This window comes from Leptolyngbya sp. AN10, from assembly GCF_050565645.1.
In the GTDB taxonomy this organism is placed as follows: domain Bacteria; phylum Cyanobacteriota; class Cyanobacteriia; order Leptolyngbyales; family Leptolyngbyaceae; genus Leptolyngbya.
In genome coordinates this window covers 111,271-164,514 of the sequence record NZ_JBNXVP010000016.1, presented here as the reverse complement: position 1 = coordinate 164,514, position 53,244 = coordinate 111,271, and the positions used below count along the sequence as shown (strand labels likewise).

Genomic DNA, 53,244 nt, shown 5'->3' with positions numbered 1-53,244 from the left:
TCAGAGGTTTCTAAACCCTGTAGAAGAATCACTGCTTGATAAACTGCATCGGAAACAGTTGGATGATAACGAAGCAGTGCGACCTCTGGCTCAACCTTGCTATCGCTTTTCAGCCACCAACTTAAAATGATGGTTAGCGATAGCTTGTCGTCAATAGTTAGTGACTCTAACCGATTACCCCATAGTTCTGCTAGCGAGTATAGCCGGGGGGTGTACGCATAGTGGGTTAAGGGTTGCGTCATTTTTTATCTATTCCTAAACAGAAGACAGACTCTGTTCTGTGAGAGCGAGAGCATCAAATTCTTCGTCGCTCATCTGAGCAACCAAAATCAACGGGATCAGATCTTCACCTGTTTCGCCGCATTGCGCTAGCTGATCTGCGCCTGTTTTAGCAGCGATCGCCTGTAGTTGTCGATCGTTCATCTGGTCTAAGTCAGATTTAGTGTAAATCATCAGTTTGTGTGGATTTACCATGATGAAATGGTTTGCAGCTAACGAAAGTTATAAGATCCCGCTGATTGAGAGGAACAAGCAGATGACGCAAACTCGAATTCAGGTGGTAAAGCCCGAAATGGATTTCGGGACTTTAAATATGCGTTAAACATTTCCTCCAGATTAGCTTTTACCAAACCAATCGCTGAAGGTGTTTTTCCAAGCTTGATTCCAGGCATTACAAAATTGCCGTAGATATAGTGTTCCTGCGTTCTGTTTGAGCCACTGCTGCATTTCATCCAGCAGTTGTTCTGTCATTTTCGGATCGAGTCGCCATAAGTCAATGAATTCGTAGCGAATTTGTACCACTTCTTCGAGCGATTTATGATAGATCCGATACGAGTTTCCGCTTTTCATCAGACTGAAGGTAGGTAGCGAAATTGTGCGATAGATAAAGTCAGAATCTTCACCCGGATGAATTAACAAGCTAAAACTTGTGTTAATCAATTGCTTTAACTGATTAACCTGTTTGTGTTCTGGGGACGGAACAACGGTGATCGTCGTTTCCTGAGGAAGTTCTCTGAGTTGGCAATAGAGAGAAATTAATTCTTCTTCGTCTAGAAATGACTGAGCGTGAACCTCATCATACGCACGCTCAAGAATAGAAATGCTATGGTGATTGTCCGAGGAAATCTTCGTTACAGCGACCACGGTTCCGTCGTCTGCAGATTCCAGCTCGAAGGAGTCGCGAGCGATTTGAACGACCTGATTAAAGCGCTCGCTGTCATCTTTCTGTTGAACAAAAAGCTGAAATACGCGATCGATGATCTGTTGTTCTCCAAGGGTGATCTGGGTGTTCATAGAAATATTCTGGTTCCCTGTTTTTTCAAAAATGCAATTATTACGGCTTTTAGCGCAGAGCATAAAACCGCGTGATATGCGCTGGACAGCGCTTTTAACTGAGAAAGTCAAGTTACTTTCGTGATTAAAGTTAGGTTTAAAATCAGCGTGCGCTCAAACTTTTTTTGATACTATCTATTCTTCTAGGGGAGCTTTAAAAAAAAGAGCGATGATTCCTTAGAAGTCATCGCTCTTCTCTCAATCGCACCATCCGTGCATCTTTTGTTGAAATTCGTTCCAAGAAATTCCTTCATAGCAGGTGAAGAGTGGGTCTCCTCCTGAACGACATACCACCCAATGAGGAGTGTCTGTCGGTTCAAGCCTGTATTGTTTTCCAAGCATTGTCTTAATGTTTTCCAGCGTTAAGGGAACTGTTTGTTTTTCAAGCCCGCTGATTACACCTTGCAAATCGGCAATTAAGGCGTTTCTGACTTCGCTGGATTGCGTAGTTGGTACTTCTAATAAACCAGCCATCGCAGCCGCGTGTTGTAGAATGATCTGCATTGCCGTTACGTTACCGCCTTGTGCAAGTTGCATTTGTTCTGCCAGGTCGATTAATTTCATGGTGTTATTGGTTGTCCGTTTGCATTTTCGATACCGCAGACGCGGTTATTCAGCCTATCAATTGTGCATCTTTTGCCACAAGATTAACGTTAGGAAAAATGTCAAAGATATTCAAACGCCACTGCTAATCTTTTAATTTCTTGAACTAGTTTCGATTGAATTGGATTGGGAGTTTTTAGCTGCTCTATACGATGAATCCATTTGCTCAGGGTTTCTTGGTCTTCCTGGCTTAGTTGATTGGTTTGTTGAATCCAGGTCTTTATCTGACTGAGTAGAACGGTGGAAAGGATGGTGGATTCTTGGAAAGAAGTGACTTGACTTGGATTTGTAAGTGCTGCATTAAGATCACAAAAATAGTCCCGTAATGCAGGTGCCGCCGGAAGTTCATTATCTAAACTTGCGAACAACTCGTCCAGGATGTCTTCTGTGACCTCGTTTTTGTACAGCAGTCTTGCGACTTCCGGCGAAGCTTGCCCAGTTTCGATCAGATATTCCAGGTCATGTTTTAACTCATTCGGAAATTTAGGGTAGTTTGTCATTTTTTCATTCATATTTCAGTCTCCAAGCCTTTCCGAGTTAACCGAAGATAGATATCAATACGAGGTGCCCTTGTGTAAGGGCATCTCGTATTATTTCAAGAAGGTCAAGCTATTTGCCTTGATCGGTCTAAGTTGCCCTAGTGCTTCCGCCTTGCTGGGAGTGAGAACTTCTACAAGTTGGGCACGAACCCCGACAATTTTGTTTAAGTTGCTGCACGAGTCTAATCCCGATTGCTTTAAGGCAACTTGAATTTCTAGCTCTGACAAAGCAAATAGTTCGCCATTTCGACAAAAGAGTTGCCATTGACCGTGAATGTATTCGATCGTTCCTTGAATTGTGCGTTCTAAGACCTGTGAAGAAACCTGTTTTTCTAGCAGAAGAGTTGTCATCATGATGAATAGGTTGCTTGTGTTCGACTGAATGCTCTTGCGAGCACGTGGCTGCACTGGTCAGTGCAAAATCGAGCGGGTTCCTAGGGCTAAAAAAACAGCAGCGCGGAAGATATCCGCGCTGCTGTAGATCAATTCATCGAAGTCTTTCAAATTTGATGCTAGTAGCCAGTCCGAGTCGCTGGGCTGTTTTTATCTTTGCAACTACATCTGAAAGTGTATCGGAAAAATCTTGAAGCCTTTTCAGATGTGCCTGGTTAATTTCTTGATCGAACTCTGTTCTTTGAGGGTCGACCTCAATGCCTGCGATCGTTAACAGTTGGGTGATTTCTTCACGAGATACGGGTGTGGGGATCTGCGTAAATTTTGAGGCTGCCTGCATTAAGTAGGCTTGCTCTTGAGAAAGAGTCATTGGCAATAGTCGCTGAAAACGTCGTTGAAACGCAACAGTCGTTGCCGGTGTTCTGATCCTGGAGTTAACCGATTGCCCGTTCTCTACCGGCAATCGGTTAACGATTGCCCAGCATAAAGATTGCAATCGGTTTTAGCTTACTGGAATTATTTGTTATGAACAGTGTAACCCTCGGATTGAAAAGCTTTTCCGATCTGCTCCAGAATGAACTTCGCATCTTTCCAGTCATACAGCGATAAAAGGATCTTTCCGCCAGGAATATGGGAAGCATCACAATCGCAGTCAAAGTGAATATAGAGTTGATGATCTTCGCCTCTAAGGGTGAAGAAGGCTCGAAGCGATTTAGAGGAGGGTGACAGTTCAAACGACTTGAGCATATTGTCCTGATCAACCAGTCCTGTTTTGGAAACGTTGATCAGTTTAACTAGAGACTTTTGCACGATCGAGCTAATCTTCCAAACATCTTTTTCGTTATCTTGGACGATGAGTGTATGAGAGTCCATAAGATAGTTTCTCTTTTGCTGTAGAAAGGTGCTTCGATGCTGCAGTCGCAGCTTGTAGATTTAGTGATTGACTTGTTCGTTAATTTTGAGTTTTAGCTTGATCGCTTCATACTTTTTCTGAGCGGCATTCAACCTAAGCTTTTATGCACTCCTTGTTCAGCAATACCAAGCTTGGCATTTTTTATGCTTTAGTCTGGTAAGTATTGATTTCAAAGGTTTCGGATTAAGCTCATTCCAAAGGTGTGTGTGTTGGTTTGGTAAACCTGTCAGAATCAGACGTGGATTGCGGCATTCTTCTTGCCAGTGTTCTTCTCGCCTAGATTTCTTCATTATGCTTGTCTTACGGTATGCAAAAAAAATTGCAAGAGTCAATGCCTTTGTTGCTTGCTCTTGCCTGAGTTTTTCGCTTTCTAATATTGTTGCTGGAGCTACGATCGAGCTTTTAGGACAGGATCTGACTTATCAAGCAAGGTCTTCCACCCGGAATCTTGCTCAAAATGCTAGACTGACGGCGCTCTTGTCGATTCCGTGGGTGTTAACAGCAAATCGCTTGAATAAGAAGATTTCAGCCCAAGTTGAACGTGCAGAACTGAAGGGCGTTAGCATTCCTCAGTCTTTCATGCCAATTTCAACAAATTCTTGTTCTACTTCGTCGCATTCCTCTTCTTATTTGCCGATTTCGCTCAATGTCCAATATCATCCGCGTGATCTAAATTAGATTCTAAGAGCGGAGTCAGTCGAAGTGGTTTCAGCCCTCGTTTCTGCAAGAGCTGAAAAAGCTGTACATCCCGAAGATTACCACTCCTTTGATTTCTGGAGAATTGGAGCGTGTCAAAAATTAAGGACCTGATACGACGACCCGTTGGATGCGCCCATCGAGATTTTGCAGTTTTACCTCGATCGCTTTGGCTTGTTCTAGACTAAAACTGCCAGTTTTTCTGCTGACTGCAATTCCTGGTTTTCCACCTGGGTGAAGAGCACAGAATTGGGTTAGTGTGTTTTCTTCTACTAACAAGACTGCAATGTTGCTAGAACTTGCTTCAGGTTTCTTTGAATTCGTATTAATCGGAGTCACAAAGACATGGTTTCCCTCGTTTAATCGGCACACAGATTGTATCGGCTTCGCTCTCTGACTGTTCCAGACCGTTAATGCGATCAGAATTCCTGCTAAACCACTGATTCCGATTAAATGGCGTTTTGTAATCATTGTGCTTATGGGGATTTAATGAACAACATAGTTGTCATCGCAGTCGCGATTGGGATACTCAATGAGTTCAATTGTGTTTTGCGGCAAGTTTCTTACTCGGTTTTTAGCAGCGTCTGAATTTGTTCGGGAGTAATACTCTGATTTTGTTGTAGGAAGCGAGGATTCTCCTGATAAAATTGCGCTGCAATTTCTAGAATGTCTGAGTCAATTTCCTCAGTTGTTGTGAGCGAGCATTGATCAAATTTACCATTGAAAAACGTTCCCTTAACAAAGCGATCTGATGCGAATGTTTTACTGACAAATAGGTCAAAGACTACTGTGCCTTGAAACGATCTTTGGTTGAGGGTTGCTGCGATATCAGGCAGGTAGTCGAGCGCGTTTTTTTGGCTTAACTGAAGAACGAGCGCTGTGTCTTTGACCAGCGCAATAGCGAGAGTTTCCATGTAGTTTGAGTTTTGATGAAGAATGTAAGTCTGGGTTGTTCAATCAAGCCGAATCATGATTTGGATGAATTGCGGCGATTCATTGAATAACCAGAGAGTTGAACACAAGTCGCACCCAATTCGGTTTGGTCAAACGCTTTCTTCTGATGGCTAGCGAAGGCTCAACGACAAGGAAAGATTATTGAACAAGCTTAGGTGACTCATCTTTCCAACGAGACATTGTCCGATCGCTTCGCAATTATTTCGCTAATAACAAAAGATCTGCGTTCAGCAGTCGAATCGGGCATCATTTTAATCGCGCTGGTAGGCGCACCATTTTCTGACATCCTATTTCACCGAAAGGATGGGTTCGAAGCTTGGTTTGAGAACAACTTGACTTCGTAGGTCTGCCCGTAGTGTTTCGCTTATTTTATTTATAATCGTACTATCGACGAGTCAAGGTATTTGATGAACTGACCGAGAGATCATAACGTAGCAAAATCTCGATCAAGTAAATGAATGCAGTATTGTAGGTGACAGACCTGAACGAGAGACAATGACAAAACTCAATCAAATCTTTGCGTTAGATCCTGAACCACCACAACAGGTTCATGTCTCGTTCAATGACGAGATAGATTTTTGTGTTTGGACACTTGAACAAGACGGACTACACGCACCATTTTTCGATCTTCATCCCCCAGGAACCGGCAGTTTGCAATTGCGCGGGTTGACGATGGCGCAGTGGCAGCAGTGGTTTTATACTGTGATTCGACAGCAAGATCCAGCTTTGTTCTGGAATGCTCAAGGATTTGACGCACTGACCTGGACTGAAACACAACTTTCTACTTATCAACAGATGGCTGAGCAGATCCAAACGTTTCCAGAATTTGAACAAGATTCGATTTCTTCGATCTGCTTTGATCGGTTGAGATCGACGTTGCTGCATCACTACCACGTATATCAGCAACGTCAGGATGAAGCTAAACATCGCTGTGGGGAAGCAGGGTTCGGTCGACGGCTTCCGGTATTGCAGAATCCAACCGACGCATTTATCGGGATGCCAGAAGTCAGACAGCATTTGCAAACGTTGTGGCAACAGTACCAAGAACTGTACGGTGAATATTCGCGAATTCAATGTCCGAGCCGCGTGATTCATACGATGGCAACGAATTTGGAACTTCTTGATTTACCTGGACTGAACATTTTTGTGGTTGGGTATCCGGCGGTAACAGAATTTCTCTTACCGCCGAATGGGATAGTGGTGTCCCATCTGCAAATTCAGTCTGATGCGTCTCTGCAGGAACTGATTCACTGGGCTGCTCATGAACTAAATCATTCGAATCTCAGTTCAACGTGGTAACGATTGTCTCCCTTGGCAGCGTGCTCCGACGCTAAAGCCGTATCCGCCGGAACTACTGACGATCGAGCCTTCCATCACTAATCGTTTGTCCGTAAAACTTCTGATGGTGTTGCCATATACTGTGCCTGTTTCGCCAGGATATATCCTGGCAACATCCTCAGAGAGACCACTTGATTCTCCAAGAACGACCGCACTGATTCCAAAAAGCCGGACTCCAAGATCAGGAGTATAACTCCAGTAGCCGATTCCCTTAAAGCAACTGAACTGAAGATCTCCATCTCCTACTCGGGTTGCTGAGGCGGGAAGCGCAGTGATCGCAATGATGAACGCTGCTACACTCAAGAGGATTGATTTACGTGGCATAAAATAAGCTCCTTGATCAATTCACCCTGTTTGCTGCGGAAGCAGTCTTGATTTAAAGACGAGTGGGTCAGCGTTAAAAACAGCGCTATGAAATGATTCGGAGGATGAACGGAGCAATGCCAAAAATTGATATATAGTAGGAGCTGCTGGTTTGGTTAACTGGATGGGGGTGCCGTAAAAATTGGATCGTTTTTGGAAAGCCAAGCGATAAAATGTCCGCGTTCGCATTCAAGAGCAGCATAATGCGGCGGTTTGCCCGATTTGATCTCTAAAGTTGAAGCATTGCACCGTGAGCAGTGGCGAGCAGGCTTGCCTGTGCCAGAGGCATCGCAATCGTGTGACTGTAAGCAATAAGCAAAGTTAAGTTCTACCGGATGTCGAAGAAGTTTTTCTAATTCAATCTGTAAAATTGAGTGTGATTCACCCACTTTTTTGAACCAGAATTTTCCGAATGTTAAAGGTTTAGCTAACCGAAGATGCACCTGAAGTGGCTTATCGTGATCGGTTAAGACGATCGAAAGTGAACAATCCTTCTGAAGAAAGCGAAGAAAACCACTGACTAATGTGGGGAGACTATTGGCTCTAAATAGCACTTCAAGTATACTCTGCTCGCCTTCAAATCCAAACTCTTGCGCGGTCAACGAACTCCCAAAAGGTTCTTCTTCGAGTCGAGCTAATTTTTCAGCTTGGGTTAACGTCAATTTGGGGGGTAACTGGGGAGTGATCTCGGATACGCTGAGTTGGGAGTTAGCTGTGTCTGCTGTGTGGGATTCAATTGCCTTCTGGACCTCTTTGAGTCGATGTTGTGCCCAGAGGGGGCTGTATCCTAGTTGAAGTGCCACATATTCGAGTGCTTTTAGGTCGAGGTCTCTGTTTTTTTTCAGGGTTTCAAGCACTCGATATCCCACCCATCCAGGTTTGTGATCATAATATTCCTGAATTGCAATGAGTTGATCAATCCAGGGGTACGCAGAACTATCGGTAGTATCTCCTGCTTCAGGGATCGGGTCCGCAAAAAGACGCTGTAGCTGCTGTGCTGCTGTAGCAATCTCACCAGATTGAATCATTTGGCGAGAAATTTCTGTTAACTGGGCTGTGCTGTCATGGCTGACGTTGCGTTCTGTGACAACAATGACTTCTCTAGTTGTTGCGTCTATTTCAGTGTTTCGACGATGATGCCGAATGGTTCCATCGAGTGACCATTGACGATCGTCGTCGGGCAGTCCGTGTTCCCACCAGTTCTTCGTGTGATCCAATATAACTGCACACAGTTTATCTGCACTTTTTCTTAGAGCACGTCCCACCATCTGTAGATACAGCGTCAGGGATTGAGTGGGTCTGAGAATTTGCACACACTCAATTCCTGGAACATCCAGCCCTTCGCTAATGATGCCACAATTGACTAAAACCGTAATTGCTCCGCTTTCGAACGCCTTGAGAGTTTGTCGTCGTTCGGTTTTGGGCGTGTCTCCATCTAAGTGCTCTGCTCGAACTCCAGCCATGCGATACAGTTCACAGACTGCCATTGAGTGTTCGATGTCACAGCAGAAAACCGCAGTTTTCAATCCGTTAGCGTGTTTCTGCCAGGTCGGAACAACCTCCCCCATCACATCTGCAGACATTGCAGCCGTTTTCAGCTTTTTGACGTTGAAGTCCCCAGCTACGGTCCGAATTCCTTTTGTCTCGATCGTTTTGGTTGGTGCAAACAGCCGGTACGGACTTAGATATTGATGTTCGATCAGCCAGGACGGACTGGCACCGCACACGAGGTGATCGAACAGTTCATCGAGTCCTCTGCCGTCGAGCCGCTTCGGGGTTGCAGTTAATCCAAGATGATAGCAGTCTGGATAAAGATTGTAGATTGTTTGGTAGGTGTTCGAGATCGCATGGTGGCACTCATCGGTGATGATCAAGTCAAAGTTCAGCGTCTTTTTTCGACGGCTTAACGTTTGTACACTTGCAACTTGGATTGCTAAGGAATCGTCGATTTTGCTGCCGCTTTGAATCAGTCCGACAGGCGTGACGCAAACATGCTGAAGCTTTTCATAAGCTTGAACGAGTAGTTCTTCTCGGTGTGCAAGCCACAGCACTTGTCCTTGCTGCTTGACAAAGCGATCTGCAACGGCTGCACCGATTACCGTTTTTCCGGCAGCAGTTGCAATTTGTGCGACGGTGCTGCGATCTGTTTTGAATGAGTTGAAAATATCGCCAACAAGTTCAGCTTGATAATTCCATAAAGAAAAAAAGGTGAAGTTTTTGGCTGGCTGGTTCGCCATGATGATTTGCCAAATTTTGAGAGACTGATGATTGATCCTCGTCATCCTGCCTTTGACAAGAACCAATTTGTTTTTTCCATACTAAGCAATTTTAGCGTCATCTGCATTTGTTCTAAAAACAACAGCTTCTTAAAACAAGTTTTTAACGTACACAACAACAAAACTAGGCGATTAAAGCTTCGTTGTAGAATGGAAAACTAGAGTGATTTCTTAACGTTCACAACGTTGATAACGTACTGTGGGTAAGAAGCACAATTTGCAGGAACTGTTCTGCTTGTCAACCACAGCAGATGACAATTCAGATTTGCCCTCAGGCTCTTCTGCTTTTCTAGTTGGGACATTTCTAGTTTTAGTTCCAATAGAAAGATCAGCCGTGGAAAATTCTGTCAATATTTGATTGCTCCAATAAAAGGAATTAACTGTTCAGGTAGACCCGGATCGATCTGTTTCAACGCTTCATGGGCTTGCGTCAAGATGTCACAAATCATGTCGCTTTAAGGGATAACATCTGCCAGACTAATCCAAAACATTTTCATTTCCTCTTGTTACCCATACTCAAAATGAGTATGATAGCTCAAGTTGAGTATAAGATTTGGAGGTTATTATGATGGCACTTTCCCGCCCGCGCTTACAGGTTGTTCAGAATGACGAGATTGCCTTGGCAATTGCGACAATTCGCAAACATCGCCCTGGACTCATCAATGATTCGATGGTCGTGACCTCCGCTTTGGTGGAATATGCATTGGCTTTAGAGTCAGACAAACCACGTCAAACTAACTATCAAACTCCCTATGGCATGACGATCGTGAAAATAAGTCATGTAACGTGCGAAACCGGAATCTTCCAGTTTCTGACTCGGAACTTCAACCGCATCGCCGCTATCTTCGCGCATATTGACACTGAGAATGATGAGTTCATGGAGTACATTTCACGAGGAGAAAAGCCTGTCTACACCTTCGTTTTAAAGGGAAAAGGCTTTACTGATTTTGAATTTATTCATGTAGCAACTGCGGGGTCGTTTTTTGAAGAATGCTTGACGCTGCTTGTGTTGGATTTCAAACACTATCGCGATGATATTCGCTTTAATGTGATTCGCGCTAAGTTTGAGGAGAAATGGGGGCAAAAAGCCATTAGTGATTACGTCCCTTCTCTTGATGAAATGGCTGAAAAGTTTTTTCAGAATGAAAGCTACTTATTTGGTGGCGGCGGTGGAGAAACTTCAGGGACTTGGGATCTAGAGTGGAAAGCTGATACCACCTATGAAGGGTTTAAGGTAAGAGATACACGATGTGTTGACTATTCTCATGCATTGACTGGGTTGAAATCGTCCTCTCTTGAATCCGCAAGAGAACACTATGGCGTAGAAGTGTTAGTCCGTTCTGGTGTGCTAGCGATCGATCGAAATTTGCTGCATCATCGGTATCGCTGCCTTTGTGATGGGTGGGCAGAGGAACGACAAGATCTAGATTTTTACGAATTGGGATGCATCTTTGGGCAGCACTTTGGCTATGAAGCTAATTTCTCACCTGCAAGATTCCTTTACGAGATTGGTTCTGTCACGATCGAAACCACGCCCAACGCAACCGTGTATGTTGAAAAGGGTAAGCGGATTGAGGTATTGCCTATGGAATGGAAATCTTCATGGTTTACCTGTCATGTTGATGGAAAAGCCAGCAATTCGGGTTGGAGCCTCTTACATAATGACCCGAACCCTTTTAGACTCTACGATATGAATGATTTCTTCCCTGATCATTTAGAGCAATACAAGCAAAAGAAAAAGAATCCCAAGCAATAACCGGAGGGACGCTCTACAAGATGTAGCGTAACCTACCGCTTCAGCAGTTTGTGAACAACAAGATATGATTCTTGTCTTTAGACGCGAGCAGTGAATTTAACGGTGCCCGTAAACTGAACGGCACGTAAACAAGTGGCACAACAAAGCTGCTTGCGTCTAGAAGAAACTGCCGCTGATTTCCCTTTCCTTCCGGCTTTGTACCGAGTTTCTTCGCGCTCTGAAAGAGCAAATTTGCACTACCCAAAATCGAGCGGTGCATTTTTGTGAAAGCATACATTTGAACTTAGCAGTAGACTGCGATGACACGAACACACCACGACCAATTCGCGAAACAATGCCTTGCTGGGTTTCTTGCACCGTATGGAGAAACCGAAATTAGTCGAGAAGTGGTGAGCGAAGTGCGGCAAATCGATGTGTATTTTGTTCCTAGAAGCACAGCACGAGTCCTGAAATCAGAGTTGGGACTATTAGGTCAAATGGTCACAACCCCCTCGTTGCTTGAAGCCTTCCGTAATCCTGTGCAGGCAACACACATCTTAGACTGTCAGAGCAAATTAAATGACGCTCGCAACGAACTCATGCGTCGAGCTAAGAGTCAAAAACAAAGCTTTACAAAGCGAAAATTTCCTCAACTCTGGGTGATCACGCCATCGATCTCGAAAATATTACTGAGCGGATTTGCAGGAAAATCGCGACCCGGCTGGAGTAGAGGCGTGTACTTTCTTCCCGGAGAACAGCGGGTTGGAATTGTTGCAATCAACCAACTTCCCAAGATCGCTTCAACCTTATGGCTACGTTTGATGGGGCGCGAGTCTGTCCAAACTGAAGCGGTTGCTGAATTGCTGGCACTTCCCCCTGAGTATCCGTTTCGTCGCCATGCGCTAGAACAATTGGCAAACTTGCGCGTTACGATTCAAGCAAGGCAAAATTTAAGCAGAGACGACCGAGGATTGATTATGACGTTATCCCCAGCTTACGAACAGTGGCAAGCAGAAACACTAGAGCAAGGATGGAAAGCCGGAGAACAAGTCGGGCGACAACAAGGTCAACTCGATTTGGTGATGCGACTATTGGCACGAAAGGTGGGTCATATTGATGACGCACTGAGATCGCAGATCGAGCAGCTTTCCCCTGCCCAATTGGAATCGTTGGGCGAAGCACTGCTTGATTTTTCCACTGTGGATGATTTGAGCGCATGGCTGAATGATCATTCGAGGCAAAATTGAGTTTTTGCTATTCGATTAAGGGCTGGACGCTAATAGCACTAAGGATTGTGCTGAAGTCAGCACTTTTAAGGTTTAAACCTGTTGATTTGATTGAGAAACGACACTGAGATTAGATAGGTTCAAAATCTCGCCCATTTCTTCTAGGGCACTCATTGGATACTGTTCTAAAAACTCGGCAAATGGCACGAGTTCGTAATCTGGTGTGATCACGTGCTGAATCTGATCTATGAGTTGTGATGCAATCACTAACCCCAACGGCTGTGCAAGATCGAACCAAGCCTTAAACAAAGATTTCTCCTGCTGTGCTTGGTGATTGTCACTCGGTTTCCAATTCGGGTCACGCAACGCCGCAACTAAAAAACCATTAGGATTCTGAATCGGATGAAGGGTTTGCTGTTCTTGCAACGATGCGATCGCACGTTGTAAGTCGGACGGAGTTGCAGCGGAGATCGCCTTTTCTATCGTGCGATTCCAAGTAATTCCCAGAGATTGTAGTTGATGCTGAATGCCCTCGAACGACAGAGTTGGATTGTTCGAGGGCAGATCGGATCGGTTGGCAGTCGCCCTGTATGCCTTGCGAGGAGCAACGTTCTTGTTTGTTTCCAATTGAGTGTTGAGCCGCTGATTCTCCGTTGCCAACGCCTGAATTTGGCGTTCGAGTTCTGGAATTTGCAAACTTTGTCCGGTCACCACTTCGATGTGATGGCGCAATCCTTGAATTTCCGCTTCCAACCGTCGAATCCGTTGTTTTAAGGTTTGGATCAATGCCGTTTTCGAGTCCTCCGTTGCCCCTTTTTTGGGTGCGGGGCTTGCTTTAGATCGTCCCTGCTGCTGATCACGAAGTTGCTCAATGCGGGTTCTTAGTCCTGGCTTGCATGTTTCTGGATCATCCAACTGTCCATATAGCCAAGATTTAGAAATGCCGCCAACTTCCGCAACCGATTCAAAGTGAATCGTTCACAAGAAAGAGGAGTTTGAACTCGACTGAAGCAACCCGATTGATTTCTACAGGCTGTGTTTTGCCTTTGGGGTGTTAGTATCGAGCGTTTATCTAATGAAGCAAATCCTCGATCTTAGCTGTGTGTCAAACTTGGCAGTTTTAAACGGATCATGCACACTCAGCTTATCAGTACATGAAGTGGAGTGCTGCTTTATGTTTCTGCCCTTGCTTCTGCTGCGAAGCGCTCCCAGTGTTCTAGGATGAGTGCAGCTAGCGGTTTGTTCATGATTCTGATTAAATTGCTGGCATTAACCTACAGCTCGGCTTTTAGAGTGGCATGATTGCCGTATTCATCCGAGTTTCGTCTTGGATAAAGCGATGGTTATCATCGTAAAAGCAACGCAGTTCCTCATTCAAAGTCAGAATAAAGGAAAAGCAGTTGCTTGTCTGGTTCCTGATACAAAGAAAATAGATTCAGATGTTGCAAACCTCGTATGACCAGATAGTTGAACGTGAATTGAGCCAAGTCCGCCTTAGTAAAGCGCTTTCTGATGATGACTGGCAACTGCTTAACCAATGGACGCGCTATCTAGCGATGCTAAACGTTCCGACTCCTCGTTGGCGAATTGTTCGATGGTTTTGCAATTATTTTAATTTGGTTGAGCAGTGGTATCGTTGGGAGCAGGCAGGCAGGCTCGCTAGTGCGATGCAACAACTACCTCAGGACCTATTTGAGTTGGCGTGGGAGATTGTCTGTAAGGCAAATCAAGAATAATCGAAGCGATCAAGGATTAACGCTTTAAACGATCGCTTCGATTACGGATTTAACAGCCTCAGCTTAAAGTGATCAGTAAACATTGATAGACAGAATCTCATACCCATTCCAGCAGGCAATTTTGCTCTACGCAATATTCCATTAAGACTGCTAGTTCAATAGCCTGTGGTTTGATTGCGGGTTGACATCGCTCGGCTAACTTTCGAATTCTTCTTGCTACGATTCGAGACTGGTTCGGGGTCAGGCGGCCTTCTTCTCGTTCGATCAGGTAGAGGGGGTTGCATAAAGACCACAACCAATATTGCTGAGTTTCAAGGATTAACTCTGTCATCAAACTTGAAAACTCGTAGTATGAATATTTCACCTCTACGGCTTCGTCGTTGCTGAAAAATGAAATTCCCATGCTTCATAGTTTCTCCGTGACACCCGAATGACTTGCAGCTAATGCTACTCCACCAACAGCACGGTGCATAAACAGCACAGCAGCGACAAAACTTGTGATCCTAAGGATCGGATTGCTGTGCTGTTTGCTATCAACAAATCTTCACGTCTAAAGAGGCGCTACCATACAGGATTGTACCCATCCCAGATCAAAGTGTTAGAAAGCTGCTTGGAAAATCTCAATCGACTGTATGAGTCGTCTGTGACAGTTTGTGTGATAAATATGGGTTCTTTGCAGCCCCGATAGCGCCAGTAAACGCCAAACGCAAAAGATTTGAGTTCTCGTTTAAGTTGGTTTTTGCTCAAGTGCCACTTAGTCTTTTGGCGGCATCCGTTGTCATCATAAAAAACAACGGCTAAGTGGTGATAGGATCTGTGTTGCGCTTTAGTGCGGTTTCTCTCCATTCGCTTGTCCGATAAATTTCATTTTCTTTGTATTGGAAGATGCGTTCAAACTGGGATCGGTGGCGAGAGCCGTGGCAATTTGTACTCGTTGACAATCCCGGTAGATATCCCAAATGCTTCTAGCTACCCGGATTGTCAACGAGCGCTGTTTGAACTTCGGTGTTCGTGATTTAGAAGGCTTGATTCGAGCAATTCGACCGTTGAGCGATCGACAATCATGTCCATCAGGGTCGGAGTCTGGCGTAATAACGCTCCAGAGAGATCTTGGTGTAGATGGAGCGTTTCTTATCGCGATTGTCTGTTGAATTTAATCAGATTGAAATTGTGAGAACCCGAACACCGGAAACGCCTTTGACATTTCCGGCGTTCAGATTGTTAGAAGATTTGAATGACCCGAATGGTTCCATCAAGTCTCTGAAGCTGTTTGGACACCATTACCGCTTCTGCTTGATTGAAGCCGATATTTGTTCCGGTGACCAATACGCCCAAAACTTTTGTGCCGGGCAAAGCGCAGTACTCAATTGTGATATTTTGTGTTGCAGCTCCAGTGAGGATATTTCCAGCGCTGCTTGTACTGGCTTCTGGCTTTTGGGGGTTTGTGTTGATTGGAGTCACGAAGACGTGACTGCCGCGCTTCAACTGGCAAACGGGTTCGGTGGGTTTGGCTTGAGTGATAAGGATTCCGAGTCCAGCGATTGTCGCGATCCCAATGCCAGCGAGAAGAGTCTTACGAGTTTTAATTCTGTTCATGGTGCTTTCAAGCTACAGCTATTTCAAATTTTGCGGCAGCAGAGGGATTTAGAGGCTTTGGTTCTGGGCTTGAACCTGGTTGCGGTGATCTTGAATCAGTTTAAGTTTAAGTTCTTCAGGTGTGATTCAGCAATTGTTGTGGGTGAGTTGCGATTCTTTTCATGATTTCATGCCTCTACAGCTTGTGAGTATGGCTTAACTCTGAGGGTGAAATTGAACGACCAGGATCTGAGCAGATCCTGGTCGTTCCGCTAGCAGAGGAGCAGGCAGACGGGAGCGAGTTCCCCGTCGACCAGGCGATGTGCGTGCGGCGGAGCTACAATGTTTGCTTCAATGAGTGCTTCGAGTAGTCCTGTGTTTTCGCGCATGGATTTGATTAGTACTTCTTGGGGCTGTGGCATCACGGGATGACCGTAGGTGGCAGTTGCCATTGGTCCCTCGTCACACCAAAGCTGTAGCTTGGAGACGACACCGGGATGTTGGACAACTTCGGTGGCGATGATCCAGCAGTCGTAGCCACCGAAGTGAACAGTTAGCGGCAGTTTGCGATCGTTAAACGTAAATTTGGATTTGCGAGCCATAAGGGGTTTCTCCAATTCATCACGTCGGTCGCAGCAGTTGCTGTGTTTGAATCCATGTTCGTGTAGTTACCCAAACAGGACGAAGCGCAGTCTATAGTCTGATATTGGTAAGGTCTTTTCTCGATTGTGTGACTTGATAGTAGTAAAGGCGTGGGTGGGTGGGTGAATTGAAAAGGATCTTATTCAAGACCACCAGTTCTTGCTTTTAGCATAATTTTCAACTTATTGTTGAGTCACGGGTTGATTGAACTCAACTTGGCGGTTAAGCCACTTTTTTCCTGATATTCTGGAGTTCCGCAACTCTTCCAAAGAACACTCGGAGCTGTTTCTAAGGATGTTCCGAACCAACGTTGCCTTGTCTGATTTCATTCAGTTTGGCAAGCTTGATGAAGCTTCTCAAGGTAACGAGATTGATTGCCATGTTAACTGATTTCTTCGTCGAAGCCATCAACCTCTGTATCTGCAAGACCGATCACAATTGCGATCAGTCTTGAAGATGTAGCTATGGCAAGGTAAGTAATTCTGCCACAGTCCGCAGTCGATCTGCTCGATAAGATAACCCATCAATGTGGATGATGTTGGACCCAATGTAGCCGTAGCGCTGTGCCCAATCGAGAACCTGTCGATCAAGTGCATCAGCATGACAATGCAATTGCAGAATAATAAAAGACATCATGAGCAACTATCCAAATTCGCCACCCCACGGACAACGGTAGTTGTATTGTTCGTTTTAGTTGTGGTACGTTAACGATTCTAGTTTTGCTCATGATGTTTGTAACTAAAAAGGTTGCTTATTCAAAAAAAATGTACCTGAAGTTGACTTCAGGTACAGATCTGCAGAACAGTGTTGTCGCTCTTGTGTTAACCTCGATAAGCAATGCCTGTAAAGGCATACTGCTCAAAGTCTGAGCGCACCCGATAGGCAATTTTCCGTAGCGTGATCAATTGTCCGCAACTTAAGTAGACCTCTAAATTGCTGCTAAACTGCTTAGCTGGCAACAGATCGATCCGCATTGCTGGAATCATCGGTAAGCCTGGCAGTTCTGGAACTCCCAGAGGATAGATCAATGAGGAGATCCAAACCTCTGGCGGCAGGCTTTGCCACCAAGCAAAGCGTTGAGGGCACAAGCTTCGAGCGGTTTCATGTAGGGTCGCGACTTCGCTCCAGCAGAGAATCTCACTTCGTGCATCGAACCCTAATTTTGCAATGTAGGGAGCATGCAGAAATGGAGATTTTACTGGCGTATCCAGCAAAGAGAGGCGCACTGCCATGTCGTATCCTTTTTTCCTAAATAGGAAGGTAGTTAGGTCATTTCTATCACAGCGGTCGCTGTTGCTTTTTGCTTCTTGTGTTTTTTGGTTTACTGTTAGCTACAAGTCTCTTACACTCTAATTGCTAAAAGTGGATATCCAACTAAGCCTTCTCCTATACTAGGAAAAGCTCAGAATTAACCGGAAACTCTATCCCCGTCTAGATTCATTCTGAATCTGCAACCTCTTTAATCACGGATAAACCGAGAAATTCTAATGCTAGAAACTACTGCAATTCGTCTTGCTCAGATAACGAAAGTTGCCGTGCGCGATTTTGCCACCTATGATTTTGGACGTGAACAAGAGTCGTCAGCGAGATCTGCGATCGTAGCGAAATCACAATCGCGAGTGATGCTCCGAAAGCTTCGTTCAGAACTAAGCTCGGGTGTGATTGCTTTTCTTGGCACGACACATCTTCCTCAAAAACCAAAACGAAAGATTTTTCAGGAATTAGTCGTGGCACCAGGAGTCGATCAGTTTGACTGTTTGCGAGTTGCAAAATCAGATGCGATCAACTTCGGGATGCGAACCGATGACCTGATCGCTCGACTAATGCGATACCACAGTGATTATGGAATTGATATTTTTCATGCTGAGAGTGATGCGGTGTCGTTTCGCTTGTTGACGTTGCCGTCGCCCTTAACTGCATTCTGTTGCGACTTGTGGGAATTCTGTCCGCAAGGGTGGGAAAAGACAGATAAAGCACTCTCTGACCTAGCAAATCGGATTGAACAGAATCAAGACATCGAGTTGTGGTGGGATTAGAGGCATAAACGTGATGCTCTGACTTGAGTTTGTCTATGAGTGCCTAAAAACTCAAGTCAGAGCATCATCAGGAAGAATTACAGGGTTTGTTCTTCTTCGGCTCGATCCATTTGGTTGATCAAAGCTTGCTGAAGTTTTAAGCGAAAGTTCACGTTTGGGACAAGTCCTAATTCAACTAACTGTTTGCCTGTTAACCAGGGTGTTTCATCGAGTCTGGGATGGTTGCACAATGGATGCTGAATCTGCCAAAATCGATCTCCCTCAGCTAAACTGATGCGTTTGAGCTGGTCTTTTAGGAGTCGTACCTGCGAGAGCCTCGTTGCGGCGGGCAACGCATCTCGAATAGCAATCAAGTCCTGAATGCCTTCTTTAATCCGATTCGGTAGCTTCCACTTCTTACAGAACTCGCAGATCGATAACTCTGGCTCCGCAAGAAAAAGAGTGAGCCACCAGTCTGTAGCTGTCTGAGCGTTTGTTCGAGGCAGTTTGCCAGAAACAAGTTGATTTAACAGCTCAAGCTGCTCAAGTTGTTCGAGAAATGCTTGACTTGCTCCTGCTTCAAACGCTTTTTCAAATTCAGATCGAATTCGTTCCCAAGATAGCTGTTTAGTAATGCAATCTGCAAATTGTTTGCACGTTGCTGCAGTGCTAGCTTCAATCTTGAAATCAAAGCGTGAAGCGAAACGAGCGGCGCGAATTAACCGTAAATAGTCTTCCTGAGCGCGTTCTATCGGGTTGCCCACGAAGCGAATGATTTTTTCAAGGATGTCGTCTTTTCCTTCATAGGGGTCGACCACCGCTTGCGTAGCTAAATTGATCGCGATCGCGTTGATGGTAAAATCCCGTCGACTTAGATCGTCCTCGATCGTATTCGCCCATTCGACTTGAGCGTATCTGCCATCGCACTGACGATCTGCACGAAACGTTGTAATTTCGATTTTCAACTGTTGCCAGATTAAGGTGATTGTGCCGTGTTCTAGTCCTGTTGGAATCGATTTAATCCCCATCATTTGTGCCCAAATCAGAACAGAGAAAGGACGCAATTCTGAAGCGCAGTCCCAATCGCTAGGTTGATTTCCTCTAAGCAAGTCGCGGACTGCTCCACCAACAAGAAAAAGCGAGCATGGAAAAATTTCAGCAAGAGCACGAATTCGGGGATCGATTTGCATAATGGTCTCCCATAGTAATTTTGAGTGCTTTTGCAAAACTGCAGTCGCAGTGATGCTGGTTGAAAGCTGAGGAGGGTTTATTGCTTTATAAGTTTGGCTTTGAGCTTGAAAGAGATTGAGGAGTAAGAAAGAAAACAGGAGACAATTTCTCTACTGATCTACCAGTGGAAATCGAGTAGGCTTTGAGAACTCTAGACAGTCGGATGTGTGGTTTCACCACAGGTGTAGTTTCCCAATTGATATCCAAGGTGTTCGGAATGTCGGTCAAGTTCCTTTGGCGAAAGGGAAAATTATTTCTACTCTTCCTGTCTCAATTTGATTGTTGTGAATTGGTTCTGTCTGGATCGTTCCATCTGAATCAGTGTATTCGATTCGGATTGGGTTAACGATAGATGTATTTTTTATAACTGTTCCACATAGAAAATATTGGTGTTCTCCTGGATTCTGAGGATATCGAAACAGCACTGTTTTTCCGATTAACTGTTCTAACTCCGTGAGTGTTTGCAGATATTTTCCGTTGACAGTGATTGTATGCATATTCCTTTGTATGAGTATTTTTTGTGTTTAGTCGAGCGTTTCCTTGTACACACAAAACCTCTGATTATCAGCACTGACAGGAGGCAAATTTCCCCATTCCCAAACGGTGACCCAGTTCTCTTGATGTTCTGTGCCTTGATTCTCTTCGATTTTAAAAGTCGCTAAGTCCAGAGCAACAATTGATTGTAATCGTTCGGCAACTGCAAACGCGATCGGGAGCGTTGTGGCATTTCCCAAGAATTGAGCCACGATCAAGTTTCCTTGGGAATCGTAGTACTGGGCAAGATATTTTGATCTCATCGATGAATTTAGGGTAAATGATCTCACTATGATATAGCTGTACTATATTGCCGCAACCCTAACCAGAGAATAAAATCTTCAAATGAGACAATCCAACTGAGTGATTAAACGATTGTAGCGAACGTGAATTTTACTCAGTTAAGTTAACAGATCTCAGTCTAGTTATTGCTACGCCGACTTTATGCGCTCTGCGGTTTGTGCAGCAACTCTTGCTAAATCATCAAGTGAGCATTCCAGTAGGACACAGAGGGATTGGGTTTGTTGCGGCATGAGTTTTGGAATACCTGAACTGTTTTCCCAGTTGCTAATTGTTTGTGACTTTACTCCTAGTGCCTCTGCCAAGTCATCCTGTGTCAAATCTTTACGGCGACGGTTCAAGTACAACCATTCTCCAAACGTTAAATTTGTCGAACTGATCAATGATTCCATAAGGAGTACAAGAACGCTAGTGTTTAGGATACATGAAATCCCCCGAATTTGGCTGAGTTCTTTGCGATTTTCCGTTTGGGATTTAATGATCCACTTGATTATTCCAAGAAATTTGATTTTTTAAACTCTCTTGGTGGATCATTAAGTCTTACAAGTAGACAGGATTGTTTATTTCTGAGACTCAAGGCGAGACCCATAAGACTCACGTAAGGTCTAGAACTGAGTCTAGACCTACTGGGATCTGTAGAGAGCTTTCAGCTGCTGCAAACGATTGAGGGCGGTGTGACATTCTTGCGGTGAGAGTGTACTTGGTACAAGATCTACCGGGAGCTGCGTAATTTCAATCACCCAATTAATTACGTACCCTTTGGCAACTCTTCGTGTGGAGGCATCAAGCCAAACTTGATGCGCGATCTCGGCTTGTGCGATTGTCCAATTAACAAATTTCCACGCGGCAATTCGATAAGCAATGTAATCCTCTTTCATAAGTGGTTGCTTGAGTATTCTGGTTTTCGATGGCGCAGTCGCGCATGAAACTGACTGACAGATCGAAGTCGAAGTTGGCAGAAAACTGCTAACTTTTGCTGTAGCCTTGATCGATACTGTTAGTGATTCCTCAACACTTCACTGTTGAGACAGAAGTTTTAGCTAGAAATCTACTCGGATTGAAATACTGTGTTAAACACCATCTTCGGTCTAATCATGGTGGCTGTGATTTTGCTGCATATTGCAGCTTTACGATCGCACTCTTGGCGCAATCGTCAGCAATCAATTTGGCTTCAGCAAGAAGCTGAATTGATTCACAACGATCTACTACAACGATTATTTGTCATTCGGAGATCCCTTGAAATGCTAGAGTCTGAATCAGTTTCGCATAGCATTTCACAGGTTGACCAAATTTATCACTTGCTGTTTGAATTAAGCGATCGACTGTCTGTTGTTCATTTTGACAATGAAGAATAATCTCAGTATTATTCTTCATTGCTAGACTCTAGATATTCGGCAGGGTTGCGTTTGGATAAACGCTATCATTACTCCAGAGAGTGCGTCCTACATTACCTGACTGGTAAGGAGTCAGATATGCTGGCTCGTACCCATATTTAACTGGAGTTACGCCATTTGTTCTCCAGAATGAATACGTTACTCCATCTTCACCTAGTATTGTTACATCACCGAGTTCAAGTTGATCAAACTGCTGAACGACACCCGCAATGTACACCCAATTTTCTGTCAAATGTCTCCGGACAAGATGCCGATAGTGTCCTGGTCGTTGGATTGAAACTTGCATTGAGACGGTTAGCGATGACAGAAATTCAGTGAGCTGATCGAAAGTTAATGGTTGAATACACATTTAAGCAGTACCTTCATATACAGGCTGCTCGTCGCAACCTAGACTTTTTGAGACTACTGTTTCAACAAGACCAGTATTGAAAATCTCAATAGGATCGCCCAGTTTCAGGAGGTTTGAGTCGACAGCCAGGCGATATTCCTTATCATCATTGTGTCTCTACCATCCTCAGGATAGTAGAGACACAATGATGTCAATCAGCGAGTAATGCTACGATCTCTGCTGAATTATTCTCCAAAACGACGCTATTTTGCAGCAAGCTGGGATGCGATTGATAAAATTGCTTGGCGGCAGCAAGGATTTTTGGATCGATCATAGACTCAGGAATAACCGTCAAAGATTTTCGGTTACAGACGTTTTGCTCGATTTTGCCTTGCACATAGCGATTGTCAGCAAATCCGTTATGAGTGAGCGAGTCAAACACAACGGTCTCGCCTTGAAATGCTCGCTCACTTAATACCTGCTCGACCAAAGCTAGATAGTTAATTGGAGATTCGTAAGATTTTGCAATAACTAGGACTGTTGTCCCAATTACCTGAAGGTCAAAGAGTTTTGACGGTTCCACCATTGATGTTGCCTCCCAGCTAGACTTTTATGCGTCTAAGTAACAACGGACGTTGTTCAAATTTCTTACTTTGAACTGTTTAATCAACGTAACTCTGTGTAGATAGGATTCAGGCTTTGGTGAGGGCAGAAGTTCAAGCACAAAATAGCCCCGGACGCTTCAAAAAACTTCTGGGGCTATCGATTCTTAGAAGAAGTAAACTTCACCAGATTCATCAACGAGAATCGAAAACGTTTCGTCAAGGGATTCTGCAAATGTCACTGCTCCCCATCCACAAGCGTGAACTAAGTACTTCTCTTCAACAAAGGTGAACGGTTCAAAATTCACCGTGAAGAATGTGTGTAGCCATCCAATATGGTTGGCGACCCACACTGGTTGAATATACTGATTAAGACGATGTAGCATATTTCTACCTCGATCAAAGGTTGTCTCTATCGTTGCAGTTGCAACCTTCAACTGCCTCAGTTTAGTGAGCCAACTACTGGGATAGAGTTTCTGACCCTTGATATCATCGCTATCCTTCAAGTTCATGCAATAGATATTGTAGATCTAACCAGATTTCGTCCACTTTTTGTCTTTTTGCTTTGGCTTCAAATACAAATTCCAATTTCCAGTTTCCGATACAGTAATTTTGATCTTTTGCGTTAAAGGTTACCTTTGGATGCTCGTTTAGCTTCTTAATCAAAGATACCCAATCATTTAACGTCGCGTTCCAGACAAATTGATGAATAATAGAGTCCGTTGACCGTTTGGTCTTTAGCCGAATTACACCTTGTTCGCTCATTGTTCTTCCTTCTTGGTTCCAAATCATTAATCTTGGGAAATTGCCTTGCAGGCTAGATCCCTACACTACTGTTCCAGATCGAGTCACCCAGCCGTAAAAGTTCTGAATCTCCACTCAGAATGGAAGATATTACCGCTTAAACTGCATTACAACTGTTTCTAGTGCTCGGCGGAACTTAACCCAGCATTGTAAAAACCAAGCTAGTCCAGATTCAGATGGGACTGTGTCTTGAGCAAGTGTTAGAATGACTTTTGCTGTGGCAGTGCGACTGTATCCTTGTAGCGCCCGGTTGATGTTTTGGGATCTTATCCTTGCGCCAATCAGGGAAAACCTCGTTCTATCGTCTGTTTGGGAGAATGCTTTTGCAGTCATCGGGCTGCACAATCCGTTTCCGACCGGCTTCGATTTTCACTATCGGTCCGTGAAATAAAGAGGTGGATAACTGACAACAACTGTCGTATGGCATGAACGGAACTACGATTCCCCGGCTGATCAACAATTTGCAAAACTCAAAATCAGATCGATGGGGCATGACTCGTCCGTAAGCTCCTCCCCACTTTGAGCCAAAGGGGATGCACTCGCGTCCATCAAAACTCGTATTCACTGAATAGCTGATGAATTGCATTTGAGAATCATCTGATGCTTGTTCAGCACAAGGTTGCTTGGAAGTCCAAACCAATCGATGAATAGAATTCATGCCACTTCTTCGGTCGTAATCCAAATATACATGAAAGCTGTTGTCGTATCCATCGATCCCGGTTAGTAGTGTTCTAGATCTTTGATCGTTCAGATCGCTCACAGTTACAATGGAAGGAATCGCAAATTCTAGTTGTTGATGTTCTTCTGGGGTCATCTTTATTCTCCAATTGTTTAAACTAGACTGGTATAGGATTGTGAACGTTTGATGTATCTCAATAAGTGTTCATGTTTAAAGTACTATTTTGAAAGCAGTAAGAGTACTCGAAAAGATCCCAAATGAGTTCTATAGATAGTTTTTTTGTCTTCTAGTGTTGCTGAGGCAAATAAACTCTTTAGCTTGAGACTAAGAACATTTGTCGCTTTGAGTTACTCTACGATCTCTACGATACATTGCCCAGAGTCAACAAACTTCTGGTATAGACCGATAACATCTTCGCAGGGATCTCCCGTACAAAACACGGGGTCATTTACCAGAGATAGCGATCTCACCTTATTTTCATCTACACCGTCCCATCGTAGTTCTCCAGTTATCCACCTTCCCCAATAGGGCTTAAACTTGGTGTCTTCAGAGTAAAGAGGGGCAGGAAAAAAGACCTTAAGGACTGTCCCCTTTGGTAGTTGGTGTAACTTGATTTTCATTTATTTACTTTATCCTTCTTGATAAGGTAGAACTGATATCAAAAGGCGAACGGACTTTCTTATTATATCCGTTGATCAGTTTTTACTTTGTAGGCGCGTTCTCAACGTTTTTAACTTGAGCTTATTGTCTGACTCCTTCATTCATTTTTTCTATACAAGTCGCGTTCACTTGAATGCGGTAATTACAGCGATGAGGTTTGATAGAAAAATAGCAATTGGGCAACCTCTCTGTTATTGGTCTAATGAGATTTCGCTGGAATGGAGAGAGTGAGATGCACGATAAACGGATTGATAAATCAAGTGAGAACTCGCAGGTTTTTCACCTTGAAGCGCATCAATTTCTGCAAGTTCTGAGATCGCTCTTGTTTCGCCAACTTTTTCAATATAAATTAGCAACTCAGACAGCCACTCTCGAATTCCAGCTTCGGTTTTTGGAATCGGCCGGTTTGTCCATTCTTGAATGTTCATTGAGGTTCTCTTATATTTCTTTGATAAAGCAAGTCGTGAAAGTGCATTAATTACGAGATTTTTCTTCGACACTTCATTGATAGTTCTGTAACCCGAACGTAGATTTGCCTGAAATCCGAGGAGGCTGTGCGCTACGCTAATTGTGATTGGTCACATTCCCCTTTATCGGAGCCATTATCTCCGTCTAACTGGTTCTCGCAAAAGCGACTTTGCCCGTTTTTTGCAACTTTCAAAGCGATGATAATAGGCTTTTGCTTGACAACACTCGTTGACTTTTGGCATTGCTTCTTTTTAGCTAACCGCGATCTCAATCAAAAAAATCCCTCGATAAGAGGGATCGCTTGACGAATTGAATGGCTTTGCCTGTGATTGCTATTGAGACTACAAGCTAATCTTCGGTTTTGTTCTAGCCGTTTGGTGTTAACTGCGGCGCGAACTGAATGTACAAGTTTGGGTCTGATAATTTTTATGATTCATGGCGATGAGCATCGTAGAAAACTTGCGGATCGAGTGGATCAATCCCTTCGCAGAACGACTCACACAGTTCTTTTAATATGTCGTGGACGTTGTCGTAGTTTCCTTGCTCCAAGTAATGAGAGGCGATCGCGATTCCCTCACGAATGTAGTCCTGACTGTTTTTGTCAAGTGTAGGTAGAACTAGATTATCTGTCGCCATCAGCCGCTTTACGATTGCGGGATTTCCAAGATTGGGGTTCATGGGTCTTTTTCCTGGTTCTTTATTTGCATCATAGTGTGATTTTTGCGGGGTATCGATCTTTTGATTGGCAAGACTGATGAAAAGCCCTTGGCACTCAGACTCACTGATTCATCTCGATTGTTCGTCTTCAATGGTTAAGCTGCTTTTCAAGTTCTTTCCACTGCTCGTCTTGTTGTTTTTCGAGCCACTGGTCTTCCTCCAACTTTCTCTCATCTTCTAGCCGCTGTTGCATGACAGCGACTCCGTCAGGAGAACGAAGAATTTGGCAAACTTTGATCCACTCTTTAGAATCATCAACAAGACTGACTCCAAATTCAAGTGCTGCAGGTAAGGGAGGCTGAAAAAACTCCTCTAAGTGCGATTGAAGAAATTGCTTTGATGCTGGAGATACGCTATATGTATCAAAAAATCTCAACAAAAAGCGCCAGAGTCCAGCCTCATAGCCGAATGGAAGCTCATCGATTTTTGAGATGTGTGGTAACATCCATTCTGCGATTTCCGCACACGCCTTGTCATTTAGTGCAAGATTGAGAAATCTCACGTTATTTTTGACTTCATCAATGAGGTTGTCCAAACGGAGGTAGTCAGGTATGTGATTCGTCATACTTCTAGATCCTTTGTCTCTCAGGTAAGGTTTGACGTTTGTTTCTGCAAGGGTGTGGCGGTCGCCATCCGAATGGGTTCACTTTCTTTTAGCAAACTTTTAGCAGAGGTGTCCCGATGTATTTTATCCCAACGGGTAATTCTTCAGAGTTTAATCGGTTGCCGCTTGCCATAGGTGTTGCCTTTAGTTTTTAGTACGAAGGCTCCGTATTCGCAAACCTCGCTGAAGGCGTAATGATGTCGCCAGCGAGAGGCTTTCCTTATTTCTGAGAGCATATAAAGATTAGAAAACTTGGCTTTCTAGTTTCATAATGCTTGTGATGTGCCAGAAAGATGAGAAACATTAGGGACGTTTCTCATCTTTCTGGCTACCAACTGAGTCGATCTACTTGACATTCGAGATTATTGTCTGTAGGCGTGATGAATCCTTGCAGAATCAGAATTTGTCTCGTCATCATGGGGTCGTTGGTCGCGTCTTGAAATGGACTGAGATCAGATTGAATCAAAAATTGAATTGTTGCAGCCGTAAGGGTATACCGAGGGTCAACACTATCGGAGATTGACCAATAGTTTTCGACATCGGGATGGCGTTCTCCCCAGGTTGTTCCTTGGGGTAACCCGATTAAGCGATCGCAGAAGTCAGCGTTTGAAGTTTCGATCCACAGAATTCGGCGACCTGGTGCGAATTCCATCTGACAAAGTGTTCTAATCTGTTCCGTCATACTCATTTTGAATCCCTCAACCTGCTTGATCTTTTCACCGGACGGTGACATTAGAGAAACCAGGTGTGCACTGTTGGAATGGAGCAGGCTTTCAGTATCAAATCTTGGTAGAGGGTACGAAGACCTGGTTTAGCAGATTGTTGACTGTTTGTGTTCAAGCGAGCTGCGCTTGAATCTCGTTCCAAGCTTTAGGACTCAATCTTGCAGCAGAATGCCGACACTGCATTAGCAAATTCTTCATCGGTTGAGAGTGACGAGCGGAAAAAGCGATGTCCTTCATCAACGCGTCAGACGACGGCAGCATTTCTGATAACAGAATGACCACGCGGTGCCATCGCAGATCTTGTGTTGCCAGTTGTATTAGTGTTGACTCAGTTCTGTCCGATTTGACCAAGCTGGCAGCAAAGTAGGTTGCTAGTCCGTCATTGTCAAACTCAATTTGATTTGGTGCAAAAACCTGTAGGATGCGTGTTTCTAGAATGAGCTTTAGAATCTCTTCTGCGCTAAGTTGGGGACTGTTGAGATTCTGAGCGAGTTCCACTTGGATAATTTCTAGAATTTGCTGTTGTGATAAAGCGTTTTCTAACTCTATGGTTTTCCAGCCGATTTGCTCTAACATTAAGTGAATCTGCGCTTTATTTCGAGTCAATTGACAGCAATTATCTAAAACTGTGCTGTAGCACTCGCGGTAGAGTTCAGAGGGACGATAGGGAAGCGTTTGCGTTGAGCAATAATACAGGCAAAGCCACTCTGTCATTAGTGGAGTGACAATCGTTTTGTTCAGCATCGTCTGGGATTGTGGTGCTTGCACTTGCTTCCAGCAGTCTGCTGCGATCTTGGGTTCTTTTTTGAAATAATCGAAAATTGCTTCACGGATTTGTGATTGAGAAATAGCCATTGCTCGATTCCCTTGTCGTTAAGAAAATTTGGAAATTATGATTTTGCTGTCGTTGATTACGCAAGTTGGTTTAGTTGGAGTGAGGCTCGCTGCCCAATTCATCGGAGACTTGCTTGAGGAGAAAATACTTGAAGCTGTGATAGCTTCCCACCTGTACTCCGATTTTGGCTGCCTCGGTGCCAGACTCAACGGGGAAAAAATTCGGCTTCCGGATGAATTCAGAGCGAACTGGAACTTCTTCTAGCGCTAGTTTAATTGGTTCAACCATCAACCTGCGCTCTTCTGAACTCGGATATTTCTGGTAGACGGCTGCAATTAACTGCTCAATTCGTGTTTTTGAGATTGGATTGAGTTGTTCGATGAACTGACCGTTGTTGATTTTCAAATCAATCCATCGATCGTCTGTTAGATAATCCAATGACTCATAGAATGCTTCTGGATTACTAATTTTTCTTCCAACGACTTCAGGGCTATAGTCGTAGTCCGTTCCTGGCATAAGCGTAATTCCTTTATTTGGATGTCAATGACGATCCTACTGCCACGATGGTTGAAAATGGGAGTTTTCGGCTACCAAGATTAGGTTTCACTTTAGTTTGAGGCGTGGATCTTCTACTTTTTGGAACTTCTTAACGAACCTGCTTTGTTTTAGCGGTTTTTTTAGTCCCCCTAAGGTTACAAGACCCAGGGGGAAGGATGTCTGATAACAAGATCTGATGATCTAATCGGCAAAAAGTCGTCTGCTTAGAGTGTCGGTTCTCACGCTTATGAAAATGCAGCCATTGTGCCAACGAGTATGGTGATTGCGATTGCATTGTAGATGCTGTGCAGTTTCGTACTTGCAAGCAAAGCTTCTTCGTGAGCTGCTTCGGAGCTGTAGGCATACTTCCGAATTGATCGATAGTAAGTCTGGCGATAGCGACACCCAAAGGCAAAGCCTGGAACCGCTAAAACAAAGCTGGCAATCAAGGGGACTCCCATAACCAGGTGAATTAGACCAAATACGAGGGAGTTTCGCGCAATGTTGGTCCACTCTAGGGTTCTAGAGCGAAAAATTTGCTCCTCCTGTTCGGCAAGAAATGGTAGTGCGAAGACCATAAACGCCCAAAGCACCAGCAGCAGTAGATTTTGCACCCAATTTGTCGAACTTTGCTTGATCGCCTGGAAGGGCTGCACTGCCAGGTTTGTGGATGAGTTAAACACAAAGCTAGTCCAGCCAAGTTTCATCCAGCCCGGTACAATAGCGTAGGCTACTACAGCAATTGTTAAGGTGAGAATGAGTAGTGTGATGGCTTGAATGTAAACTCGAATTCCACTTCGGAAGTACACACTGGAAATTAAGTTAAATCGACGGCGATTTTTCCAGACTTCCTGCAAAATTGAATCAATCATCCATACGGTTAAAACCGGAGAAATGCCCTGAGTAAGTGCAACTTTCCAGTCCTGGATTTGAACGTAAAAGCTGCTTATCAGCAGCACAGCAGCAATAGGATATCGCCACGCAAACAGATTTTCTAATGGGGTTTTTGACTTTGAGGATGACATAGGAGCTGTCGCTGATTAACGATGAGTAGCAACCAATTTAACTGTAAGAGTGAAACCCACCTCCGTCGCAATTATCAAAGACGGAAGTGGGTTTTAGGGATGGTACGTTGCGGTTGTCTTGTTCTCGAAGGGGTTGTAGTTTTCCTGTACCTAGAGCAAGATAATGAGTTCGTCACTGTCCGTTTACGTGTAGAACTAGCTGATCTAGTCTCGTTTCTCGCATAAAGCGATTGCCGTACTCTTTGTCAATCATTGCTAAAAATGTGTTCCAGTCGCTGTCAAACAGGATAACTGTTTCCTTGTCATCAGAGGTTCGCTCAATGGTAGTGCTATTTAGGAAAGGCTAGAGGAAATAGCGCAGCTAGTACTTAGCTTAAGACTCAAGGTTGCATTGTAGTGGTGGACAAAGTTCCAAATTGCAGCGATATGATTGTCCAGTTTCTTCGAGAACGCTAAATTCTTTCGGACTAAGCGAGACACTCGCTGTCGTAAGGTGCAGTTGAAGCGCTCAATGTAACTCGTGAGTCCACTCGTTTTGTCTACGGGACGATGACGTGAACTCGGCAGGGCTGCGGGATAAGCACTCCAATGGTCGGTGTAGATTACGGCACATTGGCGATAGACAGCAGGCAACGACTGCCATAGTGCCCTTGCGGATGCACTACTGCGATCTCCAACGTACAAACCGACGATCTCACGAGTCGTTGCATCTAAGGCAAGCCAGACCCATTGCTCATTCCCTTTGTTATCGACAAATGACCACAACTCATCCATCTGAACGCTCAGACGCTTTTTTGGCTTGGCACTCACCTCCACCTGTTGCTTGACTTGATTGGTTTTGCTGTTCACGTAGCGTTGAATGCAATCTTCTGAGCGTTGTAGCACTCGTGCAATCCCAGCTAAGGAGATTCGTTCTAGCAGCATTCGGTCAATCAATCCTTGTTGCTCTTCACTTAATGCCTGCCATTGCGGGTCAAGCACAAACTGCCGTCCACAGTCTCGACATTTATAGTTCTGCTTACCATGTCGAGTATGACCATTGCAGCTTACTGCTTCCGATCTACAACTTGGACAAGGATGAAGTTTTTCCATAATCGAGGGTGTTCTGAACATCCTTTATCATTCTAATCTTCATCCTTTCCTTCAGGGCGCTACCCGCTCAATTAGGTGAAACACTGCCGAAATCGACTCGTTCGCATACATCTTTTCGTATCCGGGCTTGTAGCGAATTTGGTCGTCTCTGAGGTTGATGCCGAGAACGATCGACAGGTTCCGGGGGTTGAGTTTTTCGTTTGCGGTTTCTAAGAGGGTTGCCATACGCTTAACTCCTTGCTGAACTTTCACTCCTGATACCGCAGAAGCGGTCTGATCTGCCGTAATGGGGCTGCAATGCAGGGTTCAGCTTTTCTTAGAGTTACGGCTGCAACCACTCTATTCGTTGTAGTTGAGACGGGTTGAATAAGTAGCCAGTCCCAAGATCAAAATTTCTGGTATTGGTCTGAACAACTAGCATCGGAGGTTCCTGTGTAGTAAATCCCACAATGGTTCCTATTCTTCCGCACAGTGGATCAGATGGGTCGGTGATTTTGACCTCTTGATCGAGAGAAAAGCAGTTAAGAACCATTTTCGTTTGTTCGCTTTGATCATTTGTGAGCACTCGAAGCACAGCGGCTACAGTGCCATAGGTTGTGGGAATGCCAGAACTCCACTTTCCGCTATAGTTTTTGGTAACTTTGCATAAAAGGCGCTGTCCGGCTTCAAGGTTGCAAAGTTTGAATAATTCATGCCCGATGTTGAAGTGTATGCCACTATCAGTATGAAAGTAGTGAGACGGGCTTTGATAGATGATTGTCCCGCTCAGTACGAATTGCGCGGTTTTAATTTCAAGCCAGTCTTTGGCTTGCTGCTGGTCTGAACCTGACCAGCCGTCTTCTCCATTGGCAATCGGGATAAGTTGTTCGATCGACAAATTTTTGATTCGGTTTATAGACATTCTGGGATAGGGTGAGATTTGCAGAATCAGTTTAACAGCAGCTTCTTCTATTTGAAGATGATGGATCAACGACGCTTTGACGTTGCATCTTGTGTGAACGAGCCTGCAATGTTGATGATGTGCCCGGTTACATCATCAACATTAGTGGATGGATTGGGTCTAAGAGGGTGTTTGAAAAGTCGGAGTTGGTCAAATTTTATGCCAATCGCCTGACCATGATCCGAATCATAGCTAAATAGATGAAGGTTTCAGAAGTTTCTGGAAGTAACTCATAGTCTCGAACTAAGCGCCGACAGTGCATCAGCCAGCCAAATGTTCGTTCCACCACCCACCGCTTTTTGAGTAGCACAAACCCTTTCGTCTGTTCGGGACGCAGCACGACTTGGACAATCCACCGACAGAAGCAGATCACCCACTGCATGAAGGGTTCACCATCAAAGCCGCCATCGACCCAGATTGTATGCAGGCGAGACACTGCTTTACCGCGTTGCTGCACTCGGTAAAGCACTTTCTTTCCTCCCTCGCGTTCCCCGGTACTCGCAGCAGTCACAAAGACGCGCAGGACTAACCCCAGCGTATCAACGGTGATAAACCGTTTCCGTCCTTTGATGATCTTGCCTGCATCGAAGCCAATCGCTTCATGCACTCCTGCTGCACTTTTCACCGATTGACTATCGACAACGGCTTCGGATGGACTCGGATATCGCCCTTGTTCAATCCGAGTGCAGCGATACAACCGATCATGTAGGCTCAGCCATGTGCCATCTTTGCGCCAGTTGCGAAAGTAAGTGTAGACCGTCTGCCATGCTGGAAAATCTCCGGGTAATGCTCGCCACCGCACGCCTTCAATCAAAATATAGAAAATGGCGTTCAAGACCTCCCACAAATCGACTTCTCGTGGGCGACCGCCTGATTTTGCTTCGGGCAATAGGTCGCGCAATAGCTCGTATTGAGCATGGGTGAGGTTGCTGGGATATGATTTACTCATGTGGCTCTCTCGGTGCTGTTTTGTTGATATTGACAGCGTATACCGGAGAGCTTTTTTACCACCTCAATTGTCTTTTAAAACATCCTCTAAGATTCAGTTACCGGTTCGCCTTTGTTCGCTTTTTGCCACAAATTCAGAAGTCGTCCGACTGCTTTGATATCTTCTTGCCCTTTGTCCACCGCTTGTCGTTGGGCAGCATTCATTCGATTGAACGGAAGATGTAGAGGAATCCCGATTGCCTCGTACACTTTAAACACAGGTTCTAAATAATCAAGAATTGTTTCTACTTCTGCTGGCGTGCTGTTGGGATTGATCATGCCGTTTGAAATTACAGCGAGTTCCACGATCGTGAAGCTCTCTGCGAGGTCTTTTCCTGATTCTGGTTTGCTGCCCTGGGCTATTTTTTGCAAAATTGCCTCAATCACAGCAAGTCTTGAATCTGACACTTGATTGAATACACTCATAGGGACTCCTAATCTGATGGGTGGGTACAGGGTCTGCTGCCATTATCTTGACAAACACAATTCAAAATTGTAAATTACCCCGATTCTGACTAGCGATTTCTTGTTTGAAAAAGTCTGAAATCTGGCAGAGTCTAGATATATCCTTTCGCAAACGCGCTATTAGTGCTTTTCGCGAGAATATCCCACGATAGCAAGAACTGTTCCAATCACAGCGGTGAACACACTGCCAATGGGCAACATACCGCTGCCGTGGATTAATCCTCCTGCGATTAGGAGTCCATATACGCTTCCTCCAACGAAAGCTCCAATCACGGCGAAGAACAGTAGTCCAATCCAATGGGCATTCCGGATTTTTCTTTTAGCAATCACTGCTGCAATCACTCCGATCATAATCCAAATAAATCCATTCATAGTCGATGTTTGATGAGGACATCTTGATGCGCTGGTCAGCGCTTTTTTAAAGAAATAGCCTCACCTGGATATGAGCCTCATGACAATTAGGGGTTATCGGTCAAAATCCCCTGCTTAAGTGTGAAACTTGATTCAATCGTTGAATCTCTAATAAACTCTTTTTTCTTACCACCAGTACACCCTTAGTAGTGTTTATCAAGGAACTCAGAAACAAAATCAATTAGCTCCATTGATCCGATCACTTCGCAGGGTTTCATGCTTGATAAAAGCAAGTTTATTAACCTAGACATGAGATCGGCTGCGGCGACTTTGATTAGATTTTATTCCTCACGCCTTTCAAAAATCTCTTCAAATAGACCCTGTTTTTTCAGGGTTACTTCTATGGGTCCAGATTGTTGGCTGTTTGGCATTTTAGCGCTACTTTTTGTGGCATTGTTCAATCTGAACGCAGCAGTTGCTTCTCATTTTAGGACACTGAGATTTTCTGGATCTATTGCTTGAAAAGTGCGTCAAGGCAAGCTTGGTTAATCTTGCTAGAATCGATTTGGGTGATATTTTCTTTACTTGTGTGCATTAGAAAAACACTAAGCGACGCAATGAAAACTTGATCTTGATTCCAATGCGGATGAGTTTCTAGGTATTGTGATAACAATTTGTGCAAATGTTCAGGAATTTCAACCAGAATTGAGATATTTTTTTCAGAGGATTGATTCATAGCAATTGAAGATTTTGGGTTTCACACAATTGAGGAATTGTTTTTTGCGAATCGAGGTTGTGTGTTGGACCTGGATAAAAAGTAATTTTATCCAGGTCGTGAAGCACTTATGATCGCGCTTTCAAAAAGAATTTGGCGCTCTCTATTTCTGCAGTGTGGAGCCGCCATAAGTGGTGTTCAGATGAATGACGATGTTGATTATTGAATTGCCAAATTGTAGTTAATTGTTCTAGGGATGCATCTGAACGGTAATTCAATTCTGTTAGCACTTTGGATACGGACTCAACTGAAACGGGAATGGGTGGACTGGGTTCTTCTGCTTTTACTTCCTTATAGTTTGGATAAAGCGCCCTAAATTGAGCAGCAGTGCAGGCGTTGTGAAAGTATTTTCCTTCTTCTTGATGGATAATCTCGCGCTGTGTTCTATACTCAACCGAAACTTGTTTGAGTAGCCGCTTGAAGATGGTTTCTTTTGGCGGCGCTGTGTAGATTGGGTCTTTGAGCCATGGAGGAGGCGAGTATTGACTTCTACGGTTAACAAAGCCTGCTTGGGCGCATAGATTCCAGATATGATGAACGAGCCGAAGTTTGAACGCATCTGAGGGCTGTTCGGCTGGGACAGCTCTCGCACCATGATACGGGACTTGGTGTAGCTCTCCCCATCGTTCTTCGTATAGATTTCGCTGTGTGCGAGTGATTTCTAAATTGATTGCGGTCTCTTCAAACATCCCGGTAACGCGGAACGGTAAGCCGTTTAACCCAATCCATAGCACAATCTCTCCGATCTCATGAACGAGGTGTTTGTTGTTGAAGTACGCGACTTCAGCGTTGCTGCTAAAAGCGTGAGTCATTAATCCATCGACAAGGCTGGGAACAGGGGGTCTGTCTCTAAACACAACTTCGATTAACTGGTAGAGTGCACGACCGGCTTCGAGAACCTGGATCCGATCTCCGATCGCTCTTAATACATCAAGTGAGATTGAGTCTTGTTGAGTTAGACTGTAATTACCTAATTCAGGAAACCAGCGCTCTGATAAATCAGGCTTTACTCCAAAGTGGTTTAGCTCACGCCCGACCCCTTGAACTCGATAACCGAAGGGCGATTGCCGTAGAAAGTCATCAAATTTTTTAAGTAGTGTATGCATGAATTGTTTCCAGTTTTGATGAGCTGCCAGGTAGCATCAGTCGATGCTGTTCTGTTTTCGATGCGTGTTGTTAGACATTGAGGATGCAGTTTCTTGCTCTAGAAATCATTGAGACTAAAAAAAAGCAAATCTTGAAAAATTTATAGCCAGCTTAACTTTTAGTTGTTTGCGTCTTTTTCTAATAAACAGGACTAGATTGCTGCACTCGTTATAAAAATACTACAGTGTGAATGGCAAGACTCAATTCGTTAAACAGGCTTCTACTCGAATAAATTCATTATGATGATGTTACATTCCTTGCGATTTCTTCTTGCTCAACGAGCTTTATTAGTGTTTCAGTTAGAGCAGATTGTTAAGATACTGGAAAGCGAAGAATGCAGTTCTGTGATGTTATTAACATTAGCTTACCAGTCTACTTTACTTTGTGATACGCTCCGTCAAGTTCAGCAACAGATTCAGGTGCGGTACAAATTCAGAGCGCTCGCGCAAGGCATAATTGCTGGAATATTTTTGGGAATCCCATTATTTGTGCTGACGGTTGAAGCATCTAGCCATCACCTGCTAAGTTTTTACCTGATTACTCACGCGAATCGAGAACGCTTAGAAGAATGCCGCAGTAAAGGCGTTCCACAGTGCGAGGTCGTCATTCCTCTTTCTGCAAGGGTATTGTATAAGCTAACCAACTGGATTCCGGTTCGTAAGTAGCCAAGTGTGATGATGGAGTGTATCCGCTTCCAAAAGCGAGTGTGGTCTTCGGTTTATTGCTGGCTTTCCTAGTCCCAATGCAAACCAGCCTCTTTTCAGGATGAGGCTGGTTTGTTGAATCTACTCCCAGTTCTGTGGGTTGTGAATGCTAATTTGGTCGGTCCATAAGCCAATGCCAATTCGCTGGTCACAGCGATGAATTGCTCGATGTGGCAATTTGGAGTTAAATTCAATAATTTCGCCTCCGTTTAGCTCAAGGCTGCGAATTTTGTTGTCGGGTAATCGGGTCTGTAAGCAAATTTTGCCAAGATTGATGATTCTAGCAGTTGGTTGGGCATAGGCTGCATCTTTGTGCCAATCGATGGCTTTCTGGTTTTTAGCAAAATAAATTTGTGCGAGAGCAGCCTGCGGAAAAACTCGCTGGCAGAACTGCCAAAGTCTTTCATCGGTGTGTGCATCTCTGTATTTTCCGGTTCTATAGATTGGTTCAGCATTTAGCCAAAGCTGCAGGCGGTCTTTGGCGCATTTTGCTTGTTCTTCCGTTGCGAGCGGTAGGAGATAAGTGTTGATATAGTCAATTAGCTCTTGAGTTCGCTTGTTGGGGAGATATTGAATGATTCTCATGGTTTGCTGCCAATTTTCACTTCCAAAGCCGCAGACGCGGTCCCTGATTTTTGTATTTTAGATTTGGATTGCACAACTTTGCCTTCAAGGAATCTATCAAAGCCTGCTCGCGCGAGAAATCAGAGATGCTTGAAAAAAATATCGTTATCAAGAGCATCAATGCTCTTGATAACGATAACTTAGGAGAAAAACTTTAGATAGCAGTTGCGATTGGGAGTGTTGCTAAACTGCTTCAAATTCAAGAGTTTCAGTGACGCGGTAGATGCAGTTTTCTTCGGCTGAGCCAACCGATTCAACTTCGATGTGCCAGTCCCCCCATTCTTCGCCATTTTGCTCTTGATACGGTTGATTCACGCGATAACGATCAGCCGGAAACCGGTTTTGAGCTTCGAGTAGAATTTCGTCTTCGGTTAGTTCATCAGCTACATCATCTGGATCATGTCCGAGCCGATCGACGATCGCTTTTCGGAGTTCTTTTAGAAGGGCTTTTTGCTGCTTACGGGGCATCGAAGCGCTCGCTGCAGTCCAAAGTGATCTGAGTAAAATTTCGAGTGTTCCGGCTTGATCGTCTAAGTTTTCTTCTTGCTGATTTAGGAGAATAAGCTCTTCAATGTCTTCAGTCATAGCAAAGGGTTGGAGGAGTGGAGAATTTATGGGTGTGTTGCAAGTTTCTGCTGCTCGTACTGAGATTTCAACTCGTGTTGTAGTGCTTCAGGAATGTGTAAATCTGATAGCCAGCTGCGGCATCCGACCAGAGGTGCAATCTGAAATTGATACGACAACCTTTTTGCTCGTTCTAGGAGTGAAGCATCGGATTCGGGTTCTCGATCGAGTCGTAGCTTTTCCAAAGGAGCATTGATGATTGTTTGATCAACCATTAGCCGAGTGGATAGCGTTTTACGTCCCAGTGTATTGTATCCGTTGCGGTAGATTTTGCGAAAGCTGCCGACCCAGATGACTACCCCGATGGTTCCACAATGAAATTTAACTTTCTGACTTAGCGGTTCTCCAACAATCCACTTTAAGCCGTGACAGTTAAAGCAAGACCGTTTATCGTTTGTATCTTTAGGATTTTGCCAAAATCCGGTGCCTTTGCATCGGGAACAAGAAACTGCTTGATAGGGTTTATTCGCTTGAATCGCTTCGACTAACCGTACCGATTCACCAGGTTCAACCTTTTCAGGTTGCAGAACATCTTTGTGTTCGGCTTTTCTCAGGCTTTGAAAAATAAATGCTTCAAAGTGTTGTCGAAATTGCTCAACTTCTGCAATCGTCCAACTAGGATAAGGGGTAGCATCTCTACTGCTGCCGCTAGCGTAAGCTGTCGATCCAATTTCTTCGGTTTTTACTTGCTGTGTTTCGACGTTCCAGTAACCACAGTAGAAGTAGCTATCGTGATAGCCGTTAACTTCCCAGTGGCATAAGAGCCTTAAATGACGGTTCATACGGATAGAATAGAAACCTTAATGAGTTTTGGATTTTGTACGTCAATTTCAACTTGTTGCTGAAAAAATCAAATGCTCTGAAGGTGCAGAACTTTGATTGATCGACTCGTCTATGCCCACAGCGTTTGTATTCCTGCAATTGCAGGCTGATTTGCCAACGTCAATACGTGTGGTTGCGAGCGCAGCAGTCGTTCCCAGGGAGATGCTTGCTAGTCTTTAATGTCTGCCAAGCTTGGCAATTTTGAACAGCTCATGAACTTCACGTGTGGGTGTGCATGAATTGGAGTGTCACTCAGGAAGCCCTGTCGGTTAGAACTTGATCGCCGTATCGGGTTACTTCGTTTGGAGATACTTGTCGAACCACGCTAAAAACAGCAATATCTGAGGTGATCTGATCTGCAGCTAGTCGATAGCCTTTTTCGTTCAAGCCGTATGTTCCTTCTGTGATTAACGCTTTGTGTGTTGTATATCCAACAAAGCGGAAGCGATTTTCGTTGGGATCGATTGCCACAAAGAGAAAATAGTCGCCTTGATGTTGACTTGGAACCGTCCAGTATTCCGGGACAACAAGTTCTTCACTGTCTAGCCGATTGTCGGGAATAACAATCAGGGATTTTTCTTTGAGTGCTAGTGCGGTTCCATTAACGGCTTCCCAGTTTTGATGCATTGGTTGAGTTGCTGTTGCTACATTTGCCCAGTCAATCGCATCGAGCCATTCTACTGTCATGTCGATCGCAATCAAATTCAGGTAGGCTCGACGTTTAGTTTCAAGGTCTCTGTAGCTTGCAGATTGAGTAAGGGCGTGATGTACAATCTGACCGGGAAGGTCTACAATCGGCTGTGCCGGTGAATTTTTTAAAGCTTTCATGGATGGGGTGAAGATTTTATTGCTGACTACATTTTGATGTTTTTGCTCTGGCGAATGATCTGGCTGTCGAAATGTTTGTAAGACGACCGTTTCTGTCGTGTGGTAGATTTAGCAGCTTTCAATCTTATGAACTAGGTTGTCTTAAAGATTGAATTTTTCATCGGTTTCATTAGCATAAAAGTATTCCTTGTTTTTGCTTGTATTGCTTGTTCATTGCTATTGTCGATCGGGCAAGATTACTTTCAAGCCAGTCTGTTGCTGTTTCGACCATGAGAGGCTCGAAGATGCCAAAATTTCACTTAATCAATAGCGCTCTGGGTGGAATGGGGAAATCCCTTTTGTCTCAAGTGATGATCCATCTACACGATGATCTTGCTTTATCTTATGCAGCTTTTGATGCTGATGTTGAATTGCTCAATGTTCAAGAGCGATATCCTGAAACTACCTCTGCTTTGAAGATTTCTGAATCCGAATTTCGTAATACGGATGCTGTGTATCGCTCGATGGAAGCAGGACGGCATATTATCATCAATCTGGCGGCTAGCTCTACTGTGGCTTTAGAGCAATGGTTTCAGCGAGATCGCTTGTTTTTGGTGTCCCGCAAACTTGCAGCGAGAAAGGATGGATTTCGCTATCAGTTCGTCAACTGGTTTTTGTCCGATGGAACTCCTGGCAGCATTAGCAAATTTCAAGAATCCGTTGCGACATACGGAGACCAAATGTTTCATGTTTTCGTTCAGAACTGGGCGAAGCGAGCACCAGACGATTGGAGCCGAACGTTTCAAGATAACCGGCTGCGTACATTGCTGGAACAAGACTACATCACAACGGCTGAGTTTCCCTGTTTTCTTAAGCCTTATGGATGGGATGAGATGCGGTTGACGTTTGCCCAGGCGATTTCACCGAATGGACTAGAGGGTGAAGCTTTACCGCTACTCGATCGACAACGCGTTGCTTCGTTTGTGCGTGGAACTCAGCAGAATTTACAGCTTACTGGGTTGATTGATTGTCCGGATATTAGGGTCGCTTCAGATCAAGCAGTTTCTTTGTCGAGACAGGCGATTAATTATTTATTGAACCACGAATAGTCAAACAGGTTGGTGTTCACGGTACATCACTTGCTCGGAAACCAGAATGTTTAGATCGATCGGAAGTTGAAGTTTCATGCATCCTCTCTGGATAAAGTTCTGATTTATGCTGCAAAGGCGAACAATTTCTATGAGTAAACGTAGAAATTGTTCGCCTTCTTGAGTGATGAGCACTAGCTTCTCTTGCAATCGTTCATCAGCCTTCTCACTTTACCGTGTTAGAGTCTGTTGAGCGAATTTTTGCTTTGATTTGCTGAATCGAGTTTTTAATGGATTGATTGAAGCGTTGAATCATGGCTTGGACGTGAGGTGCGATTCGGCTGCCTCGATTTTGACATTGTGCAAGCAACGCCTGCAAAAGCTGTTCAGCGCTTCGATCTGCCAGCATTTTGTTCCAGGTTGCAATTACCTGAGGTTTTGCCCATGTATACCCTTGTTGGAGCCAGCGCCAGATGATCTTTGCAATCCGAACAATGACTGTTCCGCTGAACAACACCACAAGCATACTAAGCAAGCAGAATAACCGGAAAATTTCATTTGTGTCGTACTGTTCTCGAACAAACGATTGGAATTTTACATAAGCTTCGCTGACTTGCTCAGAAGCTTCGGTTTGCAAGGTTTCCATTAGTTGTGTGGTCATGATAATTCCTCAATAAGTGGTTTTGCTGTATCGCCTTGAAAACGCTTGGAATGAACTACAGCGGTGGACTAGAATTTGGTTTAACGCCGTTGATTTGCGTTGTTTTTCGGGCTGATGAAAGCGGGAATACCAATCAACCGAATTAGGTAAAGAGCAATTCTTTTCTAATTGATTGAGCGGTGTTGAATGCTCGAAACTTGCTTTTGCGGTGTCGCTGGTTTGATAAAGTACCGTGAATTCCAAGCATTAAAACAACCGTTAGGCATGCCTGGAATCGAACCAGGTTTTCTCGGTCTGTCACTCCTATCTCCAAGGCTTTCAAAGCTGTGACAGCAGCTTGAAAGGGATGGAGACCGCCGTCCTTTGCGGTTCATGCCTTTGTCGTTGAGAAAGCACCAGTCGGTGCATCGGATGCTTTATTGAAGCGCATTTTATTTTAACGAATGACCAATGTAAGCGACTTCGCCTGACGATCTCAAAAAACTGATAGAACTAGAACTTTGCTATTGTCTGTCGTTTTACTGCAAGTCATATCCCCAGGGAATCGTAAAGTTTCCGTTTGTGCTAATCGCGTTGCCAGCCGGTTTGAAGGGCTGCATTCGACCTTGAATTTTGCCAATGCTAACCATAAAGGATGAGTTCTTTTCTCCGAAGGTGACAAGTCCAAGGTGATGACAGCTCTGAAGTTGGTTGGCTGCGCGTTGATAAGCGTTCGATTGTGTCAACTTCTCAACCAGGATAACTAATTTGTGAGTAACCTCAACTGGGACGTTGTGATAGCCGTCAACTTTTTGAACTTGGAACGATGTGACATGAATGTTCTGTGCGCTCAATTGTGCAATCGCTGTACTAATAGCGCGATCGCAGGTTGGTGTCGTCCTAGATTGATGTGAGGAGGATAAGGACGGTTGTGCCGAAAGGGTAGGAGTGGCATTAGCACAACTTGCGACTTCCAATGCCAGTGATAAACTTAGAATCTTTAAGAGTGTTTGAAATTTCATGATGAGTTCAAAAATTAGAGGTGCAATTCATTTCAGCGGTCGCTGGCTTGAAAAACAGTTCTAGTGTATTCTTCAGCGATCTCCGTGAACTATCTTTCTGCTCACTGAAACGTCCTCCGATTGAGGACGTTTCAGTGATCTTCAACTCGTTTTCTGTTTTAAGACTCGGCGCAGTTGAATCGATTGGTTTGTATCCCAATGGCTGCATAAAATGCTAGAGAAGCATCGAGCTTTTGCCCAATTTCTAGATTCATATGCAGTTTTGGTTTGCTCCAACCAGTGCTTTAAATCCTCAGGCACGGATTGCCCGGCTGTGCTAAACAGCGATCGTAGAACAAGTGATTCCATCATGATTTTACGTAAACATCTACCGAATGACGCGGTAGCAGTCTGATCACTAGAAATCGGTTTATCGGAGCGATTCGGAGTCAAATCAAACATTTCAGAACTGATCAGATACGACAGCTCTTTTGCGGGGGCTGGGCACTCGAATATTCAAACTGAACGTCTCCGTTTGTGATGCATTTGTTAAGACCGTTCTTAGACAATCTGTTGCTTTGGCATTTGAATCGGATGGACAGAGTGACTAGGAAATTTACAAAGATTTCAGTGTCTTGCGTCACAAATGTATGTCTTGGTGCTGGCTTAAGGTCGTCCCGTCCTGTGTCTTAGAAAGATCACCCAAAAGGGAGACGATTCGTTTTCTTATACCTCCTAAGTTAAGGATGAAATTCTTTCCTTGACTTACAAGCTTTAGAGATTTTCTGAGTTCTTGTGTGGTGTTTTCATTCTTTCTTGATTGAGGCAGCCGTAAGAACGACGCTTGTTCGAAAAATGTGATTAGGAAAAGAGTGTTTTTGGGGCTTCTATCGGCGAGATTTGTGACGAAGACTGTCGTTCATTCGTTCATTTTGAGGACAATAGGCTTTCGGAGTTCACTTATGATACAAAATCGGGATGGACGAACAAATTTGGCACCCCTATGGCTAAAGTTAGGGGGAAGTCTAGCTATCTGTGCTGTATGCCTTTTAGCCGTCCGGAGTGTCTATGGTTCGGTATTTCAGAATTCATTTCCTGCGGCAGATCGGCAAATTTCACCGCAAGGGCGCGGAGATTCATCCTCATCTGAACTTGTAGATGAAAATCGTGGATATTCGGATGCCGCGATTCCACTAGACGGTAATTTAGCGGCAGCAAACCCATCTTCTGTTGGCGACTTAAAGGTGGCTCCGCCCAGCGCTGTAGATTTTATCTTTCAACAAGCAGAAATTTTGCAAAAACGCTCTTGGTTCCGTGCTGCCTACGATTTGCTTCAAACTGTTCCTCAGCATCACTCTCGTTACGCAGAAGCGCGACAGAAGATGGTCGTTTATGCTTCTGCTATCTTGGAACGGGCTAATGACCGGTATCTAAAGGGAGATCTTGGTACTGCGGTACAGTATTTGGAAGCAGTTCCTGAAGGCACTGAAGCCGCAGTGACGGCAAACAAGAATTTACCCTTCTGGAAACGTCAGGCAGCAATATTGGCAAATGCAAATCAGTTGCTGGAGAGAGAGCAATGGTCAGAAGCGTCTTTGCTTTTTCAGCGACTTCAAGATCATCCTTTTTACTCTAGTCCTAAAATTCAGCATCAGCTCAGGCAGGGTATCGTCAGGACAACAGATCTATCGACTGAAAGGAATAACTAAGGAATAAGTTTGTAGCATTTGAGTCTGACTGTTGTTCAAATTGGTTGCTGACAGATTTTGGCGGACTCAACATAGCATTAGTGATAATGTGTCAGCAAGTTCTGATTTTTTCAGTTCTGAGGATTCGTTTCCGTTTGCCGAGTCAGCTACTGGTTCTTCAGAGTTCTCTGATGGGAGTGATTGTTTATGAAATATCGTTTCCTGCTGCCTTCTCGTGAAGCAGCTCTGCATACACTCAGCTTCTCGAATGAACCTGCGGATGCGATGCAGATGCGCTCACTGCCAAAAGGCATTTCAATTCTTCTCGTTTTTCCGTCTGTGGTGATGTTACTCCTGTCGAGTCTAGCTGTATTTAATCGTTCTGACTTGATGCCAGGTTCGGTTCCTCGAGTCCGCTTAGAGAGTTCTCAAGGGAAAGGGATTGATTATGCAACGCTTTATAAGCATGTTGAAGCACTTGTCGATCGGGGTGAATTTAGCCTAGCACTACAGCTTTTGCCTAATATTGCGGAAACTTCTGCTAAGCGTGAACAGATTTCAGCAGAAATGCTGCGTCAAGCGCAGAACTCTTACCCAAACGAATTAGAGGGAGCCGTTCGCCTCGTGGCGAGTATTCCAGCGAACACTGCTTCTTATGCCGAAGCGCAGCGACTGACAGCAGAATGGACTCAGCAACTAACCTGGATGCGAACAGCAGAATATGCGGCGAATGAGCAGCAGTGGGATAGTGCTGCTCATTATCTTGACGAATTGAAATCAACGCATTTATCGAGAACAGACTGGTTTAGACGGATTGAGCAACGAGTTAAGCAACGCGATCAGTCTGCTCCTTCTATGGATGAGATGAGCGCTCATTATAACTTAGCAAACGTTTATGAGCAGAGCGAACAGTACCAGCTAGCAGAATACCACTATCGCGAGTCCGCGCGGTTTGGTTCACCTGTTCGAGATCGGGCAATTAACAATCTTGCTCGCATTTATATTCTTCAAAATCAGCCTGGTACAGCCACACTTCTACTGGGACAAGCACTTGATCAGGTGCGCCAGCCCAATATACAAGCAGCTTTTTACAAAAATCTTGGCTGGGCTGCTTATGAGCAACAAAATTTTACCGACGCATTGAAGTGGCTGCAAACCTCAACAGAATTTGATCCCACTCGTGCAGATGCTTACTGTCTTCTTGCCAAAACGCGAGGACATCTAAATCAGGATGCCCTTAGCGATCGGACAAGTTGTTTGATGTTGCAATCGACCGAAGATCAGCCAGAAGTTCAGCGATGGCGTGAGTCGCTGCGGTGAATCTGTTGAAGCAACTGCCCGTTGATTCACGTAGAGGAAGCGGGATTTAATCTGGTTTTAAGTTTGATTTGTTCACCCTAAATTAATTGCAAGGAGAGAGTGTTGTGAAATTTTTACGCCAAATGATTGTGGTAACGGCTTGCAGCTTAATTTCGGCAGAAGTGGGTCAGTTTCTGCTTCCCGCACCAGTACTCGCAAGAATGTGTAATCCGATTGGGCGGATTATCAGCGGGTCTGGAAATAACTTCTCGCGGGGACAGATTATTTGTGCAGGCGATCGCCTCACCCCGACTAGTACTGCTCAGATGCTGTGTTTTAGCAGTCGTTCCCTGATTCGGCTGAGACAGGGTCAATCAACGACCGTGAATCATCGGGCTTGTCCGTCACAGCTAGCGATCTCATTGGAACCGTGTCAATTTGGACAGTCCACTCAGTGTTTTCGTGCTAAAGGTCCAGAACAGAACGGGTTCCAACTGATTGAGCCGTCGGGAACAACCGTAGCAGAGCCGCGTCCCCCTATTGTTTGGCAACCTGTTGCAGGTGCGCGTGAGTATACGATTCGAGTCACTGGACCTGGAGTAAATTGGGAGCGTACAGTTCGAGAAACTGTATTGAACTACCCGAGTGGTGAGCCTGGTTTACAGAGCGGAAATGCTTATCAAATTGTTGTTATTGCTCGGCTACCCAATCGCAACTTAACGACTACTAGAGTTGTTAATCAGGGGCATTCAGAACGATCGAATCAACAGCTTCGCCCTTCTCGATAAGTTTACCGACCTGGAAACTCAGGATGCGGTTGATTGAGCGGGGCTTTCTGCTAAGGAAGCTGCATTTTTTTGCGATGTCACTTGCTCAATCAACCTGAAAACCACAGCAACCAAAGGCGACTCTCAGTATAGTTAGCGGCTAATCTGCTGTATTGCCCATTGCCGCAATCTCATGATTTGACAGTAGAAGGGATTGAGTTGACACAAGGGCGGAATTGTAATTCTTCGCCCTCTGAAATAAAAGGTTCTGGCGAGTGGGCACTGAGCGGGAATGAGAGAGAATGGTTTGGCGATGAGTCGAAGCATGGAAGGATTCTCCTGAATGAGTTGTTCCCGATTCAACGGTCGTTGAAGCTCAAACCTCTGTAGTTCGTTTATGGTTTATTTTTAGTAAGTTGCGCCACTCCTAGCGTGGTGCGAACGTGCGCTTTGGATTCATGCCCCACGGACTTGATGTGCATGATTGCGTTGAGTACGCTTTTGGCAAAATCCTTGATTAATACTCGTTAATCTTGCGTGTCGGTTTTGAGAAAATCCGTTAATCTGAGATCAGACGGGGATGGTTGATGTTTAGATTTCCCCTAGATTTTTGTTTTTTAATTATTGCTGGGTCTATGCAAAACAGGCGGTTGTTGAGCGTCCGCTAGATTTGGTTCATAGACTTTTGGAGGCTTGGAATGCAGACGGATGATAATGCTTGGGAAGAGACTGAAGAGTTAGAAACTTCGCCTCTTTTTGATGAAAATGCTCATGGTTCTGAAGAACCGCGATCGCGTGATCCCCGCTATACCCTACTGGAAATGGAGCTGGAAGGAAAAGATGCAGCCTATCGCTCTAGGGTCTTTGAATTAGTTCACTTGCTAAAAATTAATCCGCAAGATCCGGTTTTTCTGTTGCTAATTGCGACTGGGCGGATTGATTCAGAAATCCGCCAATTTCCGCAAAGTTTGTCGCGCTACCGAAATAACTTGTCAACCCTCTTTGATCGTTGGTCGGATCAAGTCATGACCAATCTCGATGAGTATGAGCGCGTTATCAAGCAGCGACTGGAAGCGTATCAGCAAGTTGCGTCCAAAATGCATCAGCGAGAAATGGATAAGATGCTGCGAACCTTAATTGCGAAGGTGGCAATTAAAGAGGTTTTACATCATCCGTTTGTGCTGATTCTTTCAGGCGTTGTTACGTTGGCTTCTGTTGGGACCGGTGCCCTGTTGTCTTATTTCTATTGGCAAGCAAAAACTCAGTATGAGCCAGGATCAAAGCAGCTAACTGTCGAGCAGGCAAAGGCACTGCAATGGGCACAAAGTCCAGAGGGACGGTACGCTCGTAGCCTTTTTGAGTGGAATCAGGGACTGCTAGAAAACAAATCGTGTGTTGAACAAGCGCGACGAGCGGCTGTCAGTGTGCAGGTGACTCCAGATGGACAAAAAGCGACATCTGGCTTCTGCTTGCTGTGGGTTGATCCTCCGAATAAGCGTCAGTTTGAGTCTGCACCTAAATGATCGACTGAAATTTTTCCCTCATGATTCAGTCCAGTGTGTGTTGAACCCTATCTGTAGAATTAGGGGTAGCCATTACGATCGGTAGTGATGAATGGCTCCACTCCTGGAATTCGAGGATGCGGCGCTCCTTGGTTTGAGCGTTTACTTGATAGAGTTTTCTCTGCTCCCAATACAAAGCAGTAAGCCAGCCGGAGCGAGCGAGATGAACGCCAGTGTCAATGTTGATCCATCCGGGTCCAATAGCGATTTGTCCGGCAGAAAGTCCCATCGTTACCGTAGGAGTATGTCCTGCAACGATTATTTTATCTTTGAAGTAGGGCTGGGTCGATTCGTGAAAAATCTCCCTTGTCCAGCAAAAATCCTGAGCGGATTGCTGCTGCAAGGGCTTGCTGGGATCAATGCCTGCATGAACTAGAAAGAGATCTCCGAGATCTAGGTAGAGCGGAAATGATTTGATCCAGGACTGATATGGTTTTAAGACATCGAGCGGTCCATGCGGATTGACGGCAAAGCTTTTCAGCGTTGCTTTTCCGCCCGAGACACGCCAGTGGTCTTCAAACATTGAGTCACCCTGCAGTGCGGTTAAGAGTAATTCTTCGTGATTTCCCAACAGCACTGTATACTGCTGGGCTTTGACAAAATCGAGCACTTCTTTTGATTTGGGTCCTCGATCGATCAAATCCCCCAAAAAATAAATCCCGACTTGCTTCGAGGGGTTGATGAGATTCAATAAACTCATTAACGTCTCGAAGTAGCCATGGACATCTCCAATAATTATTCTGTCCATTCGGAAAATAATAAATAACCTGCAATAGCGAGGGGTTGTTTACTGCTCGTTTTATGAGTTTATCGGATTATCAGTACATCACTTTCTGCCTTAGGGTCAACCTTTGCAGCACTCTTCATGGTTTAGCGCTTGTGATGACTACTGGGTCAATCATTGCTGTTTAACCACTGTCTCTTCTTGTTTCTGATCGTGGCGGGAGGTGGGTGGGGTAATGCTATAACCCTACATCAGGTAGGGTTATAGGCAGGTTCACCTGTTTGGTGCATTAAGCCATTGCAGCTTGCTGAGTTCGGACGTATGATCCCTTAATGCGGTTGTTTTTCCGCGTTTGGGTTTCATTGTGAGCTTTCAGAACATCTTTCAGCGTGTAGAGTTCGTAGCTCTTTTCGCAGATTTCCAGCATTTCGATCAGCGTGATTTCGCTGTTTTGCTCGATGAAGTCTGCTTCAGATTGCTTCCGCTCACCGCGATTAAACGATTCTTGGTTGCCCCGGTAAACGAAGACTTGGCGCTCTACGTGCTTTCCCTTGAGGAAGTTAAAAACGCTAATCGCCCACTTTTCTGATTTGGTCAGACTGTCGAGAATGTTGCCTTGTTCAGCTTTTTCAGCTCTAGCAAGAAGATTTTTGATCGGTGTATTGCCAACTTGGGCGATCACCTGGGCTGGTGTGATTTTTACGCTGACCGGCGCTTTTTGCTCTTGAGTAGTCGTCATGTTTGATTCCTTAAATTGGAGTAGTGAATTGGAGTGAGCTAAGTGACAGTTCCGAACCGACTGAACCGCAGCCGATCTGGAATTCTTTAGAACTCATGTGAGAAGCAACAGACGTTGCTCTTGATTTCTGGTTGAGCGGCGCTGCTTTTTCTCAGGTTGAGAGCGACGGTTGTCGCTGGGTGAGGACAAATGTCCTCCGGAGTGCAAGCGAGTTGTGGCGAGCAAAAAAGTTAGCCCTCTTTTAACGGAGGGCTAACTCAGCAGGTGTTGAAATCGTGAATTACAGACCTTCTAAATCGTCATCACCTTCGAGGATCTCGTCGTTAGGTAAAGTATCCGGATCGAGCAAGTCGTCGATGTCATCAACCACTCCTGATACGGCTTCGATTTCAGCAGATGAAGGTGCAGCCGAGGATTTGATCGAGGCGATCATTTCTTTGATTGCTTTCATGTCTTTTTGGCTGTTCATGCGCTGCTGCTCTTCCTCATTCATTAGCAGCAGTTCATACGTGGGACTGGGCGAATATAGAACTCGCCCGCTTAACCGCTTGCCCAAACGAGTGAACTCTTCAACCGTTGCTTTGGGTGCGTCTGGTGTTCCATAAACCGCGCCAAATACTTCTTTGTCATATTTGTCGTAATCGAACGCGGTATAGTTCTGTTTACCCGAGTGCTGGCGGTTGTATTTTCGCACCGCAATTCTGCGTGAAAGCGATCGCGTGATATAGAACAAAGACTCTAGAATTGTTTCTTTTGGGGTATCAGGCAACTCGGTGCGACTGAAAGGCGCGGTTGTATACAACAGCGTTTTTACCTCACCGAACTTCTTATCTGCGTCTTTGGTTGTGACTTGTGCTGTCATAGGTTCTCATAATTGAACGTTTTCGCTCCTGTTACCGCAGTTGCGGTCAGATTTGGATTCGCCTTAACGGGCGAAGCGATTGCCCTGATGTGGCAGTTGCCACAGACGTAAAATTCCGAGGTCGCGGTCGCGACTGGTAGATGGCTGTCATGTAGTAATTTTTGTTAAATGCGCCTAAACCTGTGGTTTTGAAGAGGGGTATGCGCTAAAGTAATAAGCGAAATGTTGCGGCTCTTGCTCCACAAGTCGTGACATCAGATTTTTGAAATCTAGAGTTATCTATGAAATGGTTGAGTGACTGGCCTACTTTGGTGGATCAGGGAATCTCGGTTGTGGGGCTAGAATTCCAAAGTCCTGATCGAGCGCGAGTTTTACGTCAGTTTCATCAGTGGGGAGACGAGCGATCGCTGCCTGTCTATTTGTGGAACCCTGGTTTATCTGGGTTTCAAAAACTGGTTTGGCGCTCTGGTAAAACTACTTTCGAGCGGTTTCAAGACTGCTTATTGCCGGATGGAGCGATGACAATGCAGTACTTGCTTGACTCTGACTTGTCGGGAATTGTCCTGTTGGAAGGCGCTTTACAGCGTGATGAGCACGGTGAAGTGTGTAATCGCCAATCTTATCAGTTACTGAACGCTTATTATCAGTCTGAAGTGCGTCAATCGCCACAGTACTGGGTGTTGCTTGAAGATACGATTCAGCTCCCGATCGAGCTTCAGCCGTATTTACCGATTTTGGGAACTCCGCTACCAACCCGACTACAGATTCAAGCGGTTGTTCAAGGATTGTGCCGCCGTTTTTCTGCTTTAGGAGAGCTATCAGAGTCAACATCTGCTCAACTTGTTCGATCGTGCCAGGGCTTGTCGATCGGAGAAGTTGAAATGGTGATTTCTCGCATGGCAGGGTTTGCTGAAAGTTTTGCAGCGCTCGCTGAATCGATTTCCTTGTACAAAATTTCTAAGCTTAAAGATCGGGGATTGGAATTTATTTCCGATCCTGATGTTCCGACTGCGGGAGGTTTGGAGGTTTTAGAAGAAGAGTTGAGCAAGGTCGTTTCGCTGCTTGATCCTGCAGCGGAACGATTGGGATTGAAGTTCCCGAAAGGCATGATTTTGTGGGGTCCGCCCGGAACCGGTAAAAGCTTGAGTGCTAAACTTGCGGCAAAGAAGATGGGCGTTCCGCTGCTGGCGCTCGATTGGGGGCAGATTACAGGAACAAAGAATCCCGATCGCGTTTTGCGAAACATTCTTTCTTTGGCAGAAGCCTTGTCCCCGGTCGTGTGTTACTTCGATGATTTTGATAAAGCTTTTGCTAACTTCGATTCCAATAGTGACGGGGGGTTAGGACGACGCATGGCAGGTAAGCTACTGACGTGGATGCAGGAACATCAGTACCCAATATACATGATTGCTACTGTTAATCGTCTTGGAATGTTACCGGCTGAATTAATTCGAAGATTCGATGATATTTTCTTTTGTGCCTTACCAACCGAAGGAGCGCGTTATGAAATTTTCAAACTCCATCTATCGAAGTATTTTCCGGATTTTCGCCACCCGATGAAATCTCCGTTTAGTGAGATGGACTGGCGGCTATTACTGCGAGACTATAAGATTTGTACTCCGGCAGAGATTGGTAAAGCGGTTCGAAAAACTGCAGAAACGATTTATCACCGTCGAGTGCAGCAAGGATTACCGGTGGACTCTCTCACCGTTACTCTCAAGGATCTTCAGGAGCAGCGATGGAAATTCACTCCTGCTATGGTTCGAGAAGAGAAGCAGATGTACGAGATCCTCAATCAAGCCACGTTTGCTCGTAACTCAGCGGGCGAAGATCGCAGTATTTTCGCGATTCCTCCGCAGGAGCTGTTTGGAGATGTGATAGATAACAATAATTACTTGGACTGAAATTAGCTACGATTTCAGTTCAGGACACTGTTCTACGAAGCAGACCGAAACCTCGTTTCTCGTTCTTTCAGTCTACTCAGTAGTGATTGAGGAATTGACAACATCGAATTTAGTTTAAGGAGACCTAGTATGAAGGTTTTGCCTTTATTTCGACGTTTGTTCTTTAGCGCTTATCCCAAAGCTTCACCGTCGTTTTTGCTTTTTGCCTTTTGGTTAATCACGGCGCTGTGCTTTATCGGTTTACGAGTTTATGTGGTCGCTGAGAATTCGTCCTCCTCTTTTCATCCTAGCACTTTTACTTCGCCAGAATTTTCAAATAAAAGCGGCGATGTTCATTCTTGAGGGTATTTTTTGAACGGGTTTTCTCTCTAAATACCTCTTTTCAGGAAAGGATCTGTTATGTCTTTTGTACGATCGTTGAATCATTATGTTTCGAGTTTGCCTGTTGCGAATCTGCGCTTTGCGCGATTAATCTGTCGTTTAATTCCAGCTGATTGTCCGTTTGAGCGGGATTTCAAAGTGTTTGGGCGGATCTGGTTTCATGTTCCGCCTCTGTGTAAATTGAATCCTTTGTACGATGGACTGGTTGCACTAAGGTTTCAGGCGCTGTCTTTTCTAGTGGATCGATCTAGTCCTGGCGCTCACTCATCTTATCGTGAGGGCGTGATGTGAAGAACCTACGTTCACCCCAAGCATCTTCTAGATCTGTGCTGCGTACAAATTTGCTTTTCTGCCTCAAGGCTGTAGGAGCGGTTTGGATTTTCACAGGAATTGCGTTCTGGGGTGGGCGTTGGGCGTTAGATCAAAATTTATTGCCTTCGGTCTCCAAAGCCATAATCGAAAAAAGGTGAAATGATGTCTGGTAAAAAACGTCTGGCTGACCCAGTTCAAGATGATTGCGCTCTGCTTGGGCGTTGGAGGCGGATCGATGCCGCACGCCTATAAAACCGAGGAAGAACTTCGACGCGCGATCGAAAAACGTCTTCGAGCTTGGCAAATTCCGTATGAGCGTGAAGTTAATGTTGGGGTCGGCAATCTCCGCGCTGATATTGTGACCTCTGATACAGTTATTGAAATTAAACGGGTTTTAACACGTTCTGAAATTTACCAGGCAAAGGGACAGGGATTAAGTTACTGCACGCATCTTAATCGTTCTCGGCTTGTGATCATTGGTCAAGCTCCGGTGCAGCAATCTGCTTATATTCAGTCGCTGAATATTCGTTCTGCGGTGACTGAACCGCACGTTCAAATTGTTTTTCTAGATCGTGAGCCTTGGAAACTCAACCCCAGCCGACGTGATATTAATCGTCTGCGTCGAGCGTCGAGTCCGGGAAACGTTCGCCGAACGAGCAGCTTGACGCAGACGCGGGCTGTTCTCGCTCTGGTTGGTTTGATTGCACTTATTTTCGTGGCTTTCAACTTGGACTGGATCTATGACGTTGGGTTTCCGCGTTTTATTCAGTGGCTACATTTCATCACTGAAAAATGACTTAATTCTGCGATTGCTAGAAGGGCGAAGTCTTTAATCGCAAGTAGTCATGGTTTATCTCGTTGGTTAGGAAGAGACTAAAATGATGCTCATTGTTGCTGTGATTGCTTTTCTTGCTTCGTTCTTGATGTTCTGTCTGGAGTTTCTAATTGCCAAGATGATGCTTCCAGTTCTGGGTGGAACGCCATCTGTCTGGACGACTTCAGTCGTTTTTTTCCAGATGATGCTATTGCTAGGATATTTTATTGTTCATCGCGTTTCCCATCTTCCGGTTCGTTGGGCTGTGGGGATTCAACTGGGCTTGATGGCCCTTGGACTTGTGCAGCTACCGATTGCTTTAAAGCGGCTTGATTTGCCGGTTCCAAA

At 44.7% G+C, this 53,244-nt stretch carries 70 protein-coding genes (2 of these 70 cut by a window edge); 18 read left to right on the top strand and 52 right to left on the bottom strand.

All coding sequences use genetic code 11. From position 1 onward, the window contains the following. From ACQ4M5_RS22575 to ACQ4M5_RS22540, 8 genes are all read right to left on the bottom strand, one after another. A protein-coding gene (locus ACQ4M5_RS22575) for a hypothetical protein (protein WP_430677929.1) crosses the window boundary here: on the bottom strand, positions 1-242 show its 5' portion. It extends 67 nt beyond the left edge of the window; only the first 242 of its 309 coding nucleotides appear in the window; it begins with the start codon at positions 240-242; its stop codon lies off the left edge, out of view. A gap of 13 nt (positions 243-255) precedes the next feature. Next, positions 256-474 (bottom strand): hypothetical protein, encoded by a 219-nt coding sequence (locus tag ACQ4M5_RS22570; protein WP_430677928.1) that lies wholly within the window; start codon positions 472-474, stop codon positions 256-258. Between the two features lie 141 nt (positions 475-615). Then, positions 616-1,293 carry a hypothetical protein gene (locus tag ACQ4M5_RS22565; RefSeq protein WP_430677927.1) on the bottom strand — a complete coding sequence of 226 codons (678 nt, stop codon included), beginning with the start codon at positions 1,291-1,293 and terminating at the stop codon, positions 616-618. A 237-nt stretch (positions 1,294-1,530) separates the two neighbouring features. Then, a complete protein-coding gene (locus ACQ4M5_RS22560) occupies positions 1,531-1,896 on the bottom strand; it encodes a hypothetical protein (RefSeq protein ID WP_430677926.1) in 366 nt (121 codons plus the stop codon). Positions 1,897-1,997: 101 nt separating this feature from the next. Continuing rightward, a complete protein-coding gene (locus tag ACQ4M5_RS22555; RefSeq protein WP_430677925.1) occupies positions 1,998-2,447 on the bottom strand; it encodes a hypothetical protein in 450 nt (149 codons plus the stop codon). Between the two features lie 78 nt (positions 2,448-2,525). After that, positions 2,526-2,828: a hypothetical protein gene (locus ACQ4M5_RS22550; protein ID WP_430677924.1), complete on the bottom strand. Its 303-nt coding sequence runs from the start codon at positions 2,826-2,828 to the stop codon at positions 2,526-2,528. Between the two features lie 133 nt (positions 2,829-2,961). Then, positions 2,962-3,237: a hypothetical protein gene (locus ACQ4M5_RS22545; protein WP_430677923.1), complete on the bottom strand. Its 276-nt coding sequence runs from the start codon at positions 3,235-3,237 to the stop codon at positions 2,962-2,964. 146 nt (positions 3,238-3,383) lie between these two features. Beyond that, positions 3,384-3,740 (bottom strand): hypothetical protein, encoded by a 357-nt coding sequence (locus tag ACQ4M5_RS22540; RefSeq protein ID WP_430677922.1) that lies wholly within the window; start codon positions 3,738-3,740, stop codon positions 3,384-3,386. Between the two features lie 331 nt (positions 3,741-4,071). On the opposite strand from ACQ4M5_RS22540, the gene ACQ4M5_RS22535 reads away from it, so the two are divergent. Continuing rightward, positions 4,072-4,458 (top strand): hypothetical protein, encoded by a 387-nt coding sequence (locus tag ACQ4M5_RS22535; RefSeq protein WP_430677921.1) that lies wholly within the window; start codon positions 4,072-4,074, stop codon positions 4,456-4,458. A gap of 120 nt (positions 4,459-4,578) precedes the next feature. Here the strand turns inward: ACQ4M5_RS22535 and ACQ4M5_RS22530 are convergent, their stop codons facing one another. Together ACQ4M5_RS22530 and ACQ4M5_RS22525 are read right to left on the bottom strand one after the other, a co-directional pair. Continuing rightward, positions 4,579-4,947 (bottom strand): hypothetical protein, encoded by a 369-nt coding sequence (locus tag ACQ4M5_RS22530; protein WP_430677920.1) that lies wholly within the window; start codon positions 4,945-4,947, stop codon positions 4,579-4,581. 92 nt (positions 4,948-5,039) lie between these two features. Next, the gene (locus tag ACQ4M5_RS22525; protein WP_430677919.1) at positions 5,040-5,390 is read right to left on the bottom strand and encodes a type II toxin-antitoxin system RnlB family antitoxin; all 351 of its coding nucleotides are present in this window, start codon (positions 5,388-5,390) and stop codon (positions 5,040-5,042) included. Positions 5,391-5,925: 535 nt separating this feature from the next. Between ACQ4M5_RS22525 and ACQ4M5_RS22520 the strand changes: the two genes are divergently transcribed. Next, entirely contained in the window at positions 5,926-6,729 is an 804-nt protein-coding gene (locus ACQ4M5_RS22520) for a hypothetical protein (protein WP_430677918.1), read from the top strand. Here the strand turns inward: ACQ4M5_RS22520 and ACQ4M5_RS22515 are convergent. Together ACQ4M5_RS22515 and ACQ4M5_RS22510 are read right to left on the bottom strand one after the other, a co-directional pair. Beyond that, a complete protein-coding gene (locus ACQ4M5_RS22515; protein WP_430677917.1) occupies positions 6,718-7,092 on the bottom strand; it encodes a hypothetical protein in 375 nt (124 codons plus the stop codon). The two genes, ACQ4M5_RS22520 and ACQ4M5_RS22515, sit on opposite strands and share 12 nt — an antisense overlap. A 155-nt stretch (positions 7,093-7,247) precedes the next feature. After that, positions 7,248-9,368: a DEAD/DEAH box helicase gene (locus ACQ4M5_RS22510; RefSeq protein WP_430677916.1), complete on the bottom strand. Its 2,121-nt coding sequence runs from the start codon at positions 9,366-9,368 to the stop codon at positions 7,248-7,250. A gap of 604 nt (positions 9,369-9,972) precedes the next feature. Between ACQ4M5_RS22510 and ACQ4M5_RS22505 the strand changes: the two genes are divergently transcribed. Continuing rightward, positions 9,973-11,163: a hypothetical protein gene (locus ACQ4M5_RS22505; RefSeq protein WP_430677915.1), complete on the top strand. Its 1,191-nt coding sequence runs from the start codon at positions 9,973-9,975 to the stop codon at positions 11,161-11,163. Positions 11,164-11,462: 299 nt separating this feature from the next. After that, positions 11,463-12,389 carry a DUF4351 domain-containing protein gene (locus ACQ4M5_RS22500; protein WP_430677914.1) on the top strand — a complete coding sequence of 309 codons (927 nt, stop codon included), beginning with the start codon at positions 11,463-11,465 and terminating at the stop codon, positions 12,387-12,389. A 72-nt stretch (positions 12,390-12,461) separates the two neighbouring features. On the opposite strand, the gene ACQ4M5_RS22495 is transcribed toward ACQ4M5_RS22500, so the two are convergent. Further along, positions 12,462-13,283, bottom strand: a complete 822-nt coding sequence (locus tag ACQ4M5_RS22495; RefSeq protein WP_430677913.1) for a hypothetical protein — start codon at positions 13,281-13,283, stop codon at positions 12,462-12,464. A gap of 524 nt (positions 13,284-13,807) precedes the next feature. Between ACQ4M5_RS22495 and ACQ4M5_RS22490 the strand changes: the two genes are divergently transcribed. After that, the gene (locus ACQ4M5_RS22490) at positions 13,808-14,104 is read left to right on the top strand and encodes a hypothetical protein (RefSeq protein ID WP_430677911.1); all 297 of its coding nucleotides are present in this window, start codon (positions 13,808-13,810) and stop codon (positions 14,102-14,104) included. A 97-nt stretch (positions 14,105-14,201) separates the two neighbouring features. On the opposite strand, the gene ACQ4M5_RS22485 is transcribed toward ACQ4M5_RS22490, so the two are convergent. Beyond that, positions 14,202-14,507, bottom strand: a complete 306-nt coding sequence (locus ACQ4M5_RS22485) for a hypothetical protein (protein WP_430677910.1) — start codon at positions 14,505-14,507, stop codon at positions 14,202-14,204. A 556-nt stretch (positions 14,508-15,063) separates the two neighbouring features. Here ACQ4M5_RS22485 and ACQ4M5_RS22480 point away from each other — a divergent pair. Continuing rightward, positions 15,064-15,255 (top strand): hypothetical protein, encoded by a 192-nt coding sequence (locus ACQ4M5_RS22480; protein ID WP_430677909.1) that lies wholly within the window; start codon positions 15,064-15,066, stop codon positions 15,253-15,255. Between the two features lie 70 nt (positions 15,256-15,325). Here ACQ4M5_RS22480 and ACQ4M5_RS22475 read toward each other — a convergent pair whose 3' ends face one another. The 4 genes from ACQ4M5_RS22475 to ACQ4M5_RS22460 all read right to left on the bottom strand — a co-directional run bounded on the left by ACQ4M5_RS22475 (position 15,326) and on the right by ACQ4M5_RS22460 (position 17,553). Further along, positions 15,326-15,700, bottom strand: a complete 375-nt coding sequence (locus tag ACQ4M5_RS22475; protein ID WP_430677908.1) for a hypothetical protein — start codon at positions 15,698-15,700, stop codon at positions 15,326-15,328. 251 nt (positions 15,701-15,951) lie between these two features. After that, the gene (locus tag ACQ4M5_RS22470) at positions 15,952-16,281 is read right to left on the bottom strand and encodes a hypothetical protein (RefSeq protein ID WP_430677907.1); all 330 of its coding nucleotides are present in this window, start codon (positions 16,279-16,281) and stop codon (positions 15,952-15,954) included. 502 nt (positions 16,282-16,783) lie between these two features. Continuing rightward, positions 16,784-16,957, bottom strand: coding sequence for a hypothetical protein (locus ACQ4M5_RS22465; RefSeq protein ID WP_430677906.1), 174 nt, complete (start codon positions 16,955-16,957; stop codon positions 16,784-16,786). A 185-nt stretch (positions 16,958-17,142) separates the two neighbouring features. Beyond that, positions 17,143-17,553, bottom strand: coding sequence for a hypothetical protein (locus ACQ4M5_RS22460; protein WP_430677905.1), 411 nt, complete (start codon positions 17,551-17,553; stop codon positions 17,143-17,145). 255 nt (positions 17,554-17,808) lie between these two features. Here ACQ4M5_RS22460 and ACQ4M5_RS22455 point away from each other — a divergent pair, with 255 nt between their 5' ends. Next, on the top strand, positions 17,809-18,357 hold the full coding sequence (locus tag ACQ4M5_RS22455; RefSeq protein WP_430677904.1) for a DUF4253 domain-containing protein: 549 nt from the start codon (positions 17,809-17,811) through the stop codon (positions 18,355-18,357). 77 nt (positions 18,358-18,434) lie between these two features. Here the strand turns inward: ACQ4M5_RS22455 and ACQ4M5_RS22450 are convergent, their stop codons facing one another. From ACQ4M5_RS22450 to ACQ4M5_RS22440, 3 genes are all read right to left on the bottom strand, one after another. Further along, entirely contained in the window at positions 18,435-19,526 is a 1,092-nt protein-coding gene (locus tag ACQ4M5_RS22450) for a CCA tRNA nucleotidyltransferase (protein WP_430677903.1), read from the bottom strand. Between the two features lie 564 nt (positions 19,527-20,090). Beyond that, a complete protein-coding gene (locus tag ACQ4M5_RS22445) occupies positions 20,091-20,363 on the bottom strand; it encodes a hypothetical protein (protein WP_430677902.1) in 273 nt (90 codons plus the stop codon). A 168-nt stretch (positions 20,364-20,531) separates the two neighbouring features. Then, on the bottom strand, positions 20,532-20,792 hold the full coding sequence (locus tag ACQ4M5_RS22440; protein WP_430677901.1) for a helix-turn-helix transcriptional regulator: 261 nt from the start codon (positions 20,790-20,792) through the stop codon (positions 20,532-20,534). Between the two features lie 675 nt (positions 20,793-21,467). On the opposite strand from ACQ4M5_RS22440, the gene ACQ4M5_RS22435 reads away from it, so the two are divergent. Then, complete coding sequence (locus ACQ4M5_RS22435; protein WP_430677900.1) at positions 21,468-21,755, top strand: hypothetical protein; 288 nt, start codon at positions 21,468-21,470, stop codon at positions 21,753-21,755. A 28-nt stretch (positions 21,756-21,783) separates the two neighbouring features. Here the strand turns inward: ACQ4M5_RS22435 and ACQ4M5_RS22430 are convergent, their stop codons facing one another. The 20 genes from ACQ4M5_RS22430 to ACQ4M5_RS22335 form a co-directional block, all read right to left on the bottom strand. Beyond that, positions 21,784-22,080 (bottom strand): hypothetical protein, encoded by a 297-nt coding sequence (locus ACQ4M5_RS22430; RefSeq protein ID WP_430677899.1) that lies wholly within the window; start codon positions 22,078-22,080, stop codon positions 21,784-21,786. A gap of 253 nt (positions 22,081-22,333) precedes the next feature. Continuing rightward, entirely contained in the window at positions 22,334-22,708 is a 375-nt protein-coding gene (locus tag ACQ4M5_RS22425; RefSeq protein WP_430677898.1) for a type II toxin-antitoxin system RnlB family antitoxin, read from the bottom strand. Positions 22,709-22,891: 183 nt separating this feature from the next. Next, positions 22,892-23,110: a hypothetical protein gene (locus ACQ4M5_RS22420; RefSeq protein ID WP_430677897.1), complete on the bottom strand. Its 219-nt coding sequence runs from the start codon at positions 23,108-23,110 to the stop codon at positions 22,892-22,894. 109 nt (positions 23,111-23,219) lie between these two features. Continuing rightward, positions 23,220-23,489 carry a hypothetical protein gene (locus ACQ4M5_RS22415; RefSeq protein WP_430677896.1) on the bottom strand — a complete coding sequence of 90 codons (270 nt, stop codon included), beginning with the start codon at positions 23,487-23,489 and terminating at the stop codon, positions 23,220-23,222. A gap of 337 nt (positions 23,490-23,826) precedes the next feature. Further along, the gene (locus ACQ4M5_RS22410; RefSeq protein ID WP_430677895.1) at positions 23,827-24,342 is read right to left on the bottom strand and encodes a hypothetical protein; all 516 of its coding nucleotides are present in this window, start codon (positions 24,340-24,342) and stop codon (positions 23,827-23,829) included. Positions 24,343-25,058: 716 nt separating this feature from the next. Next, entirely contained in the window at positions 25,059-25,295 is a 237-nt protein-coding gene (locus ACQ4M5_RS22405) for a hypothetical protein (RefSeq protein ID WP_430677894.1), read from the bottom strand. Between the two features lie 466 nt (positions 25,296-25,761). Next, the gene (locus tag ACQ4M5_RS22400) at positions 25,762-26,013 is read right to left on the bottom strand and encodes a hypothetical protein (RefSeq protein ID WP_430677893.1); all 252 of its coding nucleotides are present in this window, start codon (positions 26,011-26,013) and stop codon (positions 25,762-25,764) included. A gap of 127 nt (positions 26,014-26,140) precedes the next feature. Then, positions 26,141-26,617 (bottom strand): hypothetical protein, encoded by a 477-nt coding sequence (locus ACQ4M5_RS22395; RefSeq protein ID WP_430677892.1) that lies wholly within the window; start codon positions 26,615-26,617, stop codon positions 26,141-26,143. A 367-nt stretch (positions 26,618-26,984) separates the two neighbouring features. Next, positions 26,985-27,344, bottom strand: coding sequence for a hypothetical protein (locus tag ACQ4M5_RS22390; protein ID WP_430677891.1), 360 nt, complete (start codon positions 27,342-27,344; stop codon positions 26,985-26,987). 148 nt (positions 27,345-27,492) lie between these two features. Beyond that, positions 27,493-28,236 carry a hypothetical protein gene (locus tag ACQ4M5_RS22385; protein WP_430677890.1) on the bottom strand — a complete coding sequence of 248 codons (744 nt, stop codon included), beginning with the start codon at positions 28,234-28,236 and terminating at the stop codon, positions 27,493-27,495. Between the two features lie 70 nt (positions 28,237-28,306). Then, on the bottom strand, positions 28,307-28,732 hold the full coding sequence (locus ACQ4M5_RS22380; protein WP_430677889.1) for a hypothetical protein: 426 nt from the start codon (positions 28,730-28,732) through the stop codon (positions 28,307-28,309). Between the two features lie 266 nt (positions 28,733-28,998). After that, positions 28,999-29,778 (bottom strand): hypothetical protein, encoded by a 780-nt coding sequence (locus tag ACQ4M5_RS22375; RefSeq protein WP_430677888.1) that lies wholly within the window; start codon positions 29,776-29,778, stop codon positions 28,999-29,001. A 333-nt stretch (positions 29,779-30,111) separates the two neighbouring features. Then, positions 30,112-30,870, bottom strand: coding sequence for an IS1 family transposase (locus ACQ4M5_RS22370; protein WP_430674053.1), 759 nt, complete (start codon positions 30,868-30,870; stop codon positions 30,112-30,114). 51 nt (positions 30,871-30,921) lie between these two features. Further along, complete coding sequence (locus ACQ4M5_RS22365) at positions 30,922-31,095, bottom strand: hypothetical protein (protein ID WP_430677887.1); 174 nt, start codon at positions 31,093-31,095, stop codon at positions 30,922-30,924. A gap of 97 nt (positions 31,096-31,192) precedes the next feature. Further along, entirely contained in the window at positions 31,193-31,771 is a 579-nt protein-coding gene (locus ACQ4M5_RS22360) for a hypothetical protein (protein ID WP_430677886.1), read from the bottom strand. A 196-nt stretch (positions 31,772-31,967) separates the two neighbouring features. Beyond that, positions 31,968-32,759, bottom strand: a complete 792-nt coding sequence (locus ACQ4M5_RS22355) for an IS5 family transposase (protein WP_430677885.1) — start codon at positions 32,757-32,759, stop codon at positions 31,968-31,970. Positions 32,760-32,845: 86 nt separating this feature from the next. Next, the gene (locus ACQ4M5_RS22350; RefSeq protein WP_430677884.1) at positions 32,846-33,223 is read right to left on the bottom strand and encodes a hypothetical protein; all 378 of its coding nucleotides are present in this window, start codon (positions 33,221-33,223) and stop codon (positions 32,846-32,848) included. Between the two features lie 159 nt (positions 33,224-33,382). Further along, on the bottom strand, positions 33,383-33,634 hold the full coding sequence (locus ACQ4M5_RS22345; RefSeq protein ID WP_430677883.1) for a hypothetical protein: 252 nt from the start codon (positions 33,632-33,634) through the stop codon (positions 33,383-33,385). Positions 33,635-34,124: 490 nt separating this feature from the next. After that, entirely contained in the window at positions 34,125-34,349 is a 225-nt protein-coding gene (locus ACQ4M5_RS22340; RefSeq protein WP_430677882.1) for a DUF2811 domain-containing protein, read from the bottom strand. Positions 34,350-34,456: 107 nt separating this feature from the next. Then, complete coding sequence (locus tag ACQ4M5_RS22335) at positions 34,457-35,494, bottom strand: hypothetical protein (protein ID WP_430677881.1); 1,038 nt, start codon at positions 35,492-35,494, stop codon at positions 34,457-34,459. Between the two features lie 279 nt (positions 35,495-35,773). On the opposite strand from ACQ4M5_RS22335, the gene ACQ4M5_RS22330 reads away from it, so the two are divergent. Continuing rightward, complete coding sequence (locus tag ACQ4M5_RS22330; RefSeq protein WP_430677880.1) at positions 35,774-36,199, top strand: hypothetical protein; 426 nt, start codon at positions 35,774-35,776, stop codon at positions 36,197-36,199. Positions 36,200-36,319: 120 nt separating this feature from the next. Here the strand turns inward: ACQ4M5_RS22330 and ACQ4M5_RS22325 are convergent, their stop codons facing one another. From ACQ4M5_RS22325 to ACQ4M5_RS22310, 4 genes are all read right to left on the bottom strand, one after another. Then, entirely contained in the window at positions 36,320-36,823 is a 504-nt protein-coding gene (locus ACQ4M5_RS22325) for a hypothetical protein (protein WP_430677879.1), read from the bottom strand. 222 nt (positions 36,824-37,045) lie between these two features. Then, positions 37,046-37,447, bottom strand: a complete 402-nt coding sequence (locus ACQ4M5_RS22320) for a hypothetical protein (RefSeq protein WP_430677878.1) — start codon at positions 37,445-37,447, stop codon at positions 37,046-37,048. A gap of 26 nt (positions 37,448-37,473) precedes the next feature. After that, positions 37,474-38,268 carry a hypothetical protein gene (locus ACQ4M5_RS22315; RefSeq protein WP_430677877.1) on the bottom strand — a complete coding sequence of 265 codons (795 nt, stop codon included), beginning with the start codon at positions 38,266-38,268 and terminating at the stop codon, positions 37,474-37,476. A 292-nt stretch (positions 38,269-38,560) separates the two neighbouring features. Then, positions 38,561-39,136, bottom strand: coding sequence for a DUF1822 family protein (locus tag ACQ4M5_RS22310; protein WP_430677876.1), 576 nt, complete (start codon positions 39,134-39,136; stop codon positions 38,561-38,563). A gap of 284 nt (positions 39,137-39,420) precedes the next feature. On the opposite strand from ACQ4M5_RS22310, the gene ACQ4M5_RS22305 reads away from it, so the two are divergent. Further along, positions 39,421-40,224 carry a hypothetical protein gene (locus ACQ4M5_RS22305; RefSeq protein ID WP_430677875.1) on the top strand — a complete coding sequence of 268 codons (804 nt, stop codon included), beginning with the start codon at positions 39,421-39,423 and terminating at the stop codon, positions 40,222-40,224. A 205-nt stretch (positions 40,225-40,429) separates the two neighbouring features. On the opposite strand, the gene ACQ4M5_RS22300 is transcribed toward ACQ4M5_RS22305, so the two are convergent. From ACQ4M5_RS22300 to ACQ4M5_RS22290, 3 genes are all read right to left on the bottom strand, one after another. Then, positions 40,430-40,864 (bottom strand): hypothetical protein, encoded by a 435-nt coding sequence (locus ACQ4M5_RS22300; protein WP_430677874.1) that lies wholly within the window; start codon positions 40,862-40,864, stop codon positions 40,430-40,432. Between the two features lie 518 nt (positions 40,865-41,382). Further along, on the bottom strand, positions 41,383-41,865 hold the full coding sequence (locus tag ACQ4M5_RS22295) for a hypothetical protein (RefSeq protein WP_430677873.1): 483 nt from the start codon (positions 41,863-41,865) through the stop codon (positions 41,383-41,385). Between the two features lie 141 nt (positions 41,866-42,006). Beyond that, positions 42,007-42,216 carry a hypothetical protein gene (locus tag ACQ4M5_RS22290; RefSeq protein WP_430677872.1) on the bottom strand — a complete coding sequence of 70 codons (210 nt, stop codon included), beginning with the start codon at positions 42,214-42,216 and terminating at the stop codon, positions 42,007-42,009. Between the two features lie 590 nt (positions 42,217-42,806). On the opposite strand from ACQ4M5_RS22290, the gene ACQ4M5_RS22285 reads away from it, so the two are divergent. The 3 genes from ACQ4M5_RS22285 to ACQ4M5_RS22275 all read left to right on the top strand — a co-directional run bounded on the left by ACQ4M5_RS22285 (position 42,807) and on the right by ACQ4M5_RS22275 (position 45,619). Continuing rightward, positions 42,807-43,553, top strand: a complete 747-nt coding sequence (locus tag ACQ4M5_RS22285) for a hypothetical protein (RefSeq protein WP_430677871.1) — start codon at positions 42,807-42,809, stop codon at positions 43,551-43,553. A gap of 186 nt (positions 43,554-43,739) precedes the next feature. Further along, positions 43,740-44,852: a hypothetical protein gene (locus ACQ4M5_RS22280; RefSeq protein WP_430677870.1), complete on the top strand. Its 1,113-nt coding sequence runs from the start codon at positions 43,740-43,742 to the stop codon at positions 44,850-44,852. 104 nt (positions 44,853-44,956) lie between these two features. Beyond that, on the top strand, positions 44,957-45,619 hold the full coding sequence (locus tag ACQ4M5_RS22275; protein WP_430677869.1) for a hypothetical protein: 663 nt from the start codon (positions 44,957-44,959) through the stop codon (positions 45,617-45,619). Positions 45,620-45,751: 132 nt separating this feature from the next. On the opposite strand, the gene ACQ4M5_RS22270 is transcribed toward ACQ4M5_RS22275, so the two are convergent. Then, positions 45,752-45,925 carry a Mo-dependent nitrogenase C-terminal domain-containing protein gene (locus tag ACQ4M5_RS22270; protein ID WP_430677868.1) on the bottom strand — a complete coding sequence of 58 codons (174 nt, stop codon included), beginning with the start codon at positions 45,923-45,925 and terminating at the stop codon, positions 45,752-45,754. 371 nt (positions 45,926-46,296) lie between these two features. On the opposite strand from ACQ4M5_RS22270, the gene ACQ4M5_RS22265 reads away from it, so the two are divergent. Then, positions 46,297-47,121 carry a DUF6753 family protein gene (locus ACQ4M5_RS22265; RefSeq protein WP_430677867.1) on the top strand — a complete coding sequence of 275 codons (825 nt, stop codon included), beginning with the start codon at positions 46,297-46,299 and terminating at the stop codon, positions 47,119-47,121. Positions 47,122-47,146: 25 nt separating this feature from the next. Here the strand turns inward: ACQ4M5_RS22265 and ACQ4M5_RS22260 are convergent, their stop codons facing one another. The 3 genes from ACQ4M5_RS22260 to ACQ4M5_RS22250 form a co-directional block, all read right to left on the bottom strand. Then, positions 47,147-47,908 carry a metallophosphoesterase family protein gene (locus ACQ4M5_RS22260; protein WP_430677865.1) on the bottom strand — a complete coding sequence of 254 codons (762 nt, stop codon included), beginning with the start codon at positions 47,906-47,908 and terminating at the stop codon, positions 47,147-47,149. A 265-nt stretch (positions 47,909-48,173) separates the two neighbouring features. Then, positions 48,174-48,623, bottom strand: coding sequence for a hypothetical protein (locus ACQ4M5_RS22255; protein WP_430677864.1), 450 nt, complete (start codon positions 48,621-48,623; stop codon positions 48,174-48,176). A 280-nt stretch (positions 48,624-48,903) separates the two neighbouring features. Beyond that, positions 48,904-49,485 carry a hypothetical protein gene (locus ACQ4M5_RS22250; RefSeq protein ID WP_430677863.1) on the bottom strand — a complete coding sequence of 194 codons (582 nt, stop codon included), beginning with the start codon at positions 49,483-49,485 and terminating at the stop codon, positions 48,904-48,906. 281 nt (positions 49,486-49,766) lie between these two features. Between ACQ4M5_RS22250 and ACQ4M5_RS22245 the strand changes: the two genes are divergently transcribed. The 4 genes from ACQ4M5_RS22245 to ACQ4M5_RS22230 all read left to right on the top strand — a co-directional run. Then, complete coding sequence (locus ACQ4M5_RS22245) at positions 49,767-51,389, top strand: AAA family ATPase (protein ID WP_430677862.1); 1,623 nt, start codon at positions 49,767-49,769, stop codon at positions 51,387-51,389. 399 nt (positions 51,390-51,788) lie between these two features. Further along, on the top strand, positions 51,789-52,061 hold the full coding sequence (locus ACQ4M5_RS22240) for a Mo-dependent nitrogenase C-terminal domain-containing protein (RefSeq protein WP_430677861.1): 273 nt from the start codon (positions 51,789-51,791) through the stop codon (positions 52,059-52,061). Positions 52,062-52,317: 256 nt separating this feature from the next. Then, positions 52,318-52,878 (top strand): hypothetical protein, encoded by a 561-nt coding sequence (locus ACQ4M5_RS22235; protein WP_430677860.1) that lies wholly within the window; start codon positions 52,318-52,320, stop codon positions 52,876-52,878. A gap of 82 nt (positions 52,879-52,960) precedes the next feature. Beyond that, on the top strand, positions 52,961-53,244 hold the beginning of the coding sequence (locus ACQ4M5_RS22230) for a fused MFS/spermidine synthase (RefSeq protein WP_430677859.1). The gene runs 1,711 nt beyond the window's last position; only the first 284 of its 1,995 coding nucleotides appear in the window; the start codon lies at positions 52,961-52,963; the stop codon falls past the right edge of the window.

Coding starts and splice junctions, on each gene's coding strand:
- ACQ4M5_RS22570 (WP_430677928.1), bottom strand. CDS start 474: ATGGTAAATCCACACAAACTGATGATTTACACTAAATCTGACTTAGAC.
- ACQ4M5_RS22565 (WP_430677927.1), bottom strand. CDS start 1,293: ATGAACACCCAGATCACCCTTGGAGAACAACAGATCATCGATCGCGTA.
- ACQ4M5_RS22560 (WP_430677926.1), bottom strand. CDS start 1,896: ATGAAATTAATCGACCTGGCAGAACAAATGCAACTTGCACAAGGCGGT.
- ACQ4M5_RS22555 (WP_430677925.1), bottom strand. CDS start 2,447: ATGAATGAAAAAATGACAAACTACCCTAAATTTCCGAATGAGTTAAAA.
- ACQ4M5_RS22550 (WP_430677924.1), bottom strand. CDS start 2,828: ATGATGACAACTCTTCTGCTAGAAAAACAGGTTTCTTCACAGGTCTTA.
- ACQ4M5_RS22545 (WP_430677923.1), bottom strand. CDS start 3,237: ATGACTCTTTCTCAAGAGCAAGCCTACTTAATGCAGGCAGCCTCAAAA.
- ACQ4M5_RS22540 (WP_430677922.1), bottom strand. CDS start 3,740: ATGGACTCTCATACACTCATCGTCCAAGATAACGAAAAAGATGTTTGG.
- ACQ4M5_RS22535 (WP_430677921.1), top strand. CDS start 4,072: ATGCTTGTCTTACGGTATGCAAAAAAAATTGCAAGAGTCAATGCCTTT.
- ACQ4M5_RS22530 (WP_430677920.1), bottom strand. CDS start 4,947: ATGATTACAAAACGCCATTTAATCGGAATCAGTGGTTTAGCAGGAATT.
- ACQ4M5_RS22525 (WP_430677919.1), bottom strand. CDS start 5,390: ATGGAAACTCTCGCTATTGCGCTGGTCAAAGACACAGCGCTCGTTCTT.
- ACQ4M5_RS22520 (WP_430677918.1), top strand. CDS start 5,926: ATGACAAAACTCAATCAAATCTTTGCGTTAGATCCTGAACCACCACAA.
- ACQ4M5_RS22515 (WP_430677917.1), bottom strand. CDS start 7,092: ATGCCACGTAAATCAATCCTCTTGAGTGTAGCAGCGTTCATCATTGCG.
- ACQ4M5_RS22510 (WP_430677916.1), bottom strand. CDS start 9,368: ATGGCGAACCAGCCAGCCAAAAACTTCACCTTTTTTTCTTTATGGAAT.
- ACQ4M5_RS22505 (WP_430677915.1), top strand. CDS start 9,973: ATGATGGCACTTTCCCGCCCGCGCTTACAGGTTGTTCAGAATGACGAG.
- ACQ4M5_RS22500 (WP_430677914.1), top strand. CDS start 11,463: ATGACACGAACACACCACGACCAATTCGCGAAACAATGCCTTGCTGGG.
- ACQ4M5_RS22490 (WP_430677911.1), top strand. CDS start 13,808: ATGTTGCAAACCTCGTATGACCAGATAGTTGAACGTGAATTGAGCCAA.
- ACQ4M5_RS22485 (WP_430677910.1), bottom strand. CDS start 14,507: ATGGGAATTTCATTTTTCAGCAACGACGAAGCCGTAGAGGTGAAATAT.
- ACQ4M5_RS22480 (WP_430677909.1), top strand. CDS start 15,064: ATGCTTCTAGCTACCCGGATTGTCAACGAGCGCTGTTTGAACTTCGGT.
- ACQ4M5_RS22475 (WP_430677908.1), bottom strand. CDS start 15,700: ATGAACAGAATTAAAACTCGTAAGACTCTTCTCGCTGGCATTGGGATC.
- ACQ4M5_RS22470 (WP_430677907.1), bottom strand. CDS start 16,281: ATGGCTCGCAAATCCAAATTTACGTTTAACGATCGCAAACTGCCGCTA.
- ACQ4M5_RS22465 (WP_430677906.1), bottom strand. CDS start 16,957: ATGATGTCTTTTATTATTCTGCAATTGCATTGTCATGCTGATGCACTT.
- ACQ4M5_RS22460 (WP_430677905.1), bottom strand. CDS start 17,553: ATGGCAGTGCGCCTCTCTTTGCTGGATACGCCAGTAAAATCTCCATTT.
- ACQ4M5_RS22455 (WP_430677904.1), top strand. CDS start 17,809: ATGCTAGAAACTACTGCAATTCGTCTTGCTCAGATAACGAAAGTTGCC.
- ACQ4M5_RS22450 (WP_430677903.1), bottom strand. CDS start 19,526: ATGCAAATCGATCCCCGAATTCGTGCTCTTGCTGAAATTTTTCCATGC.
- ACQ4M5_RS22445 (WP_430677902.1), bottom strand. CDS start 20,363: ATGAGATCAAAATATCTTGCCCAGTACTACGATTCCCAAGGAAACTTG.
- ACQ4M5_RS22440 (WP_430677901.1), bottom strand. CDS start 20,792: ATGGAATCATTGATCAGTTCGACAAATTTAACGTTTGGAGAATGGTTG.
- ACQ4M5_RS22430 (WP_430677899.1), bottom strand. CDS start 22,080: ATGCAAGTTTCAATCCAACGACCAGGACACTATCGGCATCTTGTCCGG.
- ACQ4M5_RS22425 (WP_430677898.1), bottom strand. CDS start 22,708: ATGGTGGAACCGTCAAAACTCTTTGACCTTCAGGTAATTGGGACAACA.
- ACQ4M5_RS22420 (WP_430677897.1), bottom strand. CDS start 23,110: ATGCTACATCGTCTTAATCAGTATATTCAACCAGTGTGGGTCGCCAAC.
- ACQ4M5_RS22415 (WP_430677896.1), bottom strand. CDS start 23,489: ATGAGCGAACAAGGTGTAATTCGGCTAAAGACCAAACGGTCAACGGAC.
- ACQ4M5_RS22410 (WP_430677895.1), bottom strand. CDS start 24,342: ATGACCCCAGAAGAACATCAACAACTAGAATTTGCGATTCCTTCCATT.
- ACQ4M5_RS22405 (WP_430677894.1), bottom strand. CDS start 25,295: ATGAACATTCAAGAATGGACAAACCGGCCGATTCCAAAAACCGAAGCT.
- ACQ4M5_RS22400 (WP_430677893.1), bottom strand. CDS start 26,013: ATGAACCCCAATCTTGGAAATCCCGCAATCGTAAAGCGGCTGATGGCG.
- ACQ4M5_RS22395 (WP_430677892.1), bottom strand. CDS start 26,617: ATGACGAATCACATACCTGACTACCTCCGTTTGGACAACCTCATTGAT.
- ACQ4M5_RS22390 (WP_430677891.1), bottom strand. CDS start 27,344: ATGAGTATGACGGAACAGATTAGAACACTTTGTCAGATGGAATTCGCA.
- ACQ4M5_RS22385 (WP_430677890.1), bottom strand. CDS start 28,236: ATGGCTATTTCTCAATCACAAATCCGTGAAGCAATTTTCGATTATTTC.
- ACQ4M5_RS22380 (WP_430677889.1), bottom strand. CDS start 28,732: ATGCCAGGAACGGACTACGACTATAGCCCTGAAGTCGTTGGAAGAAAA.
- ACQ4M5_RS22375 (WP_430677888.1), bottom strand. CDS start 29,778: ATGTCATCCTCAAAGTCAAAAACCCCATTAGAAAATCTGTTTGCGTGG.
- ACQ4M5_RS22370 (WP_430674053.1), bottom strand. CDS start 30,870: ATGGAAAAACTTCATCCTTGTCCAAGTTGTAGATCGGAAGCAGTAAGC.
- ACQ4M5_RS22365 (WP_430677887.1), bottom strand. CDS start 31,095: ATGGCAACCCTCTTAGAAACCGCAAACGAAAAACTCAACCCCCGGAAC.
- ACQ4M5_RS22360 (WP_430677886.1), bottom strand. CDS start 31,771: ATGTCTATAAACCGAATCAAAAATTTGTCGATCGAACAACTTATCCCG.
- ACQ4M5_RS22355 (WP_430677885.1), bottom strand. CDS start 32,759: ATGAGTAAATCATATCCCAGCAACCTCACCCATGCTCAATACGAGCTA.
- ACQ4M5_RS22350 (WP_430677884.1), bottom strand. CDS start 33,223: ATGAGTGTATTCAATCAAGTGTCAGATTCAAGACTTGCTGTGATTGAG.
- ACQ4M5_RS22345 (WP_430677883.1), bottom strand. CDS start 33,634: ATGAATGGATTTATTTGGATTATGATCGGAGTGATTGCAGCAGTGATT.
- ACQ4M5_RS22340 (WP_430677882.1), bottom strand. CDS start 34,349: ATGAATCAATCCTCTGAAAAAAATATCTCAATTCTGGTTGAAATTCCT.
- ACQ4M5_RS22335 (WP_430677881.1), bottom strand. CDS start 35,494: ATGCATACACTACTTAAAAAATTTGATGACTTTCTACGGCAATCGCCC.
- ACQ4M5_RS22330 (WP_430677880.1), top strand. CDS start 35,774: ATGATGATGTTACATTCCTTGCGATTTCTTCTTGCTCAACGAGCTTTA.
- ACQ4M5_RS22325 (WP_430677879.1), bottom strand. CDS start 36,823: ATGAGAATCATTCAATATCTCCCCAACAAGCGAACTCAAGAGCTAATT.
- ACQ4M5_RS22320 (WP_430677878.1), bottom strand. CDS start 37,447: ATGACTGAAGACATTGAAGAGCTTATTCTCCTAAATCAGCAAGAAGAA.
- ACQ4M5_RS22315 (WP_430677877.1), bottom strand. CDS start 38,268: ATGAACCGTCATTTAAGGCTCTTATGCCACTGGGAAGTTAACGGCTAT.
- ACQ4M5_RS22310 (WP_430677876.1), bottom strand. CDS start 39,136: ATGAAAGCTTTAAAAAATTCACCGGCACAGCCGATTGTAGACCTTCCC.
- ACQ4M5_RS22305 (WP_430677875.1), top strand. CDS start 39,421: ATGCCAAAATTTCACTTAATCAATAGCGCTCTGGGTGGAATGGGGAAA.
- ACQ4M5_RS22300 (WP_430677874.1), bottom strand. CDS start 40,864: ATGACCACACAACTAATGGAAACCTTGCAAACCGAAGCTTCTGAGCAA.
- ACQ4M5_RS22295 (WP_430677873.1), bottom strand. CDS start 41,865: ATGAAATTTCAAACACTCTTAAAGATTCTAAGTTTATCACTGGCATTG.
- ACQ4M5_RS22290 (WP_430677872.1), bottom strand. CDS start 42,216: ATGATGGAATCACTTGTTCTACGATCGCTGTTTAGCACAGCCGGGCAA.
- ACQ4M5_RS22285 (WP_430677871.1), top strand. CDS start 42,807: ATGATACAAAATCGGGATGGACGAACAAATTTGGCACCCCTATGGCTA.
- ACQ4M5_RS22280 (WP_430677870.1), top strand. CDS start 43,740: ATGAAATATCGTTTCCTGCTGCCTTCTCGTGAAGCAGCTCTGCATACA.
- ACQ4M5_RS22270 (WP_430677868.1), bottom strand. CDS start 45,925: ATGCTTCGACTCATCGCCAAACCATTCTCTCTCATTCCCGCTCAGTGC.
- ACQ4M5_RS22265 (WP_430677867.1), top strand. CDS start 46,297: ATGCAGACGGATGATAATGCTTGGGAAGAGACTGAAGAGTTAGAAACT.
- ACQ4M5_RS22260 (WP_430677865.1), bottom strand. CDS start 47,908: ATGGACAGAATAATTATTGGAGATGTCCATGGCTACTTCGAGACGTTA.
- ACQ4M5_RS22255 (WP_430677864.1), bottom strand. CDS start 48,623: ATGACGACTACTCAAGAGCAAAAAGCGCCGGTCAGCGTAAAAATCACA.
- ACQ4M5_RS22250 (WP_430677863.1), bottom strand. CDS start 49,485: ATGACAGCACAAGTCACAACCAAAGACGCAGATAAGAAGTTCGGTGAG.
- ACQ4M5_RS22245 (WP_430677862.1), top strand. CDS start 49,767: ATGAAATGGTTGAGTGACTGGCCTACTTTGGTGGATCAGGGAATCTCG.
- ACQ4M5_RS22240 (WP_430677861.1), top strand. CDS start 51,789: ATGTCTTTTGTACGATCGTTGAATCATTATGTTTCGAGTTTGCCTGTT.
- ACQ4M5_RS22235 (WP_430677860.1), top strand. CDS start 52,318: ATGCCGCACGCCTATAAAACCGAGGAAGAACTTCGACGCGCGATCGAA.